The following is a 47,761-nucleotide window of genomic DNA, read 5'->3' on the forward strand; positions in this document are numbered from 1 at the left end:
ACGGTATTTCTTAAGAAATACCGTGTGTTTTTATTCTTCATTTACTTTCATAATTACTGGTAAAATCATTGGACGACGAGCTGTTTTTTCATATAAATATGGCTGTAACGTTTCAATGATTGAAGATTTAATTTGATGCCATTGAATATCATCATTTGAATTTAGTTTTGAAATAACATCCGTTTTAATTTTTCGTTGTGCATCATAAATTAATTGGCCAGATTCACGCATATAAACAAAACCACGTGAAATAATATCTGGACCTGAAAGAAGTTTATTTGTATTAAAATCAATACTTACTACAACAATAACCAATCCTTCTTCAGATAATAATTTACGATCCCGAATGACAACATTACCAATATCACCGATGCCACTTCCATCAACTAATACATTACCAGATGGAATTCGACCAGCTTTACGCGCAGAATCGTGTGTTAAAGCTAAGACATCACCAATATCAAAAATAAAGACATTTTCTTCTTTAACACCACAATCAATACCTGTTTGACCATGAGCTTTTAGCATACGATATTCACCATGAATAGGTAAGAAGTATTTAGGTTGAATTAAACGAAGCATTAACTGTTGGTCGCCTTGGGAACCATGTCCTGATGTATGAATGTTAGAAATCTTACTGTGAATAACATCAGCACCAGCTTTATATAATGCGTTAATTGTACGATTGATACTTTTAGTATTCCCTGGAATAGGAGAAGAACTGAATACTACAGTATCATCAGGTATAATTTTAATTTGTTTGTGTGTACCATTAGCGATACGTGAAAGTGCAGCCATTGGTTCACCTTGAGAGCCAGTGCATAAAATAAGTAACTCGTGTTTAGGAATATTATTAATTTTGTTAGGCTCAACAAATGTTTCTGGGGGTGCTTTGATATAACCCAGCTCCATACCAATCTTAATATTATTTTCCATTGAACGGCCAAAAGTTACAATTTTACGATTATATTTAATTGCTGCTTCCACCGCTTGTTGGACACGATAGATGTTTGATGCAAAGGTTGCGAAAATAATACGACCTTTACAGTTACGGAAAATTTTATCTACATTTTGTCCAACTTCACGTTCACTTAATGTGAAATCAGGAACTAGCGCATTCGTAGAGTCAGATAACAAGCATAATACGCCTTCTTTACCAAGCTCTGCCATTTTGGCGATATTAGCAGGCGCACCAACAGGTGTAAAATCAAATTTGAAGTCACCAGTATGGACAATTTTACCTTCAGGTGTGTCAACAACAACACCATATGCTTCTGGGATACTATGCGTAGTTAAGTAAAAAGAAATTTCAAAATGTTTAGATTTTATAACACTATCTTCTGTAATTTCATTTAAACTAGCATTACGCAGTAAATTGTGTTCTTCTAATTTATTGCGTATTAAACCTAAAGCTAAAGGGCCACCATAAATAGGCACATTAATTTGCTTTAATAGGTAGGGCACACCACCTATATGGTCTTCATGTCCATGAGTAATAAATAAACCAACAATTTTATCTTGATTTTGTTCTAAGTAGGTATAATCAGGAATAACGTAGTCTATACCTAATAAATTATCATCAGGGAACTTAATTCCAGCATCGATGATAACAATTTCATCTTTATACTCCACAGCATAAGTGTTTTTACCAACCTCACCTAAGCCGCCTAGAGCATATACACCTACTTCATTAGAATGTAATTGTTTCATTATTGAGCGTTCTCCACATTAAAGTGATCAGAATGTTCTTTTTCATATTCTAAATGTGCGCCCTCTAATTTAGTAATAAATTCGATATTATAATTGCGATCTTTTAAATAACGTCTTACTTGTTCTTCAGTTTCACCTTCAACATAAATTGTGTTTGTGTTCTCACGAACAATTACTTCGTCTTTATTATGTTGAAAAAATACTTTAAATACTGCCATGATATATATTTCCTCCTAAATAAATGTTTATTTATTGTCTTATGAGCACAAGTAGAAAATAAATAAAATATACATGTTTATTTATTTTCACATCTAACGTGAATGCTACATAACAGGTATTTTAAATTTTTAATATAAAATAATATTTATTTTACTGTGCTTAAAGGCAAATCATACATGTCGTTCATTTTTGAAAGATAGTAATTTACTATGATTTCAGTTAACTTTTATTTTACCTTATGTATCAGAATAAATAAAGCAGTTTATATGTAGTAAAAGTAGTAGAAAATTGAATAAAAAAAGAAAAGCCTAACACATTTATTACAATAATGTAAAAATGCATTAGGCTTGAATATTAAACTTCAACTGAGTCTGGTAATGGAGTAAGAGGATGATCTTTATCGATATAATCGTAGAACATAATACCGTTTAAATGATCAATTTCATGTTGAAATACAATTGCTGGATAACCTTTCAAACGTAATTTAACTTCATTACCATCAATATCATAAGCTTTAATTGTTGTTCTATAATGACGATGAACTAAACCAGGTATATTTTCATCTACGCTTAAACACCCCTCACCAGTAGGTAAATAAGCGTGTTGGACACTATGACTAATTACTTTAGGATTGACTAACATATAGTCGTAAGATTTACCTTCCCCGTCGTCAGGTAAATACACAGCTATCATTTTTTTTGAGATATTAATTTGTGGTGCAGCTAAACCTACTCCAGAGCGTAGACCGTATTTTTTAGCAATTTCATCATCTTGACTATTAATTAAAAATTCACGCATATCACGCAAAGTATTTTTATCTTCTTCAGAAAGAGGTAAATTCACGTCTTTTGCTTTTTCGCGTAACGTAGGATGTCCATCTCTAATAATATCTTTCATTGTTAACATGTTATACACCTTCCTTATATAATATAAAATATAACAGATAATATACATTTACGTACATTATATAGTTTCATTTGATTTATAAACTATCTTTATATAATATTACAATCGAAACACTATGAGGAGGAATGACATTAATGAAATTACGTAAAACCATAGTTGTTGCAGCTGCCTCTACACTTTTATTAGCTGGTTGTACAACTGATAAAAAAGAGGTAAAAGCTTATGACGAGAATGTTCAAAAAGCATTTGATAAAGAACAATCTATAAATGAGGTTAGTAAAAAACTAAATTCACTTGAAGAAAAGAAACAAGGTTTGTATAAAAAAGCAAATAGCAATGACAGTAATACACGTAGTAAAGCAGCTGACGATGTACTTGATAATATTGATAAACGAGAAAAAACCTTTGATAAGGAAGTTTCAATTTTAAAAAATTCCGAAAAGCAATTTAAAAAAGGCGATTCTCATATTAACGATATTAAAAATGATAATAAAAGAAAAGAAGTTAAACAACTTGACGATGCTATAAAAAACAAATATAAAACACATGACGACTATGCTAAGGCTTATAGAAATGTATTAAGTAAAGAAAAAGATTTATTTGAATTAGTCAAACAAGATGGAGTAACGCAATCTCAAGTAGACGAAAAAAACAATGCGCTTAATAAAGCTCAAGAAAACTTTAAGAAAAAATTCCAGGCTTATGCTAAGGCAATGAATACAGTTAATAAAGAAAAACAAGACGTCGATCATTTAATCTCTTAACATCACTAATACAGTGTTAATTGTTACATTGATACAGTTTCTCAGACTGTATCTTTTTTTAGTAATACAGAACTTTATGAAAATGTTTAACAGTCTAAAATAATTGTGGTACACTATGAGTGGATAAAATGAATTTCTATTATATGGGAAAGGTATGGTGAATTGAATGGCTCCTAAGTTACAAGCCCAATTCGATGCAGTAAAAGTATTAAATGATACTCAGTCGAAATTTGAAATGGTTCAAATTTTGGACGTAGATGGTAATGTCGTAAATGAAGACTTAGTACCTGATTTAACTGATGAACAATTAGTAGAATTAATGGAAAGAATGGTGTGGACACGTATTCTTGACCAACGTTCTATTTCTTTAAATAGACAAGGTCGTTTAGGTTTCTATGCTCCAACAGCAGGACAAGAAGCATCTCAATTAGCTTCTCAATATGCTTTAGAAAAAGAAGACTTCATTTTACCTGGTTACCGTGATGTACCACAACTTATTTGGCACGGTTTACCGTTAACTGATGCTTTCTTATTCTCAAGAGGTCACTTTAAAGGTAACCAATTCCCTGAAGGCGTAAACGCATTCAGTCCACAAATCATTATCGGTGCACAATATATCCAAACAGCTGGTGTGGCATTCGGTATTAAAAAACGTGGTAAAAAAGCAGTTGCTATCACTTACACTGGTGATGGTGGTTCTTCACAAGGTGATTTCTACGAAGGTATTAACTTTGCTTCTGCTTATAAAGCACCAGCAATCTTTGTTATCCAAAACAATAACTATGCTATTTCTACTCCACGTAGTAAACAAACAGCTGCTACTACATTAGCTCAAAAAGCAATTGCAGTAGGTATCCCTGGTATCCAAGTTGATGGTATGGATGCATTAGCTGTATATCAAGCTACTAAAGAAGCTCGTGATCGCGCAATTAATGGTGAAGGTCCAACATTAATCGAAACTATGACTTATCGTTATGGTCCACATACAATGGCTGGAGATGATCCAACTCGTTACAGAACTTCAGATGAAGATGCAGAGTGGGAGAAAAAAGACCCGTTAGTTCGTTTCAGAAAATTCTTAGAAAATAAAGGATTATGGAGCGAAGAGAAAGAAAACGAAGTTATTGAACGTGCTAAAGACGACATCAAGAAAGCAATTAAAGAGGCTGACAATACTCCAAAACAAACTGTTCTTGATTTAATGGATATCATGTATGAAGATATGCCTCAAAATTTAGCTGAACAATATGAAATTTACAAAGAGAAGGAGTCGAAATAAGCCATGGCACAAATGACAATGGTTCAAGCGATTAACAATGCGCTTAAAACTGAATTGCAAAATGACGAAAACGTTTTAATTTTCGGTGAAGACGTTGGTGTTAACGGCGGTGTATTCCGTGTTACTGAAGGTTTACAAAAAGAATTCGGTGAAGACCGTGTATTCGACACACCATTAGCTGAATCTGGTATTGGTGGTTTAGCTCTTGGTTTAACTGTAGAAGGTTTCCGTCCTGTAATGGAAATTCAATTCTTAGGATTCGTATTTGAAGTGTTTGACGAAGTTGCTGGTCAAATCGCTCGTACGCGTTTCCGTTCAGGTGGTTCTAAAACTGCTCCTGTAACAATTCGTACACCATTTGGTGGTGGGGTACACACTCCAGAATTACACGCAGATAACTTAGAAGGTATTTTAGCTCAATCACCAGGTATTAAAGTAGTTATTCCATCTGGTCCTTATGATGCTAAAGGTTTATTACTTTCATCAATTAGATCAAACGATCCAGTTGTATATTTAGAGCACATGAAATTATATCGTTCATTCCGTGAAGAAGTTCCTGAAGAAGAATATACAATTGAAATTGGTAAAGCAAATGTCAAAAAAGAAGGTAATGACATTACATTAATTGCATACGGTGCAATGGTACAAGAATCTGAAAAAGCTGCAGAAGAACTTGAAAAAGAAGGTTACTCTGTAGAAGTTATCGATTTACGTACAGTTCAACCAATCGATATTGATACATTAGTTGCATCAGTTGAAAAAACTGGTCGTGCAGTAGTTGTTCAAGAAGCGCAACGTCAAGCTGGTGTTGGTGCTACTGTAGCAGCTGAATTAGCTGAACGTGCTATTCTTTCATTAGAAGCTCCAATTGCACGTGTTGCTGCTGCTGATACTGTATATCCATTTACTCAAGCTGAAAACGTTTGGTTACCAAATAAAAATGATATTATTGAACAAGCTAAAGCTATTTTAGAATTCTAATAGTATATACAAAACAGTAAGCTATATATGAATCTATATATTTAAAATAAGTATTTTCTATTTATTTTATGTATATATAATTAGTATATATAATTAATTGTAAACTAGAGACGTAGGACAAAATGATAAAGTGTAAACAGACACGACATATTATTCTGTCCTTCCTCTATGTTATAAATTTATTTAAATAATAAATATTTAAATCTTAGGAGGATAAGAACGTGGCATTTGAATTTAGACTACCCGACATTGGTGAAGGTATCCACGAAGGTGAAATCGTTAAGTGGTTTGTTTCAGCCGGAGATACAATTGAAGAGGATGACGTATTAGCAGAGGTTCAAAATGATAAATCTGTAGTAGAAATCCCATCTCCTGTAAGCGGTACAATTGAAGAAGTAGTAGTTGAAGAAGGCACTGTAGCAGTTGTAGGTGATGTCATTGTTAAAATTGACGCACCAGATGCAGAAGAAATGCAATTTAAAGGTCATGATGATGACGATGCTTCATCTAAAGAAGAAGAACCTGCAAAAGAAGAAGCTAAAACTGAAGAAACTCCAGCAGCTTCAACATCACAAGATGAAAAAGTAGACGAAAATAGACGAATTAAAGCAATGCCATCTGTACGTAAATATGCACGTGAAAAAGGCGTGAACATTAAAGCAGTTTCTGGTTCAGGTAAAAATGGACGTATTACTAAAGAAGACATCGATAACCACTTAAATGGTGGCGGTGCTCAAGCAGCAACAGCTTCAAATGAAAGTGCAGCTGCTTCAACATCAGAAGATACTTCTGCAGTTCAAACTCAATCAGTACTTGAAGGAGACTTCCCTGAAACTACAGAAAAAATCCCTGCTATGCGTAAAGCAATTGCTAAAGCAATGGTTAACTCAAAACACACTGCTCCACACGTAACATTAATGGATGAAATTGATGTTCAAGAATTATGGGATCACCGTAAAAAATTCAAAGAAGTTGCAGCTGAACAAGGTATTAAATTAACATTCTTACCATATGTTGTTAAAGCGCTTGTTTCTGCACTTAAAAAATACCCAGCACTTAATACATCATTTAATGAAGAAGCTGGTGAAATTGTACACAAACATTACTGGAATATCGGTATCGCTGCAGATACTGAAAGAGGTTTATTAGTACCTGTAGTTAAAAATGCAGATCGTAAATCTATTTTCCAAATCTCAGATGAAATCAATGAATTAGCTGTTAAAGCTCGTGATGGTAAATTAACATCTCAAGAAATGAGCGGTGCTACATGTACAATTAGTAACATCGGTTCAGCTGGTGGACAATGGTTCACTCCAGTTATCAATCACCCAGAAGTAGCTATTTTAGGTATTGGACGTATTGCTCAAAAACCTATTGTTAAAGATGGTGAAATTGTAGCAGCTCCAGTATTAGCATTATCATTAAGCTTTGACCACAGACAAATTGATGGTGCAACTGGTCAAAATGCTATGAATCATATCAAACGCTTATTAAATAATCCAGAATTATTATTAATGGAGGGGTAAAACATGGTAGTTGGAGATTTCCCAATTGAAACAGATACTATTGTAATCGGAGCAGGTCCTGGTGGATATGTTGCTGCAATTCGTGCAGCTCAATTAGGACAAAAAGTTACTATTGTTGAAAAAGGTGACTTAGGTGGTGTGTGCTTAAACGTTGGATGTATTCCATCAAAAGCGTTATTACATGCTTCTCATCGTTTCGTAGAAGCTCAACACTCTGAAAATTTAGGGATTATTGCTGAAAGCGTATCACTTAAATTTGATAAAGTTCAAGAATTTAAACAATCAGTTGTTAATAAATTAACTGGCGGTGTTGAAGGTTTATTAAAAGGTAATAAAGTTGACATCGTTCGTGGTGAAGCTTATTTCGTAGATGAAAATAGTTTACGTGTTATGGATGAGAAAAGTGCTCAAACGTATAACTTCAAAAATGCTATTATTGCAACTGGTTCAAGACCAATTGAAATTCCTAATTTTGAATTTGGTAAACGCGTTATCGATTCAACAGGCGCTTTAAACTTACAAGAAGTTCCTGGTAAATTAGTAGTTGTCGGTGGCGGTTATATTGGTTCAGAACTTGGTACTGCATTTGCTAACTTCGGTTCTGAAGTTACAATTTTAGAAGGTGCTAAAGAAATTCTTGGCGGTTTCGAAAAACAAATGGTTCAACCTGTTAAAAAAGGTATGAAAGAAAAAGGCGTTGAAATTATCACTGAAGCTATGGCTAAAAACGCTGAAGAAACTGAAAACGGTGTTAAAGTTACTTACGAAGCTAAAGGTGAAGAAAAAACAATTGAAGCTGATTATGTATTAGTAACTGTAGGTCGTCGTCCAAATACAGACGAATTAGGCTTAGAAGAATTAGGTCTTAAATTTGCTGATCGTGGATTATTAGAAGTAGACAAACAAAGCCGTACTTCTATTAAAAACATCTACGCAATTGGTGATATCGTGCCTGGTTTACCACTTGCACACAAAGCAAGTTATGAAGGTAAAGTAGCTGCAGAAGTAATTTCAGGTCAAGCATCAGAAGTTGATTATATTGGTATGCCTGCTGTATGCTTCACTGAACCAGAATTAGCTCAAGTTGGTTATACTGAAGCTCAAGCTAAAGAAGAAGGTTTAGATTTCAAAGCATCTAAATTCCCTTATGCTGCTAACGGACGTGCATTATCATTAGATGATACAACTGGTTTTGTTAAATTAATTACATTAAAAGAAGATGACACAGTTATTGGTGCTCAAGTAGCAGGTAATGGTGCTTCTGATATTATTTCTGAATTAGGTTTAGCAATCGAAGCAGGTATGAATGCTGAAGATATCGCATTAACTGTTCATGCTCACCCAACATTAGGTGAAATGACTATGGAAGTTGCCGAAAAAGCTATTGGATTACCAATCCATACTATGTAATTTCCTTTTGAAATAATTGTGAATTAAATCGACGTATTTAATTGAAATAATTGAAATAACCATTTACGGTGGGACTATGATTTTTATAAGGAATCTAGTTCCACCTTTTTTTATAGAAATAAGTTTATATTTTGGAGGGTAACTATGGAATATCAATATCCACTCGATTTAGATTGGTCTAATGATGAAATGATTGAAGTTATTAAATTTTTTAATCAAATCGAAAACTATTATGAAAAGTCTATAATAGGTACTGAGTTAATGGAACAATATAAAAAATTTAAACAAATTGTGCCAAGTAAAGCTGAAGAAAAACAAATTTTTAAAGAATTTGAAGAAAAAAGTGGCTATAATAGCTATAAAGTAATCCAAGAAGTTAAAAAGCATCCTGATCGAGAAAATTTTAGTAAACATTAAGATTGCTAATTCAATCTCAATTTTTTAATATACCTATTGAATTTAAAGCTGTATTTTGTTATTTTTATTAAGCATTAAACAAAATGTTTGATAATAGTAAACAATATACAGCTTTTTTAGGTGGTTAGTTATGCAGATTGGATATAAATTAAAAAATTTAAGACGTCAAAAAAATCTTACTCAAGAAGAGTTAGCGGAACGAACTGATTTATCAAAAGGATATATTTCACAAATTGAAAGTGAATATGCGTCTCCAAGTATGGAAACATTTTTAAATATATTAGAAGTATTAGGTACTACACCAAGTGATTTTTTTAAAGAAAAAGCGAAAGAGAAAGTATTATATAAAAAAAGTGAACGAACTATTTATGATGAATATGACAGAGGATATATTTTAAATTGGGTTGTACCTAGTTCAAATGAATATGAAATGGAACCTCTTATATTAACAATTAAGCCTGGATCATCGTACAAATCTTTTGAACCTTCTGAATCTGATACCTTTATTTATTGTTTAGAGGGATGTGTAATACTTACGTTAGGTAAGGAGCGCTATCAAGCTTATGAGGGAGATGTACTTTATTTTAGAGCAAATGAATTACATCAATTACATAATCATTCAGAAAATGAAGTTAAAATTCTAATTGTAGCAACAGCATCATATTTGTAAAGGAGGAAATGGATTGGAATCACTATTATCTTTTAAAAAAGTTACTAAGAAATTTAATGATACAACAATATTAAATAATATGAACTTAGATATTGAATCGGGATATTTTTATACGTTACTTGGTCCCTCAGGTTGTGGTAAAACTACGATTTTAAAGCTTATTGCAGGATTTGAACAACCTAATGAAGGTCAAATTATTTATAAAAATCAGTCTATCGAAAAATTACCTGCAAATAAACGTAAAGTAAATACAGTATTTCAAGATTATGCTTTATTTCCTCATTTAAATGTATATGAGAATATTGCTTTTGGTTTAAGACTAAAAAAGTTTTCTAAACAAGAGATTGATAAGGAAGTTAAAGAAGCATTAAAACTTGTTAAGCTCACAGGTTATGAACAACGTCATATTGATGAAATGAGTGGGGGACAAAAACAAAGAGTCGCTATTGCCAGAGCTATTGTAAATAAACCTGAAATTTTATTATTAGATGAATCTCTTTCGGCACTAGATTTAAAATTACGTACTGAAATGCAATATGAACTTCGTGAGTTACAAAAAAGATTAGGCATCACTTTTATTTTTGTTACTCATGATCAAGAAGAAGCATTGGCACTTAGTGATTATATTTTTGTGATGAAAGATGGTGAGATACAACAATTTGGTACACCAACAGATATTTATGATGAACCAGTGAATCGATTCGTGGCTGATTTTATTGGAGAATCTAATATTGTTGATGGCACAATGGTTAAAGATTTTGTAGTGAATATATATGGTCAGGATTTTGAATGTGTTGATGCTCGGATTCCATCTGGGAAAAAAATTGAAGTAGTGATTCGTCCAGAGGATATTTCTTTAGTTGAATCGACACAAGGTTTATTCACTGCAACTGTCGATTCAATGCTTTTTAGAGGTGTACATTACGAAATTTGTTGTATTGATGAAAAAGGGTATGAATGGGTTATTCAATCTACTAAAAAGACCACAATAGGAAGTCAGGTAGGTTTGTTTTTTGAACCTGAAGCTATTCATATTATGGTTCCTGGAGAAACTGAAGAAGAATTTGATAAACGTATTGAAAGTTACGAGGATATTGAACATGCGTAATTTAAATAAATTTCTCATCATTCCATATTTATTATGGATGATTATTTTTATTATTATTCCTGTGCTATTACTTGTATATTTTTCATTTATCGATATAAATGGTCACTTTAGTTTTACAAATTATCGCCAAGTTTTTTCAATGAAATATTTAAAAATGATGTGGGATTCTATTTTTTATGCGACACTTATAACGATCATTACACTAATTATAAGTTATCCTGCAGCCTATTTTATTAGATCTTCAAAATTCCAAAATATTTGGTTACTTATATTAATCATACCAACATGGATTAATTTATTGTTAAAAACTTATGCTTTTATTGGGATTTTAAGTCACGAAGGTATGATTAATAAAATGTTAGGTATAATGCATATTGATCCCCTAAATTTGTTGTTTACATCAGGTGCGTTTTTACTTGTTGCAAGTTATATTTATATACCATTTATGATTTTGCCTATTTTTAATAGCATGAAATCAATTCCTAATAATTTATTACAAGCTTCAAGTGATTTAGGTGCAAATACATTTACTACTTTTCGTAAAATCATACTTCCTTTGACTAAAGAAGGTATAATGACAGGTGTTCAAGTCACATTTATACCAGCACTATCGTTATTTATGATTACTAGACTGATAGCTGGAAATAAAGTGATTAATATTGGTACATCTATTGAGGAACAATTTTTAGTTATTCAAAACTACGGAATGGGTTCGACAATAGCTATCTTTTTAATTGTATTTATGGCCTTTATCTTAATTATTACTAAATCTAAAGAAACAAATGGAAGAGGGTGAATTAAATGAAATGGTACGGAAAACTTTATATAGGAATATTACTTGTTGTATTATATCTTCCTATTTTTTTCTTAATGTTTTATTCGTTTAATTCAGCTGGAAATATGGTACATTTTGAACATTTTACATTAGAACATTATCAAGCTTTATTTCAAGATGATCATTTAATGTCTGTAATATTTAATACAATAGCAGTTGCATTGCTATCCGCAGCAGTATCTACTATTATAGGAACATTTGGAGCAATATCAATTTATTATTTGCGAAATAAGAAGTTTAAATTGACATTACTTACATTAAATAATGTACTAATGGTTTCATCTGATGTTGTCATAGGTGCCTCATTTTTAATTATGTTCACAGCTTTAGGACATATATTTGGATTAGGGCTAGGATTTGGAACAGTATTAGCATCGCATATTGCATTCTGTATACCTATAGTAGTCATTCTTGTGCTACCACAGCTATATGAAATGAATCATAACATGTTAAATGCAGCTCGTGATTTAGGCGCTACAGAATCTCAAGTACTCGGACGTATACTTTTACCAAACTTAATGCCTGCTATTATTGGTGGTTTTTTTATGGCACTTACCTATTCTCTAGATGATTTTACTGTAAGTTTTTTTGTGACAGGTAATGGATTTAGTGTCTTATCAGTAGAGGTGTATGCCATGGCTCGAAAAGGTATCAGTATGGAAATAAATGCTATTTCAACAATCTTATTTTTAGCTATTGTGCTAGGTATTATTGGATACTATGCACTTCAAAATACATTAAAACGTAGAAGTGCTAAAAGAGGTGCAATAGAATGAAACAATTTTTTCAGTTAATTATCGGTGCCATTGTAGTAGGATTGATATGTTTAGGAATAAGTCATTGGTTTAATTCTCAAGATCATACAAAAACTGGTAAAAAAGTCTATGTATATAATTGGGGAGAATATATTGATCCTGATTTAATAAAGAAATTTGAAAAAGAGACAGGTATGCAAGTTGTTTATGAAACGTTTGATTCGAATGAAGCCATGGAAGCAAAAATTAAAAATGGTGGTACACATTATGATGTTGCATTTCCAAGTGAATATACGGTTCAAAAATTAAAAAGAGAACATTTATTAGAACCTTTAGATCATCAGAAAATACCCAATATTAAAAATTTGGATTCTGATTATATGAATATGGCTTATGATCCACATAATACCTATTCACTACCCTATTTTTTTGGAACGGTAGGTATTCTATACAATAAAAAAGCGTATCCTAATGAACAATTTGATAGTTGGAGCGATTTATATCAGTCTAAATACAAAAATGACATATTACTTGTTGACGGGGCTAGAGAAATTATAGGGTTAGCTTTAAATAAATTGGGTTATAGTTTAAATGATTCCAATCCTGTTCATATTAAGCAAGCAGAACAAGACTTACAATCTCTTACACCTCAAGTTAGAGGGGTAGTAGGCGATGAAATTACTATGATGCTTCAACAAAATGAAGGCCATATTGCTGTAGTATGGAGTGGTGTAGCAGCACCACTTGTTCAAGAGGGAGATACTTATGATTATGTGGTTCCTAAAGAAGGTTCGAATGTATGGTTTGATAACATGGTTATTCCTAAAACTGCTCAAAATAAAGAAGGCGCATATCAATTTATTAACTTTTTATTAGATGCTAAAAATAATAAACAAAATACAGAATGGGTTGGGTATGCTACTCCGAATAAGGCGGCTAGAAATTTATTACCTAATAACATAAAAAATGATCACCGTTTTTATCCAACTCAAAAAGAACAAAAACGATTAGAAGTTTATAAAGATTTAGGGGAGAAAACATTAGGAGAATATAACGAAAGTTTCTTGAATTTTAAAATGTCGTTAAAATAAGTGATAATTAGTAGTTATTTTCCTATAAATTAGATATAATAATTTGACAAGTCAATTAAGGAGTTGTAATAAATGTCAGGAGAACGATACACACAAATCAAACGACCTGTGAGCCGTTTAACTGAGAAACTTTTAGGTTGGATTAGTTGGATTTTCTTATTAATATTAACGGTTATTACAATGTTTATTGCACTCGTATCATTCAGTAATGATACATCAATTCAAAATCTTGAAAATTCCATGAATAATAATCAATTAATACAACAAATACTAGTTAACAATAGTCTAAATACGACTCAATTTGTTATATGGTTACAAAATGGAATTTGGGCAATTATCGTGTACTTTATCATTTGTTTATTAATTTCATTTTTAGCTTTAATTTCTATGAATATTAGAATTTTATCTGGAATATTATTTTTAATTGCTTCCATTATTACTTTGCCTTTAGTGTTATTATTTATTACATTAATTATTCCAATCTTCTTCTTCATTACAGCGATTATGATGTTTGCAAGAAGAAGTAAATTAGAAACTGTTCCAGCATATGGTTCTACTTACGATTATCCCCCTTATTATAATCAAAGAGATGATTATGATGATAGATATTATTATGAAGAAGAACCTACTCAATATAATGATGAAGAAGAGTACATAGAACCACCTCGTAAGACTAAAAAATCAGAACGTCGTACTCGTCGTAAACCTTCAAGTTATTATAATGAAAGAGAACATGATTATGAGGATTATAATCATATTAATCAAAATAATAATGAGCAAGATTTTAATGATGATATTGAGGAAGATAAATATAATCAATATCCTAAACGTGCTGTAACAAGTGAATATCAACAATCTTCAAATGATGATGATACTTCTGGCGTGCTTTCAAGACAAAGAAAGTATAAATATAAATCAAAAAATAGTATGCCGAATGAAGTTAATGATGATGAAAATAATGTAGAAACAGACTCATATATTGATAAGAAAGAACAAAAAGCACAACGTAAAAGAGAAAAAGCGGAATTACGTGCTAAGAAAAAAGAAAAACGTAAAGCTTATAATCAACGTATGAAAGAAAAAAGAAAGAATCAGCCAAGTGCTGTTAATCAACGTCGAATGAATTATGAAGAACGTAAGCAAATTTTAAATAAAGAAGAAAACAAAGAGAAACACTCAGTTGATCAAGAATAATTGAAGGTTATTAGTTTTACGTATAGCTCCCAAGCAATTTGAATTAAATTGCTTGGGAGTTTATTTATCGTCAATAAAAATAAAATTGGATAAGTATGTAATAATAGAAAGATATAAATTAAAATAAAATGCATACATCATTGAAATGATATAATCGCAATAATCAGTTCTATTGGAGTATTTGTAAAACCTACATTAATATTAAAAATTAAATCTATACTATTCATATTATGACATTGATATGAAAGTTTAATATAGTGTGGTTTGCAATGATATTATGGAAGTTATAATGAATTAAAAGAATACAGAGAAAAACTATTGTTAAGATATCATGTTCAATACCTTAACAATAGTTTTATTTTATGCAAAAAATTCTTTAAATGTTTCGATAATTAAATAAACATTAAGTAGGCTTAGAATAATAATTAAACTCCAAGAACAAAAGTTAATCCAGTTTTTATTATAAAAAGGGCCCATTAATTTTTTGTTGCTTGTTGCAAGTTGTAAAGGAATGAGTGAAAACGGTAAAGCGATACTTAAAAATACTTGAGAAAGTACTAAAAGTTGTTCCATTTTATTTTCATTACCTTTAAATACAATTAAACAAATTATAACAGGAATGACAGCTAAACCTCTAGTTATTAATCGTCTTAACCAATTTGGAATTGATAATCTTAAAAATCCTTCCATAACAATTTGACCTGAGAGTGTTCCAGTGATTGTAGAATTTTGTCCAGATGCAAGTAGTGCAATAGCGAATAATGTACTCATGATACTGCCAAGTACTGACCCTAGAAGCGGCTGAGTTTTAAGGGCATGATATAAATCATAAAATCCTCCTAATTTATCAGCATTAACACCATAAAATAGTGCAGCACCTAATATAAGTAACAAGCAATTTACTATAAAAGCGATGCTTAATTGTATATTAGAATCAATTGTTGCATATTTAATTGCTTGTGCCTTATCGTTCTCATTAGTTCTATCATATTTACGTGATTGTACAATCGAAGAATGTAAATAGAGATTGTGAGGCATAATTGTAGCACCAATAATCCCTAAAGCAATATACAGTACACTATGATTTGTAACGATATCCTTATGAGGAATAAACCCGTTAAGAATATTAATCACTTTAGGTGATGAAATAAATACTTCGAATAAGAAAATAATTAGAACAGTAAAAATTAATGTTCCGACAATCGCTTCGATTTTTCTGAAGCCAAATTTCATAATAAAGAGTAAAAGAAAAACATCTAAAACAGTTATAAGTGCACCTATAATTAAAGGAATATTAAACAATAAGTCTAGAGCTATTGCACTTCCGATAATTTCAGCAATATCTGTAGCGATAATAGCTAGTTCTGCTATTATCCAAAATATAATTGCTAACGGGCGATTTAAATAATGACGTGTCATTTGTGCTAAATCCATCTCTGTAGCAATACCTAATCTAACTGTCATGCTTTGCAAAAGCATTGCAGCTAAACTAGAAATTAAAATAATAAAAAGAAGAATATAGCCAAATTGTGCTCCGCCTTGCATAGATGTAATCCAGTTACCTGGATCCATATATCCCACCGCTACTAATAATCCTGGACCTAAAAAAGCTAAAAATTTTTGGCTTGCACTTTTATTACTATTAAAGTCTACTGTATTATTAATTTCGTCTAAGCTACGTTGTTTTTTATTACTCATATAATTCATTCATACACTCCTAAAATCTTTTTAATTATATTAACCTAAATATATTTTTAGGTCAACCTAAAAATGTTGTAAAAAAGAATATTACTGAATTTAGATGGATCTTCAAGACAGTGAGTGATTACCAATAAAATAAAAAACACCTGAGACTTCTAGTAAAGTCCCAGGCCGAAGAATAGTATTTATTCATATAATTTTAAGAATTCATCAAATGTTTCTTTAATAAAAGCTAAAAATGTTTCATCTGATTTTAATCGTTCATCACTAGGGGCTAAAGTACGTGCTATAAAAAATTCTCCTTTTTTCACATTTTTAACACGATCAATAGCTTGATGTAAATCAGTATCACTTAAATCTTTGATATATTGTTTATCTTTTTTCATGTGATTTAAACTAATTTGATAATCATTTGGAAGTTGTTTTAATGCATTAAAATGTTTGTCAAAAACTTTAACACGTTCTTCTTTATTTTTTCCTTCATGCATTATTCCATACATGATAAATAATTGATCCCTAAAAAGGCCAATTTGGAAGTGGGGTAACATTTTATAACCACGTTTATTAGGTGCAAAAGCGACCCAGGTATCTATAGGAGGATTAACACTTCTACGCGCATGTTTAGCAACATGTGCATAAAATGTTTCTCCAGTTTGAGAAGTGAAATACTCACTAAAATAATCGCCTAACTGATGTAATTGAGGTCTAATATATTTATTTAAAGCTTCCATTCGTTCATCTAAACCCTCAACGTCAAATGCTTTAAAATCTTTAGGTGTAAATGTGTATTGTGTCATTGATCTTCCTCCTATTTTAATAGTATGTTGAGTTTATTGTAGCATATATTTCAAAGTGATAATGATAGAATAGTAATATACAATATAGATAGTTAATTTAAACTAATAAGGTAGAGTCAGTACCTAGATGTTAGTCATTTAATTTTTAGGATTTTACCCCTCGTGGTTAGGAGAGTGTCATGAGATTAATAAAAGTAAAAGAAAAAAGACTATAATACAATACTAAAAATTTGGGAGAAATCTGTAGTAAAAACACATGATTTTTTTAAAGAAGAAGATAGAATGCAATTAAAAAATGACCTTCTAACTTATTTAAAATATGTAGATGCATATCTATGATTTTATGATAAAGAAGTTATTGGTTTTTCGGGAATTAATGATGAAAATTTGGAAATGTTGTTTATAGATCCTAAACATTTTAATAAAGGTTACGGTACAATCATACTTCAGTCACTGATTCAAGAAGATAAAATCCAATATGTAGATGTTAATAAAGATAACCAACATGCATTGAAATTTTATATTAAAAATGGTTTTAAAGCATATAGTGAATCTCAAAAAGACAATCAAGGTAGAGATTACCCGATTTTACATTTAAAATTAGCTTAATGATCTTTTATTTATTTATCTTCCATAATTATAAGATGAATGTACATATTTATTCATATATTTTAAATGTTTTCAGTCTTTTATATCATGGATTTGATAGGTTGCTTTTATTGGCGACCTATTTTTATGCTTATAAACTATTCATAAGAGTTTAATATATAGTGATGAAGGTATAAAATGATGTATAACAATTATAAAATTGATTTGATGTATAATAGTAAGCAACAGGAGATGATAGTATGTCGCTATATGATTTTGCTAAAGGCTTAGTTTTAGAAGCAGGAAATAAAGTTAGAATAATGATGAAGGAAGAATTAAATATTGAAACAAAATCAAATCCGAATGACTTAGTTACAAATGTTGATAAAGCTACTGAAAATTATATATATGATGCGATTACCCATAGTTATCCAGAACATCGTGTTATTGGGGAAGAAGGACATGGTCATGATTTAACTCATGTTGAAGGGGTCGTATGGGTAGTGGATCCAATTGATGGCACATTAAACTTTGTACATCAAAAAGAAAATTTTGCTATCTCAATTGGTATCTATCGAAATGGTAAACCATACGCTGGCTTTGTATATGATGTAATGAAAGATGTTTTATATCATGCCAAGGTAGGTGAGGGTGCATTTGAAAATAAACATCCATTATCTACGATTGAATCTACCACCCTAAAGAAAAGCTTAATTGGTATCAACCCAAATTGGGTAACCAAACCTAAAATGGGTCCTATATTTCAAGATATAGTAAATGATGCAAGAAGCTGTAGAGCATATGGTAGTGCAGCTTTAGAAATTATAAGTGTAGCTAAAGGACAATTGGCTGCTTATATCACACCTAGATTACAGCCTTGGGACTTTGCTGGTGGTCTTATTGTATTAAATGAAGTTGGAGGCGTAGCTAGTAACTTATTAGGTGAACCATTAAATATTTCAAGTGCGAATTCAGTATTAGTAGGAAATTCAAATATTCATAAAGAAATATTAGAAATTTATCTAGCACCTAATACGGCTACTTTAATAGATTTACATCAACGCTTTAAAAAATAAAAAATCTTATTTCAATAAAAAAAGCTTGAGACAAAAATATCTCAAGCTTTATATATCTTAATGGTTGATTATAGCCAATTGTTTTCACGATACTTTTTCTTAAGCGTAAATCCGGCGCCAAACGTTGCAATGAAAAGAATAAATGTTAAAATCATCATTGGAATACTTCCGGCACCCACGCTGAAACTAAAGAGCACTAAAAATATAACTGCTACAATAGAAAGTATCCAGAATATACCTTTAGATTTTGGTTTTTCCATCCCCATCCCCACCTTTTAGTTATCTTTTGTTAATATTATGATATAATAAAAAAGTTGCAATTAAAAGTGGGAATTTACTCAAGAAAGGATATTATAAAATGACTAATAGAAGAGAAGATGTTCGTAATATTGCAATTATTGCTCACGTCGACCATGGTAAAACAACACTAGTTGACGAATTGCTTAAACAATCTGGAATCTTCAGAGAAAATGAGCATGTTGATGAAAGAGCAATGGACTCTAATGACTTAGAAAGAGAACGTGGTATTACAATTCTTGCTAAAAATACTGCGATAAATTATAAAGGTACAAGAATTAACATCTTAGATACACCAGGGCATGCTGACTTTGGTGGTGAAGTTGAACGTATCATGAAAATGGTAGATGGTGTTGTACTTGTTGTAGATGCCTACGAAGGTACGATGCCACAAACACGTTTCGTACTAAAAAAAGCATTAGAACAAAATTTAAAACCTGTTGTAGTAGTTAATAAAATTGATAAACCTTCTGCTAGACCAGAAGCGGTAGTAGATGAAGTATTAGATTTATTTATTGAACTTGAAGCAAATGATGAACAACTTGATTTCCCAGTTGTTTATGCATCAGCTGTAAATGGAACAGCGAGTCTTGATCCTGAAAAACAAGATGAAAACATGCAGTCTTTATATGAAACAATTCTTGATTACGTGCCTGCTCCAATTGATAACAGTGATGAACCACTACAATTCCAAGTAGCATTATTAGACTATAATGATTACGTTGGTCGTATTGGTATTGGTCGTGTATTTAGAGGTAAAATGCGTGTCGGCGATAATGTATCGCTTATTAAATTAGATGGTACAGTGAAAAACTTCCGTGTAACAAAAATCTTTGGTTTCTTTGGTTTAAAACGTGAAGAAATTGAAGAAGCACAAGCGGGAGATTTAATTGCTGTATCAGGAATGGAAGATATCAACGTAGGTGAAACAGTTACACCACATGATCATCAAGAAGCGTTACCAGTATTGCGTATTGATGAACCTACACTTGAAATGACATTCAAAGTAAATAATTCACCATTTGCTGGTCGTGAAGGTGATTTTGTAACTGCTCGTCAAATCCAAGAACGGTTAGATCAACAACTTGAAACAGATGTATCTTTAAAAGTTACACCAACAGATTCTCCAGATACGTGGATTGTAGCTGGCCGTGGAGAGTTGCACTTATCTATTTTAATTGAGAATATGAGACGTGAAGGGTTTGAACTTCAAGTTTCTAAACCTCAAGTTATTTTACGTGAAATTGATGGTGTATTAAGTGAACCATTTGAACGTGTTCAATGTGAAGTTCCATCTGAAAATGCTGGAGCAGTGATTGAATCACTTGGTGCGCGTAAAGGTGAAATGTTAGACATGTTAACAACTGATAATGGATTAACACGTTTAATCTTTATGGTACCTGCACGTGGTATGATTGGATATACAACTGAATTTATGTCTATGACACGTGGTTATGGCATTATTAATCATACATTTGAAGAATTTAGACCTCGTGTTAAAGCACAAATTGGTGGCCGTCGTAATGGTGCATTAATTTCAATGGATCAAGGACAAGCAACAGCCTATGCCATCATTGGTCTAGAGGACCGAGGTGTAAACTTCATGGAACCAGGTACTGAAGTTTATGAAGGTATGATTGTAGGAGAACATAACCGTGAAAACGACTTAACAGTTAATATTACTAAAGCTAAACATCAAACTAACGTACGTTCAGCAACAAAAGATCAAACTCAAACAATGAATCGTCCAAGAATTTTAACGTTAGAAGAAGCATTAGAATATATTAATGATGATGAATTGGTTGAAGTAACGCCTCAAAGTATCCGTTTAAGAAAGAAAATTTTAAATAAAGCTGCACGTGAAAAAGAAGCGAAACGTGTAAAACAAATGATGCAAGATCAATAAAACTAATAAAAAGACGCAACATCAAATTTGATGTTGCGTCTTTTTATTATTGAAAAGTATACTATAAGTTTTCATTTGGAAAATGGAGATTAAATTTACGATTTTCATTTGGTCGTTGTCTAGGTGTGTCTAATCGACTTTTACAGTCACTACACATGAATGTTTTAATTGGATTATTACGTAGACGTTTAGCTTCAACTGTACGTTCATCAATTAAGACCTTAGTATCACAAATAATACATTGTACTTCTCGCAACTTAAATCACCTCAATACGAGTTACATATTTAAAGTGATATGAATAGGCGTTCTCCTCGGGATTATAAACAAAGCTATCTACTGAATTATCATCGTACAATCGCTTACCATCTTTAGCAAATTGGAAAAATAGATAAGGTAATAATTCTAATGGAATTTCAATTGAAGATGTATCATTTGAAAGTTTAATTGTAGTTGCACTTTCTAAAGGCTCTGCATTTTTAAAAAATGGTGTCATATTTATTGCAAATGAATCTTCTAATACAGCACGTTTACGATACTTAATTTCAGAGTTTAATGTAGGAGGATTGGTTTGTCCTTCTAAAATAGCCCTATTCCATTCGCGGTTATCTTCAAATTTAATAGGTTTAGTTCCTTCAAAAATACCGTTTTCAATATCTTCTATTTTTACTTTTCTATCATCAAAAATCCATGTTGTACTATCTAAAGTAATAGGAAATTTGACGTCTCCTTTAATTTGAATCATCTTGCCCACTCCCTAGTTTCAATCTAACCATTATTTTATCATATTTAAAATGAAGGGTTTATTGAATAAACTTGCTTTTTAAAAGGTAGTAGGATAAACTTCTGATATGAAGATATTTAATGATAGGGGGAGAATGTGATGCCGAAGCAAATGAACATAAATAGTGCAGCTTATGAGCAATTAAATCAAGATGCTGACCGAATCTTGCATTTAATTAAGGTTCAAATGGATAATTTAACTATGCCATCTTGCCCACTATATGAAGAGGTTCTCGACACACAAATGTTTGGTTTACAAAAAGAAGTAGACTTTGCTGTGAAACTTGGTTTAGTTGATAAAGAAGACGGTAAAAATTTAATGCTTCGTTTAGAAAAAGAATTATCTAAATTGCATGAAGCATTCACAAACGTATAACTCTAAGTCTAATGCTTTGAATATGAAAGTGTTATAATGAGCAAGAATTAATAGATGTAATAATTTATGATAGTGACTGAAATGTTATGTAAATAATATTTTCAGTCCTTTTATTTTATTTTTTACGTTTATGTTTGTTAATTAATAATTACAAAGTATATAATAGTTTAGACAGAATTTAATTTGATAAATCGTTTTAATGAGCATATATAGTTTAAATTTTTAGAATTGGATGATCTTTTTTATGAATAATTTAAAAAATATATTTCGATACATAGGTAGAACCTCTAAGTTTATCGATTATCCATTATTAATTTCATATGTTATTTTGTGTTTTATAGGTTTAGTGATGGTTTATAGTGCCAGTATGGTGGCAGCTACTAAAGGAACGTTAACAGGTGGCGTTGAGGTTTCAGGTACATATTTTTATAACAGACAATTAATTTATGTTATCATGAGTTTCATTATTGTTTTTTTTATTTCATTTATGATGAATATAAAAGTCTTTAAACAATCAAAAGTTCAACAGTGGATTATGATTATCATCTTTGTCCTTTTATTTTTAACATTATTGGTAGGTAAAAATATTAATGGTTCAAAAAGTTGGCTTGACTTAGGATTTATGAATTTACAAGCTTCAGAGTTGCTAAAAATTGCTTTAATTCTTTATATTTCTTATGTATTAAGTAAAAAATTACCGCAGTTAAGAGGTAATTTAAGAATTATCAAAGGGCCAATTATTTTAATTATCCTTTGTTTAGGTTTAGTACTTTTACAAGGAGATATTGGACAAACATTATTAACATTAATTATTATATTAGCAATGTTTTTATTCGTAGGTATAGGTGCTAAGAAAATAGTAAAAGGACCTATTTTATATATTATTCTTGGATTTATTCTTATTGCTGGGTTCTTTATTTTCACTGGAATGATGCCAGAATATTTAAAGGCACGTTTTAGTACAATTTACGATCCTTTTAGTTCTTCTTCTGGAACTGGGTATCATTTATCCAATTCATTAATGGCAATCGGAAATGGAGGATTATTTGGTCGAGGATTAGGTAATGGAATCATGAAACTTGGCTATCTTCCAGAAGCGCATACAGATTTTATTTTCGCAGTAATTTGTGAAGAATTAGGACTGATTGGTGCCTTATTAGTAATAGGATTATTATTTTTTATTGTATTCCGTGCATTTATATTAGCCACTAAAACATCTTCATATTTTTATAAATTAATATGTGTTGGTGTAGCGAGTTATATTGGTAGTCAAACGTTCGTAAATTTAGGAGGTATATCAGCTACGATTCCTCTTACAGGGGTTCCTCTTCCATTTATAAGTTTTGGTGGTTCATCAATGATCAGCTTAAGTATTGCTATGGGATTATTATTGTTAGTAGCAAGACAAATTAAAGTTGAAGAAAAAAGAGCAATAAAAAATAAAAAAACAAAAGTGGATATTCCTAGACAATATTAAAATCATTTAATGATAGATGTAAATATGTAACTAACATTATTAAGAGTGGAAGCAAGAATTAAAAAATTTGCTTCCACTCTTTTTACATTTATGTGACAAGTTAAAGGATTACTAGTCTACAGTAGCGTCTTCAAACTATAAATGATAATATAAAGTTATTAAGTATAATAATTATTAATGATTACATTTTAAAATAGTGATTAAGCTAACCTAGTTACTATATTTTCATTTTATAAATTGTATGTAAAAAAGTATTAGCTTTCTCATGTATTTTAAGATAAAATTTTATTATCTAATTAGTTAGAATATTCAAAATATAAAGGGGTGTTTCTTGTTTGAATCATATAAAAAAATTATTAGTAGCCAATCGTGGTGAAATTGCAATTAGAATTTTTAGAGCAGCAACGGAATTAAATATTCAAACAGTAGCAATTTATTCAAACGAAGACAAAAATTCATTACATAGATATAAAGCCGATGAATCATATTTAGTGGGAAAAGATTTAGGACCAGCCGAAAGTTATTTAAATATTGAACGTATTATTGAAGTAGCAAAACGTGCGAATGTAGATGCAATACATCCTGGTTATGGCTTTTTAAGTGAAAATGAAGAATTTGCAAGACGTTGTAATGAAGAGGGCATAACATTTATTGGCCCGCACCTAGACCATTTAGATATGTTTGGTGATAAAGTAAAAGCAAGAACAACTGCAATTAAAGCAAATTTACCAGTTATACCAGGAACAGATGGACCAATTGAAAATTTTGATGCAGCAAAGGCATTTGCTAAAGAAGCAGGATTCCCACTGATGATTAAAGCCACAAGTGGTGGTGGTGGAAAAGGTATGCGTATTGTTCGCGAAGAAAGTGAATTAGAAGATGCGTTTCATCGTGCGAAATCTGAAGCACAAAAATCATTTGGTAATAGTGAAGTATATATCGAAAGATACATCGATAATCCCAAACATATTGAAGTTCAAGTTATTGGCGATGAATATGGTAATATTGTTCATCTATATGAGCGTGATTGTTCTGTACAACGTCGTCATCAAAAGGTAGTTGAGGTAGCACCATCTGTAGGCTTACCTGATGAATTAAGAGAACGTATTTGTCAGTCTGCATTACAATTAATGAAAAATATCAAATATGTTAACGCTGGAACAGTGGAATTTTTAGTATCTGGCGATGAATTCTTTTTCATTGAAGTCAATCCACGTGTTCAGGTAGAGCATACGATTACAGAAATGATTACAGGAATTGATATCGTTAAAACTCAAATTTTAGTAGCAGATGGAGCAAGTCTATTTGACAAACGTATCGCTTTACCTCCTCAAGAAGAAATCCAAACACTTGGTTATGCTATTCAATGTCGTATTACTACCGAAGATCCTACAAATGATTTTATGCCAGATTCTGGTACGATTATTGCTTATCGTTCAAGTGGTGGTTTTGGTGTACGTTTAGATGCAGGAGATGGTTTCCAAGGCGCTGAAATTTCGCCTTACTATGACTCACTATTAGTGAAATTATCTACTCATGCCATTACTTTTAAACAAGCTGAAGAAAAAATGGAACGCTCTTTACGAGAAATGCGTATTCGTGGTGTAAAAACAAATATTCCGTTTTTAGTTAACGTTATGCGTAATGAAAAATTCCGAAGTGGAGATTATACAACAAAATTTATTGAAGAAACACCGGAATTATTCGATATTGCACCTACATTAGACCGTGGTACTAAAACATTAGAATACATTGGGAATGTAACCATTAATGGTTTTCCGAATGTCGAAAAACGTACGAAGCCAGACTATGAGTCAACTTCGATTCCGCAAGTTTCAAAAAAGAAAATTCAACATCTATATGGTACAAAACAATTACTAGATGAAAAAGGCCCTAGTGGAGTTGCAGATTGGGTTAAAGCACAAGATGATGTTTTAATTACTGATACGACATTCCGTGATGCGCATCAATCTTTACTTGCTACGCGTGTACGTACAAAAGATATGTTAAATATAGCTTCTAAAACTGCTGAAGTATTTAAAGATAGTTTTTCTTTAGAAATGTGGGGAGGCGCTACTTTTGATGTGGCATACAACTTCTTAAAAGAAAATCCTTGGGAGCGTTTAGAAAAACTTAGAAAAGCGATTCCAAATGTATTATTCCAAATGTTATTAAGAGCTTCAAATGCTGTGGGTTATAAGAATTATCCTGATAATGTAATTCAAAAATTTGTAGATGAAAGTGCTAAAGCAGGTGTAGATGTTTTCCGTATTTTCGACTCATTAAACTGGGTAGATCAAATGAAAGTGGCAAATGAAGCGGTACAAAAAGCAGGTAAAATTTCAGAGGGTACTATTTGTTACACAGGGGATATTTTAAACTCAGAACGTTCAAATGTGTTCACTTTAGATTACTATGTTAAATTAGCTAAGGAATTAGAACGTGAAGGTTTCCATATTTTAGCAATTAAAGATATGGCTGGCTTATTAAAACCTAGAGCAGCATATGAACTGGTTGGAGAATTAAAAGCTGCAGTTAATTTACCAATACATTTACATACACATGATACAAGTGGAAATGGTTTATTAACCTACAAACAAGCCATCGATGCTGGTGTAGATATTATCGATACAGCTATTGCATCGATGAGTGGCTTAACAAGTCAACCAAGTGTGAACTCCTTATATTATGCATTAGATGGGTTTAAACGAAATATGCGTACAGATATTCAAGGTTTAGAAGAATTAAGTCACTATTGGAGTACTGTTCGCCCATACTACGTTGACTTTGAAAGTGATATTAAGTCACCTAATACAGAAATTTATCAACATGAAATGCCAGGTGGTCAATACTCTAATTTAAGTCAACAAGCTAAAAGTTTAGGTCTTGGTGAACGTTTTAATGAAGTCAAAGATATGTATCGTCGTGTTAATTTCTTGTTTGGAGATATTGTTAAAGTGACACCATCTTCAAAAGTGGTAGGAGATATGGCGTTATATATGGTACAAAATGATTTAGATGAACAATCTATTATTGAACAAGGTTATAAATTAGATTTTCCTGAATCAGTAGTGTCATACTTTAAAGGTGAGATTGGTCAACCAGTAAATGGCTTTAATAAACAATTGCAGGATATTATTTTAAAAGGTCAACAACCGCTAACTGAACGTCCAGGAGAATATTTAAAACCAGTAGATTTTGATGAAATACGAGAACAATTACAAGATAAAAATTATGGTGAAGTGACTGAGCAAGATATTATAAGTTATGTACTTTATCCAAAAGTATTTGATCAATTTATTCAAACTAGACAACAATATGGTAACTTATCATTACTTGATACACCGACATTCTTCTTTGGTATGCGTAACGGTGAGACTGTAGAAATTGAAATTGAAAACGGAAAACGTTTAATTATTAAACTTGAAACAATTAGTGAAGCAGATGAAAAGGGTAATCGAACAATTTATTACGTGATGAATGGTCAAGCTCGTCGTATTACGATTAAAGATGAAAACATAAAAACAAATGCGAATGTAAAACCTAAAGCAGATAAAACAAATCCAAATCATATAGGAGCTCAAATGCCAGGAAGTGTGACTGAAGTTAAAGTTTCAGTAGGTGATGAGGTTAAAGTAAATCAACCACTATTAATCACTGAAGCCATGAAAATGGAAACAACAATTCAAGCTCCATTTAATGGAGTGATTAAAAAAGTTACTGTTGGAAATGGTGATGCTATTGCAACGGGAGATTTATTAATCGAAATTGAAAAATCTGAGTAGGTATTAAAAAGTTTAAAAGCATAAGATAGAAAGTTAAATGACATTCTATCTTATGCTTTTTTGCATAAAAAACACGTTAGAGATTCCATGTTTTACAATAACTCTAACATGTCTTTTAAAACTTTATTTGATTTTTGATTTTTCACTTCTAATTGAACGAAGCATGAGTAAAATAAAGTAAGCGATTAAGCCAAAAAGTATAGTAATACAAAGTGCGTGTAGCAATGCAATAATTAAATTAACATGTGTGATTACAGACAATGCACCCGTAATCACTTGTAAAATAATTAAAATAAATGCAGCAGTATAGCCATATCTAATTGTACGGTTTTCAGAATAATTTTTGATGGCATGAATAAATGTAATCATAATCCAACAAAAAGTGATAAATGCCATACCGCGATGTGCAAATTGTACCCAATCTTGCTCAGTATGGGGTACTAAATTATTAAACGGCAATGGCCAGCTTCCATATGCTAAACTTGCTTTAGCGTGGCGAACCAAAGCACCAGTGTAAATAGTGACATAAACAACGCCCGTCATAATCCAAGTAAGATTGCGCAATGGTTTTTTTATAAATAATTCATCAGCCTCATATTTTTTATCCACTTCAAAAATAATAAGCATTAATACGAACACAGAAGAAAAACTAATTAATGAAATTCCAAAATGTAAGGCTAAAACGTAAGAATTTTGTTGCCAAATAACAGCTGCTGCGCCAATTAAGGCTTGAATTAATAGGAAAGCGACACTAATAATTGCTAAAGGTTTAACCTCTTTTATGTATCCTATATTTTTCCAAGCTGTGATGGCCAACCATAACACAACAATTAATGATAAACCTGATACAGCTCGGTGACTCAATTCAATGATTGTAGCAATTGGCAAATTCTGAGGTAATAAAGCGCCGTGACATAAAGGCCATGAAGCACCACAGCCATCTTCAGAGCCCGTCTTAGTTACTAAGGCGCCCCCAAGTTGTACCAATGCCATAATAATTGTTGCTACGATTGATAACCATTTAAGGTTTCGTTTGTTAAACAAGTTTAAACACCCCATCATTAATTTAAAATATTTTGTAATATGATATCCATTTATGCTCTGATTTTAATATAAAAGATATAATTATAAATATTACAACTATTATACTACAATAATTAAAGACAAAAAATTAGTGAGACAGGAAGTCGTTAAAGTGTCACAATTTAAATAGATATAACCTAGCCTTTTATAAGTAATTATTATATCATAGTACTATATGAAAATTTTAAGGAGGGGAACCATGAGTAAAGAACACACTTTATCACAGCCGTCAAGTAGAGTGTCTTTTAAAGAACTACAACAAATTATTAAAATGGGCTTGGTACAGGGTAACCTAATTCCTGCTTTTGCAGGCGCTTGGTTAGCTATTGTAATGACAAATCATTCCTTCCTATCGTCAATACCTCAAATCCTATTAATGTTGATAGGTTCGACATTAATTATGGGTGGTGCTTGTGCATTAAATAATTATTATGATCAAGATATCGATAAAATTATGCCAAGTAAACAAAGTAGACCAACAGTAAACGATAGAATTTCAGATAAACATTTATTAATGTTAAGTTTTGGTATGATGTTAGTAGGAGAAGCATGTTTATTCTTATTAAATGTGCCATCAGGTGTTTTAGGACTTTTTGGTATAGTAGGATATGTATCATATTATTCAATCTGGTCTAAAAGACATACGACTTGGAACACAGTAGTAGGAAGTTTTCCAGGTGCTGTGCCACCTTTAATTGGATGGACAGCTATTGATGGACAAATAAGTCTTGTAGCTTTTGCTTTATTTTTAGTTGTCTTTTGTTGGCAGCCTATTCATTTCTATGCTTTAGCTATTAAACGTAGTGATGAATATTCATTAGCAAATATTCCTATGTTACCTTCAGTAAAAGGCTTTAAACGTACAAGAGTAAGTATGTTTATTTGGTTAGTATTTTTATTACCATTACCGTTCTTATTATCTAGTTTAGGCACTACGTTTGTTGTATTAGCAACTTTATTAAATCTTGGATGGATTTTTATAGGTTTAACAACATTTAAGAAAAATACTGATCAAACTAAGTGGGCAACAAAAATGTTTATCTATTCACTAAATTATTTAGTAGTATTCTTTGCATTAGTTGTTGTCATCTCTTTAATAAAAATGATTTAAAATATCTAAGTTAAATAAGGATGGAACATATGAGTTTACCAATTCTACCAACTATTAGTACAAGCTGTATCGTAATTAGTGCTATTTTAGTAGCAATAGGATGGTGGCAAATTGCTCATCGTCATGTTAATACTCACAAAAAAGTTATGTTATGGGCAGCATTTTTCGCATTAACGTTTTTTATAATTTACGCAACTCGAACGATATTTATAGGTAATACAGATTTTGGTGGTCCAGATTCTGTTAGAACATATTATAAGATATTCTTAATCTTCCACATTAATCTTGCTACGATTGGTGGCGTATTAGGATTAGTTCAAATTATTACTGCATTTAAAGATAAATTTAAATGGCATAGAAGAATCGGACCTGTCGCTTCAATTATATGGTTCTTTACTGGTATTACAGGTGTGGCAGTATACTTATTACTATATGTAATTTATCCAGGTGGAGAAACTACATCGGTGATTAAAGCCACACTAGGTTTATAACAATATTGAATATTTTAAAGAATAGCCTGGGACATAATGAGTGTCTCAGGTATTTTTAATATTTTGGCAGTCGATGATCAAATTGTTTAGTATAAATTATGTTTTAATATTAATTGTTTATTTTATTTGTAAATAGGTATAATGTAGTTTAATTAATAAATTTGGAGTTTAGAAAAAAAGAATGGCTTGATTGTTAAAATAGTTATTTTGTACAATATATATAATTCTAAAGAGGTGGGGGAGCAATGACTAAGTTAGTAATCAAAGTTTTAGGAGTCGTATTTTTAATTACATTTTTAATTTATTTATTTTACTCACCAAGATTAAAATTTGATGTTCTTGAAAATCCTAATAACAACAATAAAATAAGTCATTCAAATCAAGTATCACATTCCGTGAAAAAACAGACTGAAAATCCTGCTCCCAAAAATGGGATAGGTACTTGGATAGGTAAAGATATTAATTATCTTACAAATAAATATGGACAAGCAAATCGTACATATCCTGTTAAAGGCGGATATACTGATTATATAGTTAAGAGAAAACAACAATATTATATTGTTACTACAAAACATGATGAAATTAAATCTGTTTATGCTACTGGAGAAAAAGCTCAAACCGGATCATTAAAAATCAATGAAAATGCTTCACATATATTTGAAAAAACTAGTATTAATCCTGACCCCTCTTTTAAAGTGAATGGAAAACAATATAATTTTGAGTTATCAGATGAAGATATTAAAACTCAAACTCTAATTAAATATGGTAATATTTATGCTCAAGTTTATGTGGATCAACAATCAAATCGAATTATGGGTATTCGATATCTAGATAAAGAACTATTAGCATTTATAAAACCTTATCAATTAACAGATGAAGAAGATATTTCAGATGATAAATTTAATAATGACAGAAATAATAAAGATTCATTACCATATGAACAAAGCCCAAATCAATTGATAACCCTCTATGAAATTACTAATCAAATGAGAGATTTAAAACATATTCCACCATTGAAAGTAAATTCAGACATTTCACATATTGCTTCAGCAAATTTATATGAAGCAACTGGTACAGAAGATGTTGAATTTACAGAAGAAGCCCTTAAGAGCCAACTTGGTAACGAAAACATTGACTTTATAGCTACAAGTCAAAATGTGGGCTATGATTTTGATGACGTGCCTACATTAATTCATAGTTGGATGAATTCGGATATACACCGTTCAAGAATGTTAAATAAAAAGTATAATGAAATGGGTGGAGAAGTAATGAGAAATTATTATTCACTTATTTTTGTACAAAAATAGGTTGTGAGGTGACCGATAATGTATACAGAGGAAACATTATCAATTTTAGATGAAATTGAAGATTTATCAGACATGATTGTACAATCAAAAGTGTATTTTAATTATAGAGAAGCTCAAAAAACACTTAAACAAGATGATGAAGCACATTTACTGTATCAAGCTTTTTTAAAATCAAAAGAACGTTATGATGAAGTGATGCGCTTTGGTAGATATCACCCAGATTATCAAAATGTAATGTTAGATACACGTCGACGTAAGCGAGCTTATGAAATGTTGCCTAATGTAATGGATTACAAATCTAAGGAAGTACAATTACAAAATTTAATAGATGAAGTGTTGACTAAAATCGCATTATCTGTGTCAGAAAATGTAAAGATTGAAGTGGGTAATCCATTTTTTAAAACGGATTCTAAAGGCTGCGCCTCAGGAGGTACATGTAATTGTCGTTTATAATTAAAAATAAAATCTAGTAAATCAGAGGTTGAGTTGCAAAATGAGATGTCAGCATATTTTTACTTTAATTATTGAAGATTAATATATTAAAAGAATCTGAGACAACTATGATGTATGTCCCAGATTCTTTTATGTATATATTTTAATTTTATATAGAATGAGTGTATTTAATTTGAGGTATGTTGTTTTAGTAGTGATTTAAATTGTTTACCTAAATCAGGACGGTCAGTAACAATGGTGTGGACACCTTTTTGATACAAATCATACATTAAGTCAACACTATTGATGCCATAATAACCTGGCACAATATTTAATAAGTTAAGCCATTGAATAAAATGAGTTGATGATAATGGGATACCTTTGAATTTTATAGGCATTTGAAATGTGTCAGCTTGAGGATGATAATGATAACCTAGTCCTAAAATAAACTTAATCACACCTTCAGTCACTTCATGTTGACTTGCACCAGTAGCTATTTCTCCATTGCTTATTGCTCTAAAACGTTCATTTTGTTTTTTATGGAAACTTGTTACAAGTACACGTTTCTCAGCATGATGATGCTTTATAATATCATACATTTTTTTAGGCGCAATAGCTCCTTCATAACTACTTGGAGTATCTTTTAAATCTACATTGATATATTTGCTAGGATACATTTCTAAAAGTTCATCGAAAGTTAAAATTTTAGCTTGTTGATGACCTCTATAAATATGGCGACCATTGATATCAGTAAAATGAAATCCTGCATCTAATTTTTTTAATTCTTTTAATGTGTAATCACATACTTTTCCTGAACCATTAGTAGTACGGTCGACTGTAGCATCGTGAAAAACAATCAATTCTTCATCTTTAGTTAGTCTCACATCTGTTTCAAAGCCATCTAAACCATAATCAACAGCATTATCGAAAGCTAATTGTGTTTGTTCTGGTCGAACTGACATTCCACCTCTATGTGCAAAAATATAAGGTGCTGGTCCATTAAAAAAGTAAGGTATGTCTTTAAGCATTTTAGGCTTTTGATTTCTTTTTAAAAGTAATAAACTGCTTAGTATACCCATACTAGTGATACCCAAATTAAAAAAATTCTTCTTAATGTGTTTCAAGGTATAACCTCCTAAAGTTCATTTAAAATTAATAATTAAAGAAATATTTTTCGAAAGTTAAGTGTTGAGATATTGAATGTATTTTATAAAATTATTAGTCATGGTATAGTAATTATGCATAATAAATGGAGTGAGTGAAATAATATGGAATTGATTCCAAGAGTTAGCTTAATTATTTACTTAAAGCATATTAAACATGAAAGACAGATACGTAAATATGGACATATCGTTTATACTAATAAACCTCGAAAGTATGTAGTAATGTATGTTAATGAACATGAAGTAGACGATATTCTCCAGAAATTAATGAAATTAAAATATGTTTTACATATTGATGGATCCCCTTATAAAAACTTGAAAAAAACATATGATAAAGAAAAGCATGAAAAGCTTTAAGATGTATTTAAACATTGTTATTGCATCGGTGGGATCCAATTTTGTAAACGAAGTACGCTAATTAAATATTTAAAATATAAATCATTCATATGAAATGCATTTGGCGGTTGAACATCAATGCCGACAATAGGAATATCATACGATTGAGCTTGTTCATTAATCATCTCAAATTTTTTATTACTATTTGGGTAAGGATATTTTAAAGCGTTTAACATCATATATATGGCTTGAAATTGTTTACCGGTCGTAGGATTCATAATAATTGCGACTGATGATAATTGTTTGTCTGACTGTGGTGTATGGAAATAGACAACCTTGTCTATTCTTGCATGATTATATTCAATAAGAGTAAGAAATTCGAATAAATCTGTAAGTCCTTCTCCTAAAATAATAAATGATTGTTTCATAAATATTTAATTCTCCTTTTTCAAAATAAATTATAGTAAATAAATGAATGAAATGGAAGTGTAAGTCAAAATGAGAGTCATTGCTGGAAAACATAAAAGTAAACCACTAGAGAGTTTAGAAGGACGTAATACACGTCCAACAATGGATAAAGTTAAAGAAGGTATTTTTAACAGTTTACATGAAGTATACGGCTTAGGTTTAGACTTATTTGCTGGTAGTGGTGCTTTAGGAATTGAAGCACTTTCTAGAGGTATGGATAAAGTTATATTTGTAGACCAAAACTTTAAAGCAGTTAAAGTGATCCAAGCTAACTTGAAACAATTAAATTTAGAGGAACAATCTGAAGTATATAAAAATAATGCAGATAGAGCGTTAAAGGCTATCAATAAAAGAGACATTCAATTTGATTTCATTTTTTTAGACCCTCCTTATAATAAAGGGCTAATAGATAAGGCTCTAGATCAAATTTCTAAGTTTAATTTATTAAAAGAACATGGTATTATCATTTGTGAGTTTAGTAATCAAGAAAAAATCAATACATATGATTTTGAAGTAATTAAGCAATATCATTACGGTTTAACAGATACTTTGTTATTAAAAAAAGGAGAACACAATGACTAAGACAAAAGCAGTCATTCCAGGTAGTTTTGACCCTATTACTTATGGGCATTTAGATATTATAGAAAGAAGTTCTGATCGATTTGATGAACTTCATGTATGTATATTAAAAAATAGTAGTAAAGCAGGTACATTTTCTATTGAAGAACGTATGGAATTAATACGTGAATCTGTAAAACATTTGCCAAATGTGAAAGTACATAATTTTAATGGATTACTTGTTGATTTTTGTGATAAAATAGGCGCTAAAACAATTATTCGTGGCTTAAGAGCAGTGAGTGATTTTGAATATGAATTACGTTTAACTTCAATGAATAAAAAATTAAATAGTAATGTAGAAACAATGTATATGATGACAAGTACAAACTATTCATTTATCAGTTCAAGTGTTGTGAAAGAAGTGGCTCAATATAAGGCAGATATTTCAGATTTCGTACCTAGGCATGTTGAAAGGGCATTAAAAGAAAAATTTGAAGATTAAAAAATTAGCGTATAGAACAGAAATGAAATGTTCCATACGCTTTAATTCAATTATTTAATCTAATTACAGGGGTATTAAAATCATTTTTCTGTTGACCTGATAATAAGTTATAAATATCGGTAGATTTAATTTCATTTTTAAAAAAATGAGCAGATGTTTTATTAATATTAGTGATGAATTGACGCTCTGGAAATTTGGTTTTTAATTGTTTGAGATAACTTTGTCCGCGACAATTCATTCCTAAAATTCTTACAGCTGAAATGGATTGAATAGAATCTTCTTTTTTTACATTTAAAAGAATTTGCATAAGTATGCGTTGTAAATGAGTATAGGTAAAGCGTTTTGTCTTCAGTAAAGACATAAAGGATTCAAAAGAAGTGGCTTGATTGATATATTTTTTTAATCGATGTTCTAGTCCTTCAGATATAGTGTATATATGAGCCATTTCATGAATTGAATGACTTAAGATATGATATTTAATCAAGCTAAATGTATCCTCTTTAGTTAAATGAGGTGTTGTATACAGTGATTGAATTGAAGAGGGAACAACTGTAGTCCACTGAGTTTCTTGAGTGATTAACGACTGCCTAATTGCAGAACCACTTGCAAAGGATGATGTTTCAATTGTCGCATCATGATGATGAGCATGCACACGTTGGATAGCAAGTCCTTTCATGTGAGGTGCAAATTGTTGTATAGCTTTTAAGTAAGTGATTGCTAAAATATTATTAGGCATTTTCAGCAAAGTATTATCGCTAATTAAATCATTTATAATTTTTGCATAATTACTACCTTCTTTTACTTTTTGATTAAAAGTTGAACTATGTTCTAAATTGATTATTTCATTTGCAACGTTTTTAAGGCGAGTTATATCAGGTGTTTCACTTCCAAAAGCAATAGTATTAACATCTAGATAACGAGCAACTTGAACAGCTATTTGTGCAAAATAATCACTTGAAGAAAGACTAGCGATAAGGGGTAACTCAACAACTAAATCGACATTGGAAAGTGCCATTTGTGTACGTAGGAATTTGTTATAAATAGCAGGTTCACCTCTCATAACGAAATTACCACTCATGATTGCAATAGAGATCTCTGCATCGGACTGTACTTTAGCTTGTTGCGCATGATAAGCATGACCGTTATGAAATGGATTATACTCTGTAATCAATCCAACACTTTTCATTTGCAATTCGTCCTTTCAGTATTCATTATTAGTATTGTAACAGATAATAAGATGTTAAGAAAAAATCTTGACAACTTATAATAGTAAAGTTAAAATAAATTTTGTGTTTGTTAGAGGTGAAGCCATATGAAATGGTCAATAACGCAATTGAGAAAATATCAAGGTAAACCTTTTGAATTCAATGAAAAGGCGAACTTTGACGATTTAATAGAACCTTTAGGTCTGATTGATTTATCAGAGATGAATATCGAAGGTGAATTAACCATAAAATCAAATGAAGTGATAGCAGATATGCATGTTACTGGTACGTATACTATGCCTTGTGCTCGTACATTAGTGCCTGTAGATGTGCCACTTGATGTCAGAACTTCCGAAATATTTGATTTAGAAGGTTATAATAGTTATACCGATGAAGAAGTAGATGAAGATGAACATTATCATCTTGCTACAGATGGTATGATTAATATCCGAGATATTGCTAAAGAATTGGTTATTATTGAGAAGCCAATGCGTGCATTTTCTGAGAATAGTGATCAAATGCTTACAGAAGGTAACGGTTGGGAAGTTATTGATGAAGAACAAGCGCTTGAGCTTGAGCACTCTAAAGATAACGACGATTCCCAAACACGCCAAGTTGATCCTAGGCTTCAAAAATTACAACAGTTATATGATAAAGAGTAATAGCAGGTTAATTTAATTTATAGTATAATAATTAAATGACCGAATACTTGAGATTATGTGTTTTAATATTAAGGAGGATATATCATGGCAGTACCAAAAAGAAGAACGTCTAAAACTAGAAAAAATAAACGTCGTACTCATTTCAAAATTTCAGTACCTGGTATGACTGAATGCCCAAACTGTGGCGAGTACAAATTATCTCACCGCGTATGTAAAAACTGTGGTTCTTACAATGGTGAAGAAGTCGTTTCTAAATAATTTATATCTATTTAAAAAAGGTGGAATACGAATTCATTATGAATTCTATCCCACTCTTTTTTTATATTATCTCAATTTATACCATTGCTATCAAAAATAATTTGGAGAGACTATTATGGAACAAATTACTTCAACACAAAATAATAAAATTAAATTAGCAAATAAACTTAAAAAGAAAAAAGAACGCGATAAAACAGGATTAGCTCTCATCGAAGGCATACATTTAATTGATGAAGCATTTAAAAGTAATATGATGATTAAACAATTATTTGTAATTGAGCCAGAAAGAACAGATTCTAGACTTTTAGAGTATGCAAAAGAAGCTTACGAAATTAATATGAAAGTGGCTGAATCATTATCAGGGACTATTACACCGCAAGGTTTTTTTGCAGTCATTGAAAAACCTAAACATGATATCTCAAAAGCGAAACAAGTGTTATTACTTGATCGTATACAAGATCCTGGTAACTTAGGCACGTTAATTCGTACAGCAGATGCTGCGGGTATAGATATGATTGTAATGGAAAAAGGTACAGCAGACGCATACCAAGATAAAGTAATGAGAGCCAGTCAAGGAAGTGTATTTCATATTCCTATTGTCACGACAGAATTAAATAAATTTATTGAACAATTTGATGGCCCAGTATATGGTACAGCCTTAGAAAATGCTGTGTCCTATAAAAACATCGAATCGCAAGACACATTTGCCTTATTACTTGGTAATGAAGGAGAAGGTGTTAATAAAGAATTATTAGCACATACCTCGCAGAATCTTATTATACCTATATACGGCAAAGCGGAAAGTTTAAACGTGGCGATTGCTGGAAGTATTTTGCTTTATCATTTGAAAGGTTGACCTTTTGATTTAAAATCGACTATACTTAATTGTATACAAAATTAAAATAATATGTTTATTAAAGATAAATATAAACCGATAAAAAGACGTAAACTAAATGATTAATTGCACAGGGAAAGTAAGCGTGACTGAAACTTACTTCAATTTACATTAGTTTTTTTCACCTTTTTGGTTACTTAAAGAAATTTAAGTCGGAGTGCATCTTCGTTAACAATGCTAACAAGTGTATGCTTAGGCATAAATTTGGGTGGTACCACGGAAGGCTTTCGTCCCAGTTATTTAGGGATGAAAGTCTTTTTTTAATTTAATAAAGTAAATTTTATGATAAATAGAAAGTATGAGGTGTAAGTCATGACTCAAAATGATTCAATGACAGAATTAAGACAACAAGCTTTAGTAGACATTAACGAAGCGCAAGATGAACGTGCTTTACAAGATGTCAAAGTAAAGTATCTAGGAAAAAAAGGCTCTGTAAGTGGTTTAATGAAAAATATGAAAGATTTACCAAATGAAGAAAAGCCAGCTTATGGACAAAAAGTAAATGAGTTAAGACAAGCAATTCAAAATGAACTTGAAGAAAAACAAGAATTATTAAAAAATGAAAAGTTAAACCAACAACTTGCTGAGGAAACAATTGATGTTACATTACCTAGTCGCCAAATTAATATTGGCTCAAAACATCCATTAACTAGAACGGTTGAAGAAATTGAAGATTTATTCCTAGGATTAGGATATGAAATTGTTGATGGATACGAAGTAGAACAAGATTATTATAATTTTGAAGCTTTAAACCTTCCTAAATCACATCCAGCCCGAGATATGCAAGATAGTTTTTATATTACAGATGAGATTTTAATGCGTACGCACACGTCTCCAGTGCAAGCACGTACAATGGAAAAACGTCACGGTCAAGGACCAGTAAAAATTATTTGTCCTGGGAAAGTGTATCGACGAGATTCAGATGATGCTACACATAGTCATCAATTTACACAAATTGAAGGTTTAGTAGTAGATAAACATATCAAAATGAGTGATTTGAAAGGAACGTTAGAGTTAGTAGCTAAAAAATTATTTGGTGCTGATCGTGAAATTCGATTACGACCAAGTTATTTCCCATTCACAGAGCCATCAGTGGAAGTAGACGTCTCTTGTTTCAAATGTAAAGGTAAAGGATGTAATGTATGTAAACATACTGGATGGATTGAAATCTTAGGTGCAGGTATGGTACATCCTAATGTTCTAGAAATGGCCGGTTTTGATTCAAATGAATATTCTGGCTTTGCATTCGGTATGGGGCCAGATCGTATAGCAATGTTAAAATACGGAATCGAAGACATTCGTCATTTCTATACAAATGATGTGAGATTCCTTAATCAATTTAAAGCTGTAGAAGATAGAGGTGAAGCATAATGTTGATTTCAAATGAATGGTTAAAAGATTACGTAGATGCTGGTGTACCTGCTAAAGACTTAGCTGAGCGTATTACACGTACGGGTATTGAAGTAGCAGATATTATAGATTACTCAAAAGATATTAAAAATGTAGTAGTAGGATATGTAACATCTAAAGAAAAACATCCAGATGCAGATAAATTGAATATCTGTCAAGTTGATATAGGTGAAGAAGAACTTGTTCAAATTGTTTGTGGGGCACCTAATGTTGATGAAAATCAATATGTGATTGTGGCTAAAGTAGGTGGACGTTTACCTGGAGGTATTAAAATAAAACGTGCCAAATTACGCGGAGAACGTTCGGAAGGTATGATTTGTTCCTTACAAGAAATTGGTGTCTCAAGTAATGTTGTACCAAAAGACTATGAAAATGGAATTTTCGTATTTCCTAGTGAAGTGACACCGGGAACTGATGCATTAGACGCATTATATCTTAATGATCAAATTATGGAATTTGATTTAACACCTAACCGTGCAGACGCTTTAAGTATGGTGGGAACTGCATATGAAGTTGCAGCATTATATCAAACTGAAATGACTAAACCAAACACAACGCTTAACGAAACTGAAACTTCAGCAACAGATGAGTTATCAGTGACAGTTGATAATCCTGAAAAAGTTCCATATTACAGTGCAAGAGTTGTTAAAAATGTGAGAATTGCACCATCACCTATCTGGATGCAAGCACGTTTAATTAAAGCTGGTATCCGTCCAATTAATAATGTAGTTGATATTTCTAACTATGTATTACTTGAATATGGTCAACCACTTCATATGTTTGATCAAGACCATATGGGTTCTAAAGATATCGTTGTACGTCAAGCGAATGAAAATGAAACAATGACAACATTAGACGATACTGAAAGAACGCTTATTGATACAGATATCGTTATCACAAATGGTAAAGAACCTATTGCATTAGCTGGTGTTATGGGTGGAGATTTTTCAGAAGTGACTGATCAAACAATGAATGTCGTAGTAGAAGGTGCGATTTTTGACCCTGTATCTATCCGTCACACATCACGTCGTTTGAATTTACGTAGTGAGTCTTCAAGTCGTTTTGAAAAAGGTATTGCAACAGAATTTGTTAATGAAGCAGTCGATAGAGCTTGTTATTTACTTGAACATTATGCTTCTGGTGAAGTATTAAAAGATAGAGTGGCACAAGGGGATTTAGGTTCACTTGTTACGCCAATTGATATTACTGCGGAAAAAGTAAATCAAACAATTGGTTTTAATTTATCAAATGATGAGATTAAAGCTATTTTCGAACAATTAGGATTTAAAACGATTCAAAATGCCGATACTTTAACAGTATATGTACCTTCACGTCGTAAAGATATTTCAATTAAGGAAGATTTAATTGAAGAAATAGCAAGAATATACGGATATGATAATATTCCTTCAACTTTACCAGTGTTTGATGATGTAACTAGTGGAAAATTGACAGATCGTCAATATAAAACGCGTACGGTAAAAGAAACACTCGAAGGTGCAGGATTAAATCAAGCCATCACATATTCACTTGTGTCTAAAGACCATGCCAAAGATTTTGCATTACAAGAACGTCCTACAATTAGTCTACTTATGCCAATGAGTGAAGCGCATTCTACATTACGTCAAAGCTTATTACCACATTTAATCGAAGCAACAACTTATAACGTAGCACGTAAAAACAAAAATGTAAGATTATATGAAATTGGACGTGTGTTCTTTGGTAACGGCAAAGATGAATTACCGGATGAAATCGAATATTTAAGTGGTATTCTAACTGGAGAATATGTAGTTAATACTTGGCAAGGTAAAAAAGAAGAGATTGATTTCTTTATTGCTAAAGGTGTAGTCGATCGAATTGCTGAAAAATTAAATTTAGATTTCACTTATAAAGCTGGCGAAATAAAAAGTCTTCATCCAGGTAGAACTGCGATTGTTTCATTAGAAGGTAAAGAGATAGGGTTTGTAGGAGAATTACATCCTCAATTAGCAGCTGAAAATGATCTTAAACGCACATATGTATTTGAATTAGACTATGATGCAATGATGCAAGTAGCTGTAGGTTACATTAATTATGAACCAATTCCAAAATTCCCTGGTGTGTCAAGAGATATCGCTATGGAAGTAAAACGTGACATGCCTTCATCAGAATTATTAGACATTATTCATGAGAATGGTGAAGACATTCTAAAAAATACACTTGTATTTGATGTGTATGAAGGTGAACACTTGGAAGAAGGTAAAAAATCAGTAGCCATTCGTTTAAATTATTTAGATACTGAAAATACACTTACAGATGAACGTGTTTCTAAAGTGCATGATAAAATTTTAGAAGCATTAAAAGCTAAAGGCGCTACAATTCGATAATAAATTAAAGAAGAGATTGGGATATACATCCTAAAAAAATAGCCAGTAAATGAGTTTATTATAAAGTCATTTACTGGTTTCATTATTTACAATACTTTGTATAGTTGGTTCGCTTTATTAGGGAATAAATTTAGTCTGTAGTCTTTAGCGTATCTTATTTTATCAAGAGTCGCACTAAAATGCTTTTTTTATGTAATTTTACATTGAAATACTTTTAAAAAATAAGGTCCTTTCGTATAATTTAATAAACTTCATTAAATTAACGAGGTACCTTATGTATAAAGATTCTAACATGACTCAACTTACTTGACCGATAGAAACTTCAGCACTTGTTCCCGCAAACGATGTGTCACGATATGTAAATAAAAGTGTTGAAACAATTCTCGATACTGAATTTGATGAATTTAGACATCATCGTATAGCATTCTAAAATGTTCTTTATTGATACTTTTTATTAACCAACGTCCATGCTTTATCACGATTTTTAAAATGTTTTTTTGAAATAGAATCTAACTTACTAATATTATATTTTTCAATAATTTGAGCAGCGATTAAATCTACTTTATGACTCGCGCCTTTTGGAATATCAAAATGCATCATTTTTGATATTGAATCCATGTGCTTAATAAAAGCATAGCGAGAAATGATACTTGCTGCTGCAATAGCAAGGGATTTAGATTCTCCCTTTGTTTCAAATTTTGTTTGATTTGGAAAAGGTAAGTCGCTTAGAGCATAACGCTTGTAGACGTTACGTTCTGCAAATTGGTCAATGACAATGTAGTCTAATGCTTTAGTATCTATCTTGTTAGTTACATTTTTTATCGCTTCATTATGAAGGACTGCTTTCATTTTTACTTGAGACCAACCTAGTGCTTGTCTTTCATTATATTTAGTATTGTTTAATGTAAGTAATGAATGAGGAATAAAGGTAATCAGTTGTTCTGCAAGTTCTATAATTTTAGTGTCTGTTAATTTTTTCGAATCATCTACGCCTAGCGTTCTTAAAATATCTATATGCTCTTTAGATACAAAAGCAGCACAAACCGTTAATGGACCAAAATAATCGCCACTTCCCGCTTCATCACTACCAATACAGTTATAATCATTATATGTTATATTATGTAAATCATCTGCCTTTGAAGATTTTGAATTAGTTACAGAATCAGTAGTACAAAATTGACGCGCTATATGTTCAGCATGTTTTCCTTGAAACATAACTTTACCAGAATTGTAAATACTAATGACAGTGTCATGATATTTGGTTCTTGCTTTCATCCCATTAGGTAAATTGGATGTACTAAAGTTAATTTGGTTCAACAGTTGCTCAATATCTTGATTAGTTAATTTATGTACTACATTTCCCATAAAATGTTTAAACCTCTCTTTTAAAATTCTAATAGATATACTTTAACATAATGAAGATAAAAACGTAGGTTTAGTGGTATAAATAAATAGTATTTTAAATCTATAATTACAAATAAGAGACGCTCATGTATAATAATAATAATCTACTTATTCACTCAACAAAACATTAGTCAAAGAAATTTAAAATATTATCAAAAGTCAGGAGTTAATACAATGGGAGAATTTAAAAATCGTATTAATGTATCGATCAATGATCAAAATTTTACGATTATCGGTGACGATGATCCTGAACACATACGTTATGTAGCACATTTAGTAGATGAACAGCTAAGATTATTAGGACGTAAATCAGCAGGATTAGATACAACAAGAAAAGCAATTTTAACTGCAGTGAATATCATGGACGAAAAAGTGAAATTGGAAGAAGAAAACGAAATATTAAAACAAATGATTTATGAATTAAAACAACAGGATAGCTAAATGACTATAGATTTAGTAATGATACTTATTATTTTGATGTATATGATAATTGGTTTTAGAAGAGGCCTTTGGCTGAATAGTCTTCATTTGTCGTCTACGCTTGTCTCACTATTCATTGCGCATCGTTTTTACCAATATATATCAAAACAAATGATTGTTTTTGTTCCATTTCCTAAAACAGTTGCTTTTGATACGCACTTCGCATTTCAATATCATGATGTACAACAACGTTTTGATACTATTGTGGCATTTTTATGTATTGCTTTTATAAGTAAGTTGCTTTTATATCTTATTATTGTAACTTTTGATAATATAGTGTCATATCATAATATTCATGTTACAAGTCGAATATTGGGAAGCTTATTAGGTAGTATTGCCAGTGTGATTGTACTGCAACTTGTTTTATATTTAGTATCTTTATATCCTAATGAATGGATTCAAGAAAGTTTAAAACACGGTTATTTAAGCCATATTATTCTATTTAAGATGCCGTTTTTATCATCTTATATACTAAATTTATAAATAAAAAAAGATAAAAGGTCAGGACTAGGTGATGGATATAAACCTCCTGGTCTCTTTTTATGGAGTGAATGTAATGACAAAGAAAGATGTAATTCAACTACTAGAAAAAATTGCTATATATATGGAATTGAATGGAGAAAATACGTTTAAAGTATCTGCTTATCGTAAAGCAGCACAAAGTCTTGAAATAGATGAACGTTCTTTAGATGAAATAAAAGATGTTACTGAATTAAAAGGAATTGGAAAAGGGGTAGGAGAGGTCATTAGCGAATATCGAGAAACAGGTACCTCATCAACTTTAAAAGAATTGCAACGTTTAGTTCCTGAAGGATTAATTCCTTTAATGAAAATTCAAGGTTTAGGTAGTAAAAAAATTGCAAAGTTGTATAAAGAGTTAAATATTACAGATAAAGAACATCTTCAAGAAGCTTGTGAAGCGGGAAAAGTTAGTGAACTAAGTGGATTTGCTAAAAAAACGGAACAAAACATACTTGAAGCAGTAAAAGCACTAGGAGCTAAAAAAGATCATTATCCTATTGATTTGATGCGACATTTAAATAAAGATATTATGACTTATCTAGAACAATTAGAAGAAGTTGAACATTATTCTGAAGCAGGTAGTTTCCGTCGTTATAAAGAAGTAAGTAAAGATTTAGACTATATTATTAGTACACGACACCCTCTTCATGTACAACAACACCTTTTAAATATTCCAAATAAAGTGAAAGAAGTCGCAGTTGGAGAAACGAAAGTGTCACTTGAATTGGAATATGATGATGAAACGATTGGTGTAGATTTTAGACTTGTTGAACCAGAAGCCTTTTATCATACCTTACAGCACTTTACAGGTTCCAAAGATCATAACATTCGCATTAGACAACTTGCTAAAGCACAAAATGAAAAAGTGAGTGAGTATGGTATCGAACAACAAGATGGAACGTTACTCCAATTCCAAAGTGAAGCTGAAATTTACCAACACTTCGGTAGACATTGGATTGCTCCAGCAATGCGTGAAGATGGCAGTGAGTTTGATCGTGATTTAAATTCAATCATTACATTAGATGATATTAAAGGTGATCTTCATATGCATACAACGTATAGTGACGGCGCTTTTTCTATACGAGAGATGATTGAAGCAAACATTAAAAAAGGCTATGAATACATGGTCATTACGGATCATTCAAAGAGTTTAAAAGTTGCGCATGGATTACAAGTTGAACGATTATTACGTCAAAATGAAGAAATAAAAAATTTGAATGAAGAATACACAGAAATAGATATTTACTCAGGTACAGAGATGGATATTTTACCTGATGGATCATTAGATTATGAGGATGATATACTATCGCAACTTGACTATGTTATTGCAGCTATTCATCAAAGTTTCAATCAATCTGAAGAAGAGATTATGAAGCGCCTAGAACATGCATGTCGTAATCCTTATGTTAGACATATTGCACATCCAACTGGTCGTATTATTGAGCGACGTGAAGGGTATCAACCTAATATAGAACAGTTGATGCAACTTGCAGAAGAAACACAAACGGTAATGGAAATTAATGCTAATCCAAAACGATTAGATTTAAATGCTGCCACTGTAAAAAAATATCCAAATATTAAATTAACAATTAATACAGATGCTCATCATGTGGATCATCTTGATTTTATGAAATATGGCGTAGCTACTGCGCAAAAAGGATTTGTAAATAAAGATAGAGTGATTAATACAATGACGCGTGACGCTTTTAAAAACTTTATTAATAATAATATTAAATTACAGAAATAGAGGGATTGTATGAGACAAAAAACATTAGACGTCTTAGAGTTTGATAAAATCAAATCATTTGTAGCTTCTGAAACGATAAGTGATTTAGGACGTGAAAAAGTGTCTAAAATGTCTCCAGCAACTGATTTTGAAACTGTAGAATTTCAAATGAATGAGACAGATGAAATATCACAAATTTATAATAAACATCGTTTACCTAGTTTAAGTGGTTTATCAAAAGTATCACCATTAATTCACCGTGCTAAAATTGGTGGAGTGCTTAATGTTACCGAATTAAATGTAATTAAGCGGTTGATACAAGTACAAAATCAATTTAAAACATTTTATAATCAACTGCTTGAAGAAGATGAAGGCGTCGTAAAGTATCCAATTTTAAATGAAAGAATGAATCAACTACCTGTACTTACTGATTTATATCAAGAAATAAATGAAAAATGTGATGCTTACGATTTATATGATAATGCAAGTTATGAATTGCAAGGTATTCGAAGCAAAATATCAAGTACGACTCAACGCATTAGACAAAATTTAGATCGTATTGTTAAAAGTCAAGCTAATCAAAAGAAACTTTCAGATGCCATTATTACAGTGCGAAATGATCGCAATGTGATACCGGTAAAAGCAGAATATCGACAAGATTTTAAAGGGATTGTGCATGATCAATCAGCTTCTGGACAAACCCTTTATATTGAACCATCTTCTATTGTTGAAATGAATAATCAAATTAGTCGATTAAGAAATGATGAAGCAGTAGAACGTGAACGTATATTAACAGAATTAACAGGTTTCGTAGCTGCCGATGATGATAATTGTTTAGTGGCAGAGTCGGTTATGGGTCAAATTGATTTCTTAACGGCTAAAGCGCGCTATGCACGATCAATTAAAGGGACAAAACCTACTTTTTATAAGGAAAGAACGGTTTATTTACCTAATGCTTATCATCCTTTATTGAATAAAGATACAGTCGTAGCAAATACAATTGAATTTATTGATGATATTGAAACGGTTATTATTACGGGACCTAACACAGGTGGTAAAACTGTCACTTTAAAAACGTTAGGACTTATCATTGTGATGGCTCAATCCGGGTTACTCATTCCTACATTAGATGGTAGTCAATTGAGTGTATTTGAAAACGTATATTGTGATATAGGTGATGAACAATCGATTGAACAATCGCTATCTACGTTTTCATCACATATGAAAAATATTGTAGAAATTTTGAAAGAAACGGATAAAAATAGTCTTGTTTTATTTGATGAATTAGGTGCTGGAACCGATCCGAGTGAAGGTGCAGCTTTAGCTATGAGTATTCTCGATCATGTGAGGGAGATTGGTTCACTAGTTATGGCAACGACACATTATCCAGAGCTTAAAGCTTATAGTTATAATCGTGAAGGCGTTATGAATGCAAGTGTTGAGTTTGATGTGAATACATTAAGTCCAACTTACAAATTATTAATGGGTGTTCCTGGACGTTCCAATGCCTTTGATATTTCTAAAAAATTAGGTTTAGGATTAAACATCATTAATAAGGCTAAAACAATGATTGGTACAGACGAACAAGAAATTAATTCAATGATAGAATCATTAGAGAAAAACTCTAAACGTGTGGATGAACAACGTATTGAGCTTGAAAAATTATTGAGAGAAGCACGAACGACGCATGATGATTTGGAACGTCAGTATCAACAATATAAAAATTATGAACAAAA

Annotated in this window: 45 protein-coding genes and 2 pseudogenes; 34 read left to right on the plus strand and 13 right to left on the minus strand. The window is 31.2% G+C overall.

All coding sequences use genetic code 11. The features are described from left to right. Window positions 1–30 precede the first annotated feature (30 nt). The 3 genes from rnjA to def form a co-directional block, all read right to left on the minus strand. Entirely contained in the window at window positions 31–1,710 is a 1,680-nt protein-coding gene (gene rnjA, locus HMPREF2930_RS06200; RefSeq protein ID WP_002448244.1) for a ribonuclease J1, read from the minus strand. Next, window positions 1,710–1,928 (minus strand): DNA-dependent RNA polymerase subunit epsilon, encoded by a 219-nt coding sequence (locus HMPREF2930_RS06205; RefSeq protein ID WP_002448185.1) that lies wholly within the window; start codon window positions 1,926–1,928, stop codon window positions 1,710–1,712. Before HMPREF2930_RS06205 ends, rnjA begins: the two co-directional genes overlap by 1 nt. 355 nt (window positions 1,929–2,283) lie before the next feature. Then, window positions 2,284–2,835: a peptide deformylase gene (def, locus tag HMPREF2930_RS06210; RefSeq protein WP_002448106.1), complete on the minus strand. Its 552-nt coding sequence runs from the start codon at window positions 2,833–2,835 to the stop codon at window positions 2,284–2,286. A 134-nt stretch (window positions 2,836–2,969) separates the two neighbouring features. Here def and HMPREF2930_RS06215 point away from each other — a divergent pair, with 134 nt between their 5' ends. The 12 genes from HMPREF2930_RS06215 (at window position 2,970) to auxB (ending at window position 14,865) form a co-directional block, all read left to right on the plus strand. Beyond that, a complete protein-coding gene (locus tag HMPREF2930_RS06215) occupies window positions 2,970–3,599 on the plus strand; it encodes a YkyA family protein (RefSeq protein ID WP_017175751.1) in 630 nt (209 codons plus the stop codon). 166 nt (window positions 3,600–3,765) lie between these two features. After that, window positions 3,766–4,878, plus strand: coding sequence for a pyruvate dehydrogenase (acetyl-transferring) E1 component subunit alpha (pdhA, locus tag HMPREF2930_RS06220; RefSeq protein ID WP_002448048.1), 1,113 nt, complete (start codon window positions 3,766–3,768; stop codon window positions 4,876–4,878). 3 nt (window positions 4,879–4,881) lie between these two features. Beyond that, on the plus strand, window positions 4,882–5,859 hold the full coding sequence (locus HMPREF2930_RS06225) for an alpha-ketoacid dehydrogenase subunit beta (protein ID WP_017175750.1): 978 nt from the start codon (window positions 4,882–4,884) through the stop codon (window positions 5,857–5,859). Between the two features lie 221 nt (window positions 5,860–6,080). Then, window positions 6,081–7,385: a dihydrolipoamide acetyltransferase family protein gene (locus HMPREF2930_RS06230; protein WP_017175749.1), complete on the plus strand. Its 1,305-nt coding sequence runs from the start codon at window positions 6,081–6,083 to the stop codon at window positions 7,383–7,385. A gap of 3 nt (window positions 7,386–7,388) precedes the next feature. Next, window positions 7,389–8,795, plus strand: coding sequence for a dihydrolipoyl dehydrogenase (gene lpdA, locus HMPREF2930_RS06235; protein WP_002455496.1), 1,407 nt, complete (start codon window positions 7,389–7,391; stop codon window positions 8,793–8,795). A 144-nt stretch (window positions 8,796–8,939) separates the two neighbouring features. Then, window positions 8,940–9,212: a UPF0223 family protein gene (locus tag HMPREF2930_RS06240; protein ID WP_017175748.1), complete on the plus strand. Its 273-nt coding sequence runs from the start codon at window positions 8,940–8,942 to the stop codon at window positions 9,210–9,212. Window positions 9,213–9,342: 130 nt separating this feature from the next. Further along, window positions 9,343–9,882, plus strand: a complete 540-nt coding sequence (locus HMPREF2930_RS06245) for a helix-turn-helix domain-containing protein (RefSeq protein ID WP_017175747.1) — start codon at window positions 9,343–9,345, stop codon at window positions 9,880–9,882. Between the two features lie 13 nt (window positions 9,883–9,895). Next, a complete protein-coding gene (locus tag HMPREF2930_RS06250) occupies window positions 9,896–10,990 on the plus strand; it encodes an ABC transporter ATP-binding protein (protein WP_017175746.1) in 1,095 nt (364 codons plus the stop codon). Continuing rightward, window positions 10,983–11,786 carry an ABC transporter permease gene (locus tag HMPREF2930_RS06255; protein ID WP_017175745.1) on the plus strand — a complete coding sequence of 268 codons (804 nt, stop codon included), beginning with the start codon at window positions 10,983–10,985 and terminating at the stop codon, window positions 11,784–11,786. Before HMPREF2930_RS06250 ends, HMPREF2930_RS06255 begins: the two co-directional genes overlap by 8 nt. A gap of 5 nt (window positions 11,787–11,791) precedes the next feature. Beyond that, the gene (locus HMPREF2930_RS06260) at window positions 11,792–12,601 is read left to right on the plus strand and encodes an ABC transporter permease (protein WP_017175744.1); all 810 of its coding nucleotides are present in this window, start codon (window positions 11,792–11,794) and stop codon (window positions 12,599–12,601) included. Continuing rightward, the gene (locus HMPREF2930_RS06265; protein WP_017175743.1) at window positions 12,598–13,671 is read left to right on the plus strand and encodes an ABC transporter substrate-binding protein; all 1,074 of its coding nucleotides are present in this window, start codon (window positions 12,598–12,600) and stop codon (window positions 13,669–13,671) included. Before HMPREF2930_RS06260 ends, HMPREF2930_RS06265 begins: the two co-directional genes overlap by 4 nt. A gap of 72 nt (window positions 13,672–13,743) precedes the next feature. Further along, the gene (gene auxB / locus HMPREF2930_RS06270; RefSeq protein ID WP_017175742.1) at window positions 13,744–14,865 is read left to right on the plus strand and encodes a lipoteichoic acid stability factor AuxB; all 1,122 of its coding nucleotides are present in this window, start codon (window positions 13,744–13,746) and stop codon (window positions 14,863–14,865) included. A gap of 360 nt (window positions 14,866–15,225) precedes the next feature. Here auxB and HMPREF2930_RS06275 read toward each other — a convergent pair whose 3' ends face one another. Together HMPREF2930_RS06275 and HMPREF2930_RS06280 are read right to left on the minus strand one after the other, a co-directional pair. Further along, a complete protein-coding gene (locus tag HMPREF2930_RS06275) occupies window positions 15,226–16,572 on the minus strand; it encodes an Nramp family divalent metal transporter (RefSeq protein WP_017175741.1) in 1,347 nt (448 codons plus the stop codon). Between the two features lie 179 nt (window positions 16,573–16,751). Continuing rightward, window positions 16,752–17,363, minus strand: coding sequence for a YktB family protein (locus HMPREF2930_RS06280; protein WP_002448079.1), 612 nt, complete (start codon window positions 17,361–17,363; stop codon window positions 16,752–16,754). Between the two features lie 354 nt (window positions 17,364–17,717). Between HMPREF2930_RS06280 and HMPREF2930_RS06285 the strand changes: the two are divergent. Next, window positions 17,718–17,972: pseudogene (locus HMPREF2930_RS06285) on the plus strand (GNAT family N-acetyltransferase); the annotation flags it as partial. 239 nt (window positions 17,973–18,211) lie between these two features. Next, a complete protein-coding gene (locus HMPREF2930_RS06290) occupies window positions 18,212–19,027 on the plus strand; it encodes an inositol monophosphatase family protein (RefSeq protein WP_002448077.1) in 816 nt (271 codons plus the stop codon). A 68-nt stretch (window positions 19,028–19,095) separates the two neighbouring features. Here the strand turns inward: HMPREF2930_RS06290 and HMPREF2930_RS06295 are convergent, their stop codons facing one another. Next, the gene (locus HMPREF2930_RS06295; RefSeq protein ID WP_002448174.1) at window positions 19,096–19,287 is read right to left on the minus strand and encodes a DUF5325 family protein; all 192 of its coding nucleotides are present in this window, start codon (window positions 19,285–19,287) and stop codon (window positions 19,096–19,098) included. 98 nt (window positions 19,288–19,385) lie between these two features. Here HMPREF2930_RS06295 and typA point away from each other — a divergent pair, with 98 nt between their 5' ends. Next, complete coding sequence (gene typA / locus HMPREF2930_RS06300) at window positions 19,386–21,230, plus strand: translational GTPase TypA (protein WP_017175739.1); 1,845 nt, start codon at window positions 19,386–19,388, stop codon at window positions 21,228–21,230. Between the two features lie 61 nt (window positions 21,231–21,291). On the opposite strand, the gene HMPREF2930_RS06305 is transcribed toward typA, so the two are convergent. Beyond that, window positions 21,292–21,486 carry a DUF2197 domain-containing protein gene (locus HMPREF2930_RS06305; RefSeq protein WP_002449988.1) on the minus strand — a complete coding sequence of 65 codons (195 nt, stop codon included), beginning with the start codon at window positions 21,484–21,486 and terminating at the stop codon, window positions 21,292–21,294. Between the two features lies 1 nt (window position 21,487). After that, window positions 21,488–21,973 (minus strand): hypothetical protein, encoded by a 486-nt coding sequence (locus HMPREF2930_RS06310; protein ID WP_017175738.1) that lies wholly within the window; start codon window positions 21,971–21,973, stop codon window positions 21,488–21,490. A gap of 138 nt (window positions 21,974–22,111) precedes the next feature. Here HMPREF2930_RS06310 and HMPREF2930_RS06315 point away from each other — a divergent pair, with 138 nt between their 5' ends. From HMPREF2930_RS06315 to HMPREF2930_RS06325, 3 genes are all read left to right on the plus strand, one after another. After that, a complete protein-coding gene (locus HMPREF2930_RS06315; RefSeq protein WP_017175737.1) occupies window positions 22,112–22,387 on the plus strand; it encodes an Fpa/YlaN family protein in 276 nt (91 codons plus the stop codon). Between the two features lie 244 nt (window positions 22,388–22,631). Beyond that, window positions 22,632–23,864 (plus strand): cell division peptidoglycan polymerase FtsW, encoded by a 1,233-nt coding sequence (gene ftsW / locus HMPREF2930_RS06320; protein ID WP_017175736.1) that lies wholly within the window; start codon window positions 22,632–22,634, stop codon window positions 23,862–23,864. A gap of 335 nt (window positions 23,865–24,199) precedes the next feature. Next, on the plus strand, window positions 24,200–27,649 hold the full coding sequence (locus tag HMPREF2930_RS06325; RefSeq protein ID WP_017175735.1) for a pyruvate carboxylase: 3,450 nt from the start codon (window positions 24,200–24,202) through the stop codon (window positions 27,647–27,649). Between the two features lie 123 nt (window positions 27,650–27,772). Here the strand turns inward: HMPREF2930_RS06325 and HMPREF2930_RS06330 are convergent, their stop codons facing one another. Beyond that, on the minus strand, window positions 27,773–28,693 hold the full coding sequence (locus tag HMPREF2930_RS06330; RefSeq protein ID WP_017175734.1) for a COX15/CtaA family protein: 921 nt from the start codon (window positions 28,691–28,693) through the stop codon (window positions 27,773–27,775). Window positions 28,694–28,931: 238 nt separating this feature from the next. Here HMPREF2930_RS06330 and cyoE point away from each other — a divergent pair, with 238 nt between their 5' ends. The 4 genes from cyoE (at window position 28,932) to HMPREF2930_RS06350 (ending at window position 32,094) form a co-directional block, all read left to right on the plus strand. Continuing rightward, the gene (gene cyoE / locus HMPREF2930_RS06335) at window positions 28,932–29,843 is read left to right on the plus strand and encodes a heme o synthase (RefSeq protein WP_017175733.1); all 912 of its coding nucleotides are present in this window, start codon (window positions 28,932–28,934) and stop codon (window positions 29,841–29,843) included. 29 nt (window positions 29,844–29,872) lie between these two features. Further along, window positions 29,873–30,334 carry a DUF420 domain-containing protein gene (locus HMPREF2930_RS06340; protein ID WP_017175732.1) on the plus strand — a complete coding sequence of 154 codons (462 nt, stop codon included), beginning with the start codon at window positions 29,873–29,875 and terminating at the stop codon, window positions 30,332–30,334. 245 nt (window positions 30,335–30,579) lie between these two features. Further along, entirely contained in the window at window positions 30,580–31,641 is a 1,062-nt protein-coding gene (locus HMPREF2930_RS06345) for a CAP-associated domain-containing protein (protein WP_017175731.1), read from the plus strand. An 18-nt stretch (window positions 31,642–31,659) separates the two neighbouring features. Then, a complete protein-coding gene (locus HMPREF2930_RS06350) occupies window positions 31,660–32,094 on the plus strand; it encodes a YlbF/YmcA family competence regulator (RefSeq protein WP_017175730.1) in 435 nt (144 codons plus the stop codon). 167 nt (window positions 32,095–32,261) lie between these two features. Here HMPREF2930_RS06350 and HMPREF2930_RS06355 read toward each other — a convergent pair whose 3' ends face one another. Next, the gene (locus HMPREF2930_RS06355; RefSeq protein ID WP_017175729.1) at window positions 32,262–33,197 is read right to left on the minus strand and encodes a glycerophosphodiester phosphodiesterase family protein; all 936 of its coding nucleotides are present in this window, start codon (window positions 33,195–33,197) and stop codon (window positions 32,262–32,264) included. Window positions 33,198–33,341: 144 nt separating this feature from the next. Here HMPREF2930_RS06355 and HMPREF2930_RS06360 point away from each other — a divergent pair, with 144 nt between their 5' ends. Beyond that, window positions 33,342–33,593 (plus strand): DUF2129 domain-containing protein, encoded by a 252-nt coding sequence (locus tag HMPREF2930_RS06360; RefSeq protein WP_017175728.1) that lies wholly within the window; start codon window positions 33,342–33,344, stop codon window positions 33,591–33,593. Window positions 33,594–33,610: 17 nt separating this feature from the next. On the opposite strand, the gene HMPREF2930_RS06365 is transcribed toward HMPREF2930_RS06360, so the two are convergent. Then, window positions 33,611–34,000: a DUF7147 family protein gene (locus HMPREF2930_RS06365; RefSeq protein WP_017175727.1), complete on the minus strand. Its 390-nt coding sequence runs from the start codon at window positions 33,998–34,000 to the stop codon at window positions 33,611–33,613. A 70-nt stretch (window positions 34,001–34,070) separates the two neighbouring features. On the opposite strand from HMPREF2930_RS06365, the gene rsmD reads away from it, so the two are divergent. Further along, window positions 34,071–34,622 carry a 16S rRNA (guanine(966)-N(2))-methyltransferase RsmD gene (rsmD, locus tag HMPREF2930_RS06370; protein WP_002450015.1) on the plus strand — a complete coding sequence of 184 codons (552 nt, stop codon included), beginning with the start codon at window positions 34,071–34,073 and terminating at the stop codon, window positions 34,620–34,622. Beyond that, a complete protein-coding gene (gene coaD, locus HMPREF2930_RS06375) occupies window positions 34,615–35,100 on the plus strand; it encodes a pantetheine-phosphate adenylyltransferase (protein WP_017175726.1) in 486 nt (161 codons plus the stop codon). Before rsmD ends, coaD begins: the two co-directional genes overlap by 8 nt. 46 nt (window positions 35,101–35,146) lie before the next feature. Here the strand turns inward: coaD and HMPREF2930_RS06380 are convergent, their stop codons facing one another. Beyond that, window positions 35,147–36,286 carry a nucleotidyltransferase gene (locus HMPREF2930_RS06380; RefSeq protein WP_017175725.1) on the minus strand — a complete coding sequence of 380 codons (1,140 nt, stop codon included), beginning with the start codon at window positions 36,284–36,286 and terminating at the stop codon, window positions 35,147–35,149. 126 nt (window positions 36,287–36,412) lie between these two features. Between HMPREF2930_RS06380 and HMPREF2930_RS06385 the strand changes: the two genes are divergently transcribed. The 5 genes from HMPREF2930_RS06385 to pheT all read left to right on the plus strand — a co-directional run bounded on the left by HMPREF2930_RS06385 (window position 36,413) and on the right by pheT (window position 41,893). Further along, a complete protein-coding gene (locus HMPREF2930_RS06385) occupies window positions 36,413–36,967 on the plus strand; it encodes a YceD family protein (RefSeq protein WP_017175724.1) in 555 nt (184 codons plus the stop codon). 84 nt (window positions 36,968–37,051) lie between these two features. Then, entirely contained in the window at window positions 37,052–37,225 is a 174-nt protein-coding gene (rpmF, locus tag HMPREF2930_RS06390; RefSeq protein WP_001830121.1) for a 50S ribosomal protein L32, read from the plus strand. A 115-nt stretch (window positions 37,226–37,340) separates the two neighbouring features. After that, window positions 37,341–38,081 (plus strand): TrmH family RNA methyltransferase, encoded by a 741-nt coding sequence (locus HMPREF2930_RS06395; protein ID WP_017175723.1) that lies wholly within the window; start codon window positions 37,341–37,343, stop codon window positions 38,079–38,081. Window positions 38,082–38,432: 351 nt separating this feature from the next. Continuing rightward, on the plus strand, window positions 38,433–39,491 hold the full coding sequence (pheS, locus tag HMPREF2930_RS06400) for a phenylalanine--tRNA ligase subunit alpha (protein ID WP_017175722.1): 1,059 nt from the start codon (window positions 38,433–38,435) through the stop codon (window positions 39,489–39,491). Continuing rightward, window positions 39,491–41,893 carry a phenylalanine--tRNA ligase subunit beta gene (pheT, locus tag HMPREF2930_RS06405; RefSeq protein ID WP_017175721.1) on the plus strand — a complete coding sequence of 801 codons (2,403 nt, stop codon included), beginning with the start codon at window positions 39,491–39,493 and terminating at the stop codon, window positions 41,891–41,893. Before pheS ends, pheT begins: the two co-directional genes overlap by 1 nt. A 438-nt stretch (window positions 41,894–42,331) precedes the next feature. On the opposite strand, the gene rnhC is transcribed toward pheT, so the two are convergent. Next, window positions 42,332–43,258: a ribonuclease HIII gene (rnhC, locus tag HMPREF2930_RS06410; RefSeq protein WP_017175720.1), complete on the minus strand. Its 927-nt coding sequence runs from the start codon at window positions 43,256–43,258 to the stop codon at window positions 42,332–42,334. Window positions 43,259–43,471: 213 nt separating this feature from the next. Here rnhC and zapA point away from each other — a divergent pair, with 213 nt between their 5' ends. From zapA to HMPREF2930_RS06430, 4 genes and pseudogenes are all read left to right on the plus strand, one after another. Next, the gene (gene zapA / locus HMPREF2930_RS06415; RefSeq protein ID WP_017175719.1) at window positions 43,472–43,738 is read left to right on the plus strand and encodes a cell division protein ZapA; all 267 of its coding nucleotides are present in this window, start codon (window positions 43,472–43,474) and stop codon (window positions 43,736–43,738) included. Beyond that, window positions 43,739–44,260, plus strand: coding sequence for a CvpA family protein (locus tag HMPREF2930_RS06420; RefSeq protein ID WP_017175718.1), 522 nt, complete (start codon window positions 43,739–43,741; stop codon window positions 44,258–44,260). 73 nt (window positions 44,261–44,333) lie between these two features. Continuing rightward, the gene (polX, locus tag HMPREF2930_RS06425) at window positions 44,334–46,046 is read left to right on the plus strand and encodes a DNA polymerase/3'-5' exonuclease PolX (protein WP_017175717.1); all 1,713 of its coding nucleotides are present in this window, start codon (window positions 44,334–44,336) and stop codon (window positions 46,044–46,046) included. 9 nt (window positions 46,047–46,055) lie between these two features. Beyond that, window positions 46,056–47,761, plus strand: a pseudogene (locus tag HMPREF2930_RS06430) (endonuclease MutS2); the annotation flags it as partial.

Source organism: Staphylococcus sp. HMSC068C09, from assembly GCF_001813735.1.
In the GTDB taxonomy this organism is placed as follows: Bacteria; Bacillota; Bacilli; order Staphylococcales; family Staphylococcaceae; genus Staphylococcus; species Staphylococcus hominis.

Bases quoted from the DNA above. Each gene is read 5' to 3' on its own strand.
- rnjA (WP_002448244.1), bottom strand. From the start codon at position 1,710: ATGAAACAATTACATTCTAATGAAGTAGGTGTATATGCTCTAGGCGGC.
- HMPREF2930_RS06205 (WP_002448185.1), bottom strand. From the start codon at position 1,928: ATGGCAGTATTTAAAGTATTTTTTCAACATAATAAAGACGAAGTAATT.
- def (WP_002448106.1), bottom strand. From the start codon at position 2,835: ATGTTAACAATGAAAGATATTATTAGAGATGGACATCCTACGTTACGC.
- HMPREF2930_RS06215 (WP_017175751.1), top strand. From the start codon at position 2,970: ATGAAATTACGTAAAACCATAGTTGTTGCAGCTGCCTCTACACTTTTA.
- pdhA (WP_002448048.1), top strand. From the start codon at position 3,766: ATGGCTCCTAAGTTACAAGCCCAATTCGATGCAGTAAAAGTATTAAAT.
- HMPREF2930_RS06225 (WP_017175750.1), top strand. From the start codon at position 4,882: ATGGCACAAATGACAATGGTTCAAGCGATTAACAATGCGCTTAAAACT.
- lpdA (WP_002455496.1), top strand. From the start codon at position 7,389: ATGGTAGTTGGAGATTTCCCAATTGAAACAGATACTATTGTAATCGGA.
- HMPREF2930_RS06240 (WP_017175748.1), top strand. From the start codon at position 8,940: ATGGAATATCAATATCCACTCGATTTAGATTGGTCTAATGATGAAATG.
- HMPREF2930_RS06245 (WP_017175747.1), top strand. From the start codon at position 9,343: ATGCAGATTGGATATAAATTAAAAAATTTAAGACGTCAAAAAAATCTT.
- HMPREF2930_RS06255 (WP_017175745.1), top strand. From the start codon at position 10,983: ATGCGTAATTTAAATAAATTTCTCATCATTCCATATTTATTATGGATG.
- HMPREF2930_RS06260 (WP_017175744.1), top strand. From the start codon at position 11,792: ATGAAATGGTACGGAAAACTTTATATAGGAATATTACTTGTTGTATTA.
- HMPREF2930_RS06265 (WP_017175743.1), top strand. From the start codon at position 12,598: ATGAAACAATTTTTTCAGTTAATTATCGGTGCCATTGTAGTAGGATTG.
- auxB (WP_017175742.1), top strand. From the start codon at position 13,744: ATGTCAGGAGAACGATACACACAAATCAAACGACCTGTGAGCCGTTTA.
- HMPREF2930_RS06275 (WP_017175741.1), bottom strand. From the start codon at position 16,572: ATGAATTATATGAGTAATAAAAAACAACGTAGCTTAGACGAAATTAAT.
- HMPREF2930_RS06280 (WP_002448079.1), bottom strand. From the start codon at position 17,363: ATGACACAATACACATTTACACCTAAAGATTTTAAAGCATTTGACGTT.
- HMPREF2930_RS06290 (WP_002448077.1), top strand. From the start codon at position 18,212: ATGTCGCTATATGATTTTGCTAAAGGCTTAGTTTTAGAAGCAGGAAAT.
- HMPREF2930_RS06295 (WP_002448174.1), bottom strand. From the start codon at position 19,287: ATGGAAAAACCAAAATCTAAAGGTATATTCTGGATACTTTCTATTGTA.
- typA (WP_017175739.1), top strand. From the start codon at position 19,386: ATGACTAATAGAAGAGAAGATGTTCGTAATATTGCAATTATTGCTCAC.
- HMPREF2930_RS06310 (WP_017175738.1), bottom strand. From the start codon at position 21,973: ATGATTCAAATTAAAGGAGACGTCAAATTTCCTATTACTTTAGATAGT.
- HMPREF2930_RS06315 (WP_017175737.1), top strand. From the start codon at position 22,112: ATGCCGAAGCAAATGAACATAAATAGTGCAGCTTATGAGCAATTAAAT.
- ftsW (WP_017175736.1), top strand. From the start codon at position 22,632: ATGAATAATTTAAAAAATATATTTCGATACATAGGTAGAACCTCTAAG.
- cyoE (WP_017175733.1), top strand. From the start codon at position 28,932: ATGAGTAAAGAACACACTTTATCACAGCCGTCAAGTAGAGTGTCTTTT.
- HMPREF2930_RS06340 (WP_017175732.1), top strand. From the start codon at position 29,873: ATGAGTTTACCAATTCTACCAACTATTAGTACAAGCTGTATCGTAATT.
- HMPREF2930_RS06345 (WP_017175731.1), top strand. From the start codon at position 30,580: ATGACTAAGTTAGTAATCAAAGTTTTAGGAGTCGTATTTTTAATTACA.
- HMPREF2930_RS06350 (WP_017175730.1), top strand. From the start codon at position 31,660: ATGTATACAGAGGAAACATTATCAATTTTAGATGAAATTGAAGATTTA.
- HMPREF2930_RS06360 (WP_017175728.1), top strand. From the start codon at position 33,342: ATGGAATTGATTCCAAGAGTTAGCTTAATTATTTACTTAAAGCATATT.
- HMPREF2930_RS06365 (WP_017175727.1), bottom strand. From the start codon at position 34,000: ATGAAACAATCATTTATTATTTTAGGAGAAGGACTTACAGATTTATTC.
- rsmD (WP_002450015.1), top strand. From the start codon at position 34,071: ATGAGAGTCATTGCTGGAAAACATAAAAGTAAACCACTAGAGAGTTTA.
- coaD (WP_017175726.1), top strand. From the start codon at position 34,615: ATGACTAAGACAAAAGCAGTCATTCCAGGTAGTTTTGACCCTATTACT.
- HMPREF2930_RS06380 (WP_017175725.1), bottom strand. From the start codon at position 36,286: ATGAAAAGTGTTGGATTGATTACAGAGTATAATCCATTTCATAACGGT.
- HMPREF2930_RS06385 (WP_017175724.1), top strand. From the start codon at position 36,413: ATGAAATGGTCAATAACGCAATTGAGAAAATATCAAGGTAAACCTTTT.
- rpmF (WP_001830121.1), top strand. From the start codon at position 37,052: ATGGCAGTACCAAAAAGAAGAACGTCTAAAACTAGAAAAAATAAACGT.
- HMPREF2930_RS06395 (WP_017175723.1), top strand. From the start codon at position 37,341: ATGGAACAAATTACTTCAACACAAAATAATAAAATTAAATTAGCAAAT.
- pheS (WP_017175722.1), top strand. From the start codon at position 38,433: ATGACTCAAAATGATTCAATGACAGAATTAAGACAACAAGCTTTAGTA.
- pheT (WP_017175721.1), top strand. From the start codon at position 39,491: ATGTTGATTTCAAATGAATGGTTAAAAGATTACGTAGATGCTGGTGTA.
- rnhC (WP_017175720.1), bottom strand. From the start codon at position 43,258: ATGGGAAATGTAGTACATAAATTAACTAATCAAGATATTGAGCAACTG.
- zapA (WP_017175719.1), top strand. From the start codon at position 43,472: ATGGGAGAATTTAAAAATCGTATTAATGTATCGATCAATGATCAAAAT.
- HMPREF2930_RS06420 (WP_017175718.1), top strand. From the start codon at position 43,739: ATGACTATAGATTTAGTAATGATACTTATTATTTTGATGTATATGATA.
- polX (WP_017175717.1), top strand. From the start codon at position 44,334: ATGACAAAGAAAGATGTAATTCAACTACTAGAAAAAATTGCTATATAT.